Genomic DNA, 55264 nt, shown 5'->3' with positions numbered 1-55264 from the left:
CGGACTATTCCGGTTTCCCCGGCATCTCGGTCCCGAGTTTTGCAATATGACGGCTAGGCCTTACTGTGCGGCACGCCTTGAGCGCCGGCCGTCAGCCGGCCCGTGTCAGAGAGTACCATGATCGCTGCGCTGTTCGCGCTCGCCGCCGCCATGATCATCGGGGGCTGCGCCGCCGTGATCCAGGGCTTCCCGTACGTGCGTCTGGAGAGCGGGCTCGCGATGGTGATCGCGGGGTCGGTCGCGGCCTCGTCGGGCGCGGTGCTCCTCGGCCTCGGCGTCGTGGCGCTCGGCTTCCGGCGGGTGGAGCGCGCGCTCGGGCGCGCCCCGGCGGCCGGCGCGCGGCCGGCCCCCGCCGCGGCACCGGCACCGGCCCCCGTCGACGAGGCCCGGACCCGGCTGCCGCCGGTCCTGCCGGCGGCGCCCGCCTTCATCGTTCCGTCGGTGGTCGAGCCGGCCTTCGATCCCGAGCGGCCCCGGATCGAGCCGAGCCTGGAGCTCCGGGCCGACGAGGCCCGCGCCCCCTTCCCGGAACCCGGCGCGGTCGAGACCCCGAAGCCGGTTCCGGCCGAGCCGGCGCCCGTGGTCCCGCCCGTCCGCGTCCCGGAGGCGGACCGCCGACCCGAGCCGGACGCGCCGAGCGAGCGCGCGATCGCGCCCGAGGACGACCTGTTCGCCGCCCCCGAGCCGCCCCTCCGGGAGGAGCCGCGGGAGGAGCCCCGCGGGGAGCCCGGGACGACGGCCGCGGACGAGGCGCCGGCCCTGCGCCCGAGCCTCGACACGCCCCCCGAGCCGGAGCCGGCCCCGCCGGCCGCCCCGCGCACCGTCGTGGGGCGCTACGCCTCCGGCGGCAACACCTACGTGATGTTCGAGGACGGCTCGATCGAGGCGGAGACGCCGCAGGGCCGCTTCACCTTCGCGTCCCTCGACGAGCTGAAGGCCTTCGTGGACGGCGGCGGCGAGTCCGGGACCCGCGGCGCGGCCTGAACCCGCCCCGGGGACGGCCGCGGCGTCACACCAGCGGGTTGAGGCTGTCGTTGCGCGGCGGGATCGGGGCCCGCATGGTCAGGGAGAAGCCCCCGGGGGCGTAGTCGGTGGTCACCTCGGCCTGGACCTGGGTGATCAGGACCCGCTGCAGCAGGCGCGAGCCGAAGCCCTGGCGGCTCGGCGGCGCGACCGGCGGCCCGCCGGTCTCGCGCCAGGAGAACCGCAGGATCCCGGCCGGGCCGCCGGGCTCCAGGGACCATTCCACCGCCACCCGGCCGGTGCGGTTCGACAGGGCCCCGTACTTCGCCGCGTTGGTGGTCAGCTCGTGGATCGCCATGCCGATCGGCACCGCGATCTCGGAGGGCAGGTCGATCGCCGGCCCGTCGAGGCTGATGCGCCCCTCGGCGGCGCCGTCCGGGGCCACCTCCGCGTAGGGCTTCAGCTCGTTGCGCAGGAGATTGGCGATCGACGCCGTCTGCCACGTGTCCTCGGTGAGCACCGAGTGCGTGTGCGCCAGGGATTTGATCCGCCCGACGAAGGCCTCGTAGAAGCTCTCGATGCTGGACGCCGTCCGCGCGGTGGAGCCCACGATGGCCTGGACGGTCGCCAGCGTGTTCTTCACCCGGTGGTGCAGCTCGCGGATCAGCAGGCTCTGGCGCTCCTCCGCGACCCGACGGTCGGTCACGTCCGCGACGACGCCGATCAGGCGGCGCGGCAGGCGGCCGGGGGCGTCGCGCTCGAACCGGCCGGCCATGTCGATCGTGCGCCACACGCCGTCGGACTTGCGCCGGATCCGGCCGCTGATGTGCAGGTCCCCGTCCTCCCGCAGCGCCTTGGAGATCGCCCGCCGGACCGCGGGGCGGTCGTCCGGGTGGAGGATGTCGTTGAGAAACTCGGTCTTGCCGATCGTCCCGTCCTCGGGCGCGTGCCCGAAGATCTCGTACATGTGCTCATTCTCCCAGATCGCCTGGTCCTCGAGCATGTGCCACTCGAAGATGCCGAGCCGGGCGACCGTGGTGGCGACCCGCAGGCGCTGATCGCGGGACAGGATCTCGTCCCGGGCCTCGACCCGCGTGGTGATGTCCTGGAGGACGCCGACCATGCCGATCGGCGCGCCGTCGGGGCCCGGCACGGCCTGCCCCCGCACCCGCAGGATCACGGTCCGCCCGGCCACCGTCGTGGCCGTGTCGAACTGGTAGGGCTCGTCGGTCCCGTCGGCCTCGCCGATCAGCGCGCTCAGGCGCGCGAGCTCCGCCGGCGACAGGCCGGTCTTCAGCTCCTCCCACGAGACGGAACGGCCCGGCGGGCGCCCGAGGATGCGGGCGGCGCGGCGCGACAGGGTGAGGAGGCCGGTCGCGCGGTCCCAGCGCCATTCCCCGAGCCCGGCGGCCGCGAGGGCCTCGCGGTTCGCCTCGGAATGGGCCGCCGCGTCCACGTCGACCGTCTCGACCGCCAGGGTCCGGCCCGCGCGCCGGACCCGCACGTCGAGGGGCGTGCCGTCCGCCCGGCGCCAGACCTGGAGACCGTCCCGGAGCCCCTCCGGCCCCTCGCCCAGGAGTTCGGCGGCCGCGCGCCCGGGCAGGGTGCCGGGCGGCCAGCCGGCGAGATCGTGCAGGGCCCGGTTGGCGGCGACGATCCCCGCCTCGTCCGCCGACAGCACGGCGAGGCCGATCGCGGCCTCGTCGAAGCCGGCGCGCAACGGGTCCTCCGCCGCCGGGTCCTGACCCACCCTCTCATTCACTCGGAAGAATCCTCGAACGCGCCGTGGCGCGCTCCCGCCGGAGATGAGCCCCCTCCCGCCACGATCCCGGACCGCGGCGGGCCCTGAGGATGGCGCCCGAGCGTGACTGTGGCAAGGCGTTCCGCTCCGCCTGCGGCGACCGGGCACCCGCGCGACCCGACCGCAGGGGCTCTCAGCGGGGGCGGCGGGCGAATTCCAGATAGGTGGGCCGGCGGCCCGCTGCCAGCGCCTTGGCCTCGTAGCGCGTGCCGGGCCAGCCCGGGAACGGCCGCGTCCAGTCCCGCGCGTCGCGCGCCGTCCAGGCGAGGACCGGGCACCGCGCGGCCCGGACGAGCGTCCAGCCGGCATAGTCGTCGATGTCGCTGGCGAAGCGGAACAGGCCGCCGTCCTTCAGGACCCGGCCGATCTCGGCGAGCGACGCGTCGGAGACGAACCGGCGCTTGCGCTGCCGCCGCTTGGGCCAGGGATCGGGATAGAGCAGGTAGACCCGGTCGAGGCAGGCATCCGGCAGGCGCGCCAGCAGGGCGGTCACGTCCTCGTCGCGGATGCGGACGTTGCGCAGCGCACGCGCCTCGATCGCCGCCAGCAGCTTGACCACGCCGTTGACGAAGGGCTCGGCGCCGATGATGCCGACGGCCGGATGCGCGGCCGCCTGGGCGGCGAGGTGCTCGCCGCCGCCGAAGCCGATCTCCAGCCACAGCGCCTCCGGCGGCGCCGGCATGGCGGGGAACAGCGCGCGCGGATCGAGGATCGCGTCGCCCGGCGGCAGGTCGACCCGCAGGCTCGGCAGCAGCTCGGCGAGCCGGCGCTCCTGCTGCCCGCGCAGGCGCTTGCCCTTGCGGCGCCCGAAGAAGGCGCGCTCCGGCTCCTCGACCGGGTGGTCGGAGCGTCCAGGGGCGTCAGTGTCCACCGGCTCAGTCTACCTCGGAGATGGGACGCGTCCCGGGTCACGACCGGAGACGGGGCGCGTCGGTGGGATGCCATCCGGGACAGCACGCCCGGCACGCCACGACGCGGCACGATCGGGTGGCGCGGCACCCGCGCGGACGCCGCGGCGCCTAACGCACCGCGCCGCCAGCGCCCGGACGGGATCGCGGGCCGCGGAGCGTCCGGGACCGGGCGGCGCTCAAAGCACCGCCCGCACCGCCTTCACGTCACCCCGGCGCGCCGCCGATCTCCGGCCCGCGCGTCGGCCCGGGGCCGAGCGGAAGCCGCCCTCAGGCCAGCGCCGACTTCAGCTTGCCGGCGAGGTCGGTGCGCTCCCACGAGAAGCCGCCGTCGGCCTCGGGGGCGCGGCCGAAATGGCCGTAGGCCGAGGTGCGCGCGTAGATCGGCTTGTTCAGGCTGAGCGCCGTGCGGATGCCGCGGGGCGACAGGTCCATGGCGTCCATCAGCACAGCCTCGAGCTTGGCCTCGTCGACCGTGCCGGTGCCGTGCAGGTCCACGTAGATCGAGAGCGGCTTCGACACGCCGATGGCGTAGGCGAGCTGGATCGTGGCGCGGCTGGCGAGGCCCGCGGCCACCACGTTCTTGGCGAGGTAGCGCGCCGCGTAGGCCGCCGAGCGGTCGACCTTCGTCGGGTCCTTGCCGGAGAACGCGCCGCCGCCGTGCGGGGCCGCGCCGCCGTAGGTGTCGACGATGATCTTGCGGCCGGTGAGGCCGGCGTCGCCGTCCGGGCCGCCGATCACGAACTTGCCGGTCGGGTTCACGTGCCAGACCGTGCCCTCGTTGACCCAGCCCTGCGGCAGCGCCTTCAGGATGTAGGGCTCGACGATGGCGCGGACGTCCGCGGAATCGAGGGACTCGTCGAGGTGCTGGGTCGACAGCACGATCTGGGTCACCTCGACCGGGCGGCCGTTCTCGTAGCGGACCGTGACCTGGCTCTTGGCGTCGGGGCCGAGCTTGGCGGCGTCGCCCTGCTTCGCCTTGCGGGCGTCGGCGAGGTCCTTGAGGATCTTGTGGGCGTAGAAGATCGGCGCCGGCATCAGCTCGGGCGTCTCGTCGGCGGCGTAGCCGAACATGATGCCCTGGTCGCCCGCGCCCTCGTCCTTGTTGCCGGCCGCGTCCACGCCCTGGGCGATGTCGGCCGACTGGGCGTGCAGGTGGATCGCGACGTCGTTGTTCTTCCAGTGGAAGCCGGACTGCTCGTAGCCGATGTCCTTCACGGCCTCGCGGGTCAGGGCCTCGAGGTCCTTGAAGGTCACCGAATCGGGTCCGCGCACCTCGCCGGCGATGACGATGCGGTTGGTCGTGGCGAGTGTCTCGACGCCGAGCCGCGCCTCCGGCATCGCCGCGAGGTAGGCGTCGACCACGGTGTCCGAGATCCTGTCGCAGACCTTGTCGGGGTGTCCCTCGGACACGGACTCGCTGGTGAACAGGTAGTTGGAACGCGGCATCGGACGGCCTCGGCTGCAGAGGTACGCCGTCGCGATCGCGGCGTTTGACCCTTCATGGGGCCGGGGTTCTCGCACCCGGCCGGGGGCCGGTCAAGATGGAGGAACGAACGGATCCGCTATACCGGACGAAGCGACCGGAAAAACGATCGCGCAGTGCCCCGGGGCTCACCCCTGCCCTCAGCCGCCGAGCTTGCTCTCGAGGGCCCGGATGGCGTCGGCCACGTCGCGGCGCGCCTCCTCGGAGAAGTTCTCGGTGATGTGGCGGCCCACGACTTCCGCCAGCCCCTTCAGCCCGGCTTCCGACAGGGTCGACTGCTCGCGCTCGCTGAAGCCCGGCGCGATGAAGTCATCGTTCCGGGGCATTCCTTTGAAGAAGTAATCCATCGGCACACCGGTCATGCGCGAGAAGATGTCGAGATGGACGGCGCTGATCCGGTTGGTTCCCTTCTCGTACTTCTGGAGCTGAGCTGCAGACATACCGAAGCTCTGCGCGACGCGGCGCTGTGTGAGCGATGCCTTGCGGCGCTGCTCGGCGATGCGTTGCCCGACATAGACGTCGCGCTGATCGGTCTTCTGGCCCGCCATGAAGTGCTCGTCCACCCCCTGCCATGAATCCTGGCGGCAAAGCTTAGCGCGCCCCTCGGTACTTGTCACCGGCAGGCGTTCGACGTGGTGGACGATTTGCTCATGGCTCTGCGGCCGGGAGATCTGCAAGAATAGACAACTTGGTGTCCCCGGCAGGGCTCGAACCTGCGACCCCAGGTTTCATACCACTTCGGCTTTCGCCGCCGCGCCCCGAAGGTCCGCGTTCGTGGCCTGGACTATCCCTTCACCGTGGGCTGGACTGCATCCAACCGGTAGGTGCCGCCCGTCTAGTCTCTACACCTTCCCGCAGAACGCCGGGGCGCCGCGCGGGCTTGGCTCGGGATCGGCAGAGCATCGGACGGCGGCGCGTCGATGCCGGAAGCTTTCCCCGACTTTGAGCGGATCCGTCGCGCGGTTTCCCGGCGCGACGCCCAATTGAACCTTCTAGGAAACCTGTGCTCTGTCCAGCTGAGCTACGGAGACGACCGGCGCTCCATAGCATTCTCGCCGGCCGAGGCCAACCGCGACCGGTGGGGCGGCGCGGTGCCGGAGGCCGCGATCGCGGGGGGAACCGATGCGCGGGCGCGCGGCGGTCGTGCGGGGACGCCCGCTGGCGACCTCGATGGCGATCTTGTTGGCGGCGGCGCTCGCCGCGGCGCCGCCCTGTCCGGCACGCGCCGCGCCTGGCGCCGGGCCGTCGGCGTGCGCGACCGGGCCGGCGCGCGACGAGGTGGTGGCGGAAATCGGGCCCCGCGGGGAGATCCGTATGGTCTCGGGCCTCCGCGCGGTGCTGGACTCGCTGCGCTGGCCGGACACGCCGGAGGCCGCGTCCGCCGCGCGGGCCTGGCTCGAGACCCGGCGGGGCGCCCGGGTCACGGTGGTTCCCCGCGGGCAGCCCGACCGGTGGGAGCGCGCGCGGGCCGACCTCCTGGTCGCGGAGAGCGACATCGCGGAGAGCGCGGATCTGTCGGGCGCGGATCTGGCGGGCGGCCTCATCGGGGCCGGCCTCGCGTACGCGGACGCGAACGAGGCCGATTCGCTCTGCCGGCCCGGCCTGCGCCTCGTGGAGGCGGCCGCCCGCGCGCGCGGGCTCGGCCTCTGGAGCGCGGCGCGCCCTGCGGCGGGGGACGGCCCGGCGCTCCGGGAGAAGGTCGGACATTTCGTCGTCGCTGAGGGCCGAATCCGCCATGTCGGCGAGCGCGGCGCGCGCACCTATCTCGATTTCGCGGCCCGCGGCACGGACGGCCTCACGGTGACGGTATCGAAACGCACTTGGCGAATGATGCGCGCCCGTGGTTTGAGTGCGGCCTCGCTCGAGGGCCGGCGCGTGCGGGTGCGCGGCCTCCTGGAGGTCCGGCGCGGCCCGACCCTGGAGGTCGCCCTCGACGGGCTCGAGACGCTCGAGGAGACGGACCGGCCGGAGGCCGATCCGGAGGGGGAACGGGGATTGCGGCGCTGATCGCGATGGGCGGGATCACGGGGCACATCAGCGCGGGGCGGACCCGCGCGGCGGGGCGGCGCACCCTCGGCGCGGCGGCGTTGGGCGGCCTCGCCCTGCTGCTCGGCGCCTGCGTCGCCGACCAGACCGAGGCAACCGTGCGGCCGGCCGTGGTGCGGGTGCCCGCGGAGGCGCCGCGCACCACCGGCCGCGAGCGCGCCGCCGATGCCGACCACCTCAAGCTCGTGGCCTCCTTCGGGGGCGAGGCCCGCGCCCCCAACGTCACGCGGATGCTGACCGAGGTGACCGATCGCCTCGTGAAGGCCAGCGACCGGCCCGACCAAGCCTACACGGTGACGCTCCTCGACTCGCCGGTGGTCAACGCCTTCGCGCTGCCGAACGGGCGGCTCTACGTCACCCGCGGCCTCGTGGCCCTGGCGAGCGACACCTCCGAGGTGGCCGCCGTGCTGGCGCACGAGATGGCCCACGTGACCCTCAACCACGCCACGGCCCGCAGCGAGCTCGAGCTGCGCTCGGCGCTCGTCAGCCGCGTCGTGGCCGACGTGCTGAACGACCCCGATACCGGCGCGCAGCTGCAGAGCCAGTCGCGCTTCGCCCTCGCCCGGTTCTCCCGCGAGCAGGAGCTGGAGGCGGACGCCACCGGCGTGCGCACCCTCGCCAAGGCCGGCTACGACCCGTTCGCGGCCGGGCGTTTCCTCGCCGCGCTCAACCGCTCCACGGGGCTGAAGGCCGGCAGCGCCGCCGCGCCCGACATGCTGGCGACCCATCCGGGCACGGCCGAGCGCATCACCCAGGTCACCCGCGCGGCACGCCGCATCGGCGCGCCGGGCATCGGCACCGACGACCGCGCCGCCTACCTCGCGGCGGTGGACGGGCTCGCCTACGGCGACAACCCGCGCGACGGCGCGGTGCGCGGGCACCGCTTCATCCATCCCGGCCTCGGCATCGCCTTCGAGGTGCCGGAGGGCTTCACTCTGGAGAACACCCGCTCGGCGGTGCTCGGGACCACCCCGGACGGCGCCCGGCGCCTGCTGTTCGACCAGATCGAGGCCAAGGACGGCCAGCCCCTCGAGGCGGTGCTCAAGGCGAGCTGGAACGACGCCCTCGACCCGGCCGGCTTCGAGACCCGGGACGTCGCGGGCCACCCCGCGGCCTTCGCGCTGTCGCGGGGGAAGGAGTGGACCTTCCGCCTCGCGGCCATCCGGATCGGCGACTCGACCTACCGGATGATCATGGCCGCCAAGGGCGCCACCGATCCCGACCCGGCCTTCCGCCGCTGGACCGCGACCCTGGTCGCCGTGTCGCCCGACGAGGCGGTCCTGCGCCCTCTGCGGCTGCAGGTGGTCCAGGCGACCTCGACCAGCTCCGAGGACCTTGCCCGCCGCATGGCGGTGCCCGACCGGGCGCTCGACCGGTTCCTCGTCCTCAACGGGCTGGAGCGGGGCGCCGCGCTGGTGCCGGGACGCGGCTACAAGATCGTCGCGGAATAGCCGCCCTGCGCGGCCGCGCCTTGTGCGGGCGCGGGGCCCGGACATCCTGCCCGGGTCGTTCAGGGAGAGCGCCGTGATTCGATTCTTCTACAATCTCAGCCCCAACCCCATGAAGGTCGCCCTCTGCCTCGAGGAGATGGGGCTGCCCTACGAGCCGGTGCCGGTCGACACCCGCAGGGGCGAGCAGTTCGATCCGGCCTACACGGCCGTCAATCCGAACGGGAAGGTGCCGGCGATCGTCGACGGCGACGTCACCGTGTTCGATTCGAACGCGATCCTGATGTACCTGGCGGGCAAGACCGGCCGGTTCCTGCCGGAGGGCGAGCCGGTCCGCGGCGAGATGCTGTCCTGGCTGATGTTCGTGGCAACCGGCATCGGGCCGTTCTCCGGCCAGTGCGTGCATTTCCGCCACTTCGCGCAGGACGGGGGCGCCTACGCCACCGAGCGCTACGCCTTCGAGGCGCGCCGGCACTGGGGCATCCTCGACCAGCGCCTCACCGACCGCCCCTACGTGCTGGGCGACACCTACACGATCGTCGACATGGCGGTCTGGGGCTGGGCCCGGATGGTGCCCTTCGTCCTCGGCGAGGGCGCCTTCGGGGACCTGCCCAACGTCAAGCGCCACCTCGACGCGCTCAACGCGCGGCCGGCCGCCCAGGCCGCCGAGGCGCTGAAGGGCCGCCACGCCTTCAAGGCGGAGATGGACGCCGAGGCGCGGGGCTTCATGTTCCGCGCCGTGAAGGGCGCCGCCTGACGCCCCGCCGGACCGGTCCCGCGCCTCAGGGCGCGGGGGCGGTCACCGTGAGCATCGGCAGGGTGACGGAGAGCGTTCCGGCCGGCACGCGCGCGGTGCCGAGCGTGAGGCAGGCGCCGAGTCCGAGGCAGAGAGCGAGACCGAGCATCGAGGTCTCGAAGCCGCGATAAACCCATTCCATGACGGTCCCCTTTCGCGAGGCAACCGCAGGATGCGCGCATCGCGTTAAGGGATCGGTGCGCCAGCGCGCACGATCTCACAGTCCGGAGGCGACGAGGGCCGCGCCCGCCGCGATCAGCGCGACGCCGGCCCAGGCGGCGAGGCTGAGGGTCTCGCCGAGCAGGGTGGCGCCGAGGATCGCCACCAGCACGACGCTGAGCTTGTCGATCGGCGCGACCCGGGCAGCGTCGCCCAGCGACAGCGCGCGGAAGTAGCAGAGCCACGACGCCCCGGTGGCGAGCCCCGACAGGACGAGGAAGACGAGGCTCCGGCCGGAGACCTGCGCGAGGCCGCCGGCCTGCCCGGAGGCGACCACGATCGCGCCGGCGAAGACCAGGATCACCGCGGTGCGCACGAAGGTCGCGACGTCCGACGGCACGCCCGCGACCCCGACCTTGGCGAGGATCGCGGTCAGCGCCGCGAAGCCGGCGGCGGCGAGCGCCCAGAAGCGCCAGGATTCCAGCAGGGGGCTCACGGAAATTTCCACGCCGTCCCTATTCGCAGGGCTCGGACGCATCCTCGTCCTTGCGAGCGCAGCGAAGCAACCCAGACAGCGCCACGCTCGACGATGTCGCGCCGCCCTGGGTCGCTTCGCTGCGCTCGCGCTGACGGCGCGGCCCAGCGTGACCCGCGCGACTCCTTGCCGAACCGTCAATGTTTCCCGTGAAACATCCGCTGTTCACAGGAGCTTGTCGACGGTGATCGGCAGGTCGCGCACCCGCCTGCCGGTGGCGTGGAAGACCGCGTTGGCGATGGCGGCCGCGGTGCCGACGATGCCGATCTCGCCGAGCCCCTTCACGCCCAGCGGGTTCGCCTTGTCCTCCTCCTCCACGAAGATCACGTCGATGTCGTAGATGTCGGCGTGGACCGGCACGTGGTACTCGCCGAGATTGTGGTTCATGAACCGGCCGATGCGGTGGTCGAGCATCGACTCCTCCTCGAGCGCCGAGCCGATCCCCATCACCACGCCGCCGAGGATCTGGCTGCGCGCCGTCTTCGGGTTCAGCACCTTGCCGGCCGCGATCGCCGAGACGATGCGGGTGACCCGGACCTGACCCAGCTCCTCGTCGACCTTCACCTCGGCGAAGATCGCCGAGTGGGTGTAGGCCTCGTATTTCTGATTGAAGTCCTTGTCGGGCCCGGCCTCCTCGACGGCCTCGACCTTGTCGACGCCCGCCGCCTGGAGCACCTCGACGAGCGACACGCTGCGGCCCGGATCGCCCGCGACCGCGATGCGGCCGTCCGCGAACACCGCCCGGTCGAAGTCGACGTTGGCCAGCGGCGAGTTCTCCATGGCGCGGGCGAGCTTGAACACCTGCGCGCCGACGTTGCGGCAGGCCTTCATCACGGCGGTGCCCGAGGAGGCGGCCGTCCACGAGCCGCCGGCGACCGGGGCCTCCGGCAGGCGGGTGTCGCCGAGCTTGGTGGTGACCGCGTCCATCGGCAGGCCCAGCGTGTCGGCCGCGATCTGCGTCAGGATCGTGTAGGTGCCGGTGCCGATGTCGCCGGTGGAGTTGCCGACCGTCAGGCGGCCGTCCGGCGTCAGGGTCGCGATGGCGCTCGACTGCATCATCATCGATTCCCAGATGCCGGTGGCCACGCCCCAGCCGACCAGCTCCCGGCCCTCGCGCATGGAGCGGGGCTCAGGGCTGCGCTTCGCCCAGCCGAACCGCTCGGCGCCCTGCCGGAAGCAGCTCTTCAGCTCCTTCGAGCCGAAGGGCTTGCCCTCGGCGGTGGCGTCGGACTCGGCGTAGTTCCTCAGCCGCAGCTCGATCGGGTCGAGCCCGGTCGCGTAGGCGAGCTCGTCCATCGCGGTCTCGATGGCGAAGACGCCGGTCACCGCGCCGGGCGCGCGCATGTCGCCGGGGGTCGGCGTGTCGAGCTTCACCAGCCGGTAGCCGAGGGCGACGTTGTCGCAGCGATAGAGGACGCCCGACCAGTTGACGACGACCTCCTGGTAATCCTCGTACTGCGAGGTGCCCTGGACGGCGTCGTGGCGCAGGGCCGTCAGCCTCCCGTCTGGCTCGGCGCCGAGCGCGATCGTCTGCAGCGCCTCCGACCGGTAGGTGAAGCTCCACAGCTGGTCGCGGGTCAGGGTCACGCGCACGGAGCGCTTCAGCTCCTGGGCGGCCAGCATCGCCAGGAACAGCTGGTACTGCGGGCGCAGGCCCGAGCCGAAGCCGCCGCCGAGATAGGGGTTGAGCACCCGGACCTGATCGGGCTTCAGGCCGAAGACGTTGGTGAGATACTGGTGGCTGTTCGAGACGCCCTGGATCTTGTCGTAGACCGTGTAGGTGCCGTCCTGCTCGACCACCACCGTGGAGGCGTGCGGCTCCATCGGGTTGTGGTGCTCGTCGGCGAGGCTGTAGGCACCCTGGACGCGGACCGGCGCGCTGCCGAACGCCTTGTCGGCGTCGCCCCAGGGCTCCGGCGGCGGCTTGATGCCCTGGCGCTTGTAGGGTGGGTCGTAGGCGGTGCCGCGCAGGGCTTCCAGGTCGGTCCCGGGCTCCTCCATCGCGTAGCTCACGCGGACGAGGGACGCGGCGTAGCGCGCGGTCTCGAAATCCTGCGCCACCACCAGGGCGACCGGCTGGCCGCTGAACACGATCAGGTCGTCGTAGAGGGCGCGGAACGGCGAGCCGGGGGGCGCCACCTGGTCCTGGAAGTTCTTGTCCCGCCACGCGGTGCGCGGCCGGTTCTCGTGGGTGAGCACCTTGAGGACGCCCGGCACCGCATCGGCCTCGGCGGAGTCGATGGCGGTGATCCGGCCCTTGGCGATCGAACTCGACACCACATAGCCGTAGGCGAGGTCGGGCGCGGCGAACTCGCCCGCGTACTTGGCGAGCCCGGTCACCTTGGCGGGCCCGTCGATGCGGCTGCGCGGGCTGCCGACGAAGGTGTCGCGGCCGGTGGAGCTGAAGGTCTGTGTCATGGCAGAACCTACTGGATGCGCTTGTCGCTGAGCGACTGGGGCGTGCCGGCGGCGGCCTGCTCGAGGCCGCGCACGATGGCGCGCCGGGCGAGATCGATCTTGAAGCCGTTCTCCGACTGGGGCTTGGCCTCCGCGACGATCAGGTCGGCCGCCGCCTGGAAGCTCTCGCGGGTCGCGGGCCGGCCCTCCAGCAGGGCCTCGGCCTCACGGTTGCGCCAGGGCTTGTGGGCGACGCCGCCGAGCGCCAGCCGCGCGGTCTTCACACGGTCGCCGTCGAGTTCCAGGGCCGCCGCCACCGAGACCAGCGCGAAGGCGTAGGACAGGCGGTCGCGCAGCTTCAGGTAGGTGTAGTGCTGCGGGAAGCGGCTCTCCGGCAGGTCGACCGACACGATGATCTCGCCGGGGGCGAGGTTCGTGTCCCGCTCGGGCGAATCCCCCGGGAGGCGGTGGAACTCGGAGAACGGGATCGACCGGTCGCCCTGCGGCCCGCTCACCCGCACGGTCGCCTCCAGGGCGGCCAGCGCGATGCACATGTCGGAGGGGTGGGTGGCGATGCAGTGCGCGCTCGTCCCGAAGATCGCGTGGATGCGGTTCATCCCGCCGATCGCCGGGCAGCCGGAGCCGGGCGCGCGCTTGTTGCAGGGCGTGGCCACGTCGTAGAAATAGTAGCAGCGGGTCCGCTGGAGCAGGTTGCCGCCCGTGGAGGCGGCGTTGCGCAGCTGCGCCGAGGCGCCGGCCAGGATGGCGTTGCGCAGGAGCGGGTACCGGGCCGCGACCCGATCGTCGTAGGCCGCCTTGGCGTTGGTCACGAGCGCCCCGATCCGCAGGCCGTCCCCGTTGTCCTCGATCCGGTCGAGGGGCAGGCGGGTGATGTCGATCAGCCGGCCCGGCTTCTCGACCTCGTACTTCATCAGGTCGATCAGGTTGGTGCCGCCGGCGATGAAGCGGGCCCCGGCCCCGAAGGCCTGCACCGCCTCCGCCACCGTGCCGGCGCGGACGTAGTCGAAGCGGTTCATCGGGCGCCTCCCTGCATGACGTCCTCGATGGCGTCGACGATGTTGGTGTAGGCGCCGCAGCGGCAGATATTGCCGCTCATCGCCTCGCGGATCTCGTCGCGCGTCGTCGCGTGACCTTCATTCATCAGGCCGACTGACGAGCAGAGCTGGCCCGGCGTGCAGTAGCCGCACTGGAAGGCGTCGTGCTCGATGAACGCCTCCTGGATCGGGTGGAGGGCGTTGCTGCCCGCCCGGTCGCCGAGGGCGGCCAGCCCCTCGACCGTGGTGATCTCGGCGCCGTCCTTCATCACCGCCAGGGTCAGGCAGGAATTCACCCGGGTGCCGTTCACCAGCACCGTGCAGGCCCCGCACTGGCCGTGGTCGCAGCCCTTCTTGGTGCCGGTGAGGTCGAGCCGCTCGCGCAGGAGGTCGAGGAGCGTGGTCCACGGCGCGACCTGCAGTTCGCGCCGCTGCCCGTTGATCGTCAGCGTGATGCCGATCGGCGTGTCCGCCGACACCGGCGGCTGGGTCTCGAGGCGCATGATGTCGTCCACGGTCTGGGCCGGCCGGGGCCGGGCGGGAGCGGATCGGTCCGGGGCAGCGACCGGCAGCGACGCGCGGGCCGCGGCCTGGGCTTCCGGTCGATAACCATTCCAATCTGCGCCTGTTCCGGAGCGCGCCGTCTCAACCCGTGAGCGAGGGTGGCGCGCCTGCGGCGCGCATATCGGCCGCCGCACCGTCCGACATTGCCGGCCCCACCCCGCCTCGGCTAACCCTCCTTCCCGCAGAGTCCACGCCGCACCCCGGAGCCACCGATGGCCGCGCTCGACGCGATCCTCAACGACATCGACACGGACCTGGAGAACGCCCTGGAGCGGCTGTTCGCCTTCCTGCGGATCCCGTCGATCTCCACCGATCCCGCCTATGCCGGGCATTGCCGCGAGGCCGCCGCCTGGCTCGCCCAGGACCTGACCGCGCTGGGCTTCGAGACCTCGGTGGAGGAGACCTCGCTCCACCCGGTGGTCCTGGCCCACCGGCCGAAGCCGGGCGCGCCGCACGTCCTGTTCTACGGCCATTACGACGTGCAGCCGGTCGATCCCCTCGACCTGTGGAAGACGCCGCCCTTCGAGCCGCACATCGCTGACGACGGCCAGGGCGGCAAGACGATCGTCGGGCGCGGCGCCTCCGACGACAAGGGTCAGGTGATGACCTTCGTGGAGGCCTGCCGGGCCTATATCGCCATGCACGGCGAGTTGCCTTGCGGCGTCACGATCCTGATCGAGGGCGCCGAGGAGAGTGGATCACAAGGCCTGCCCGAATGGGTCGCGGCCAATCGCGAGAGACTCGGCTGCGACGTGGTGCTGGTCTGCGACACCGGCATGTGGGACCGGAAGACCCCGGCCATCACGTCGTCGCTGCGCGGGCTCGCCTATTTCGAGGTGAAGGTCACCTGCGCCGACCGCGACCTGCATTCCGGCTTCTTCGGCGGCGCGGCGCGCAACCCGATCCACGTTCTGTCGAAGATCATCGCCGACCTGCACGACGCGGACGGGCGGGTGACGATCCCGGGCTTCTACGAGGGCGTTCACGAGCGCCCGCCGGAGGTGCTGGAACAGTGGCGCGGCCTCGGCCTGACGCCGGAGACGCTGCTCGGGCCGATCGGTCTCAAGGAGCCCGCGGGCGAGCGCGGCCGGATGCCGATCGAGCTGGTGCAGTCCCGCCCCTCCTGCGACGCCAACGGCATCATCGGCGGCTATACCGGCGAGGGCACCAAGACGGTGATCGCCTCCACCGCCTCCGCCAAGGTCTCGTTCCGCCTCGTGGACGACCAGGACCCGAAGCGGCTCGCCGAGAGCTTCGAGGCCTTCGTGCGCGCGCGGGTGCCGGCCGACTGCCAGGTCGAGGTCATCACCTACAAGGGCTCGCGGGCGATCAGCCTGCCCTTCGACATGCCGCAGCTCGGCGCCGCCAAGGCGGCGCTGCAGGACGAGTGGGGCGTGCCGGCGGTGACCGTGGGCGCGGGCGGCTCGATCCCGATCGTCGGCGACTTCAAGCGGATCCTGGGGCGCGACACCCTGCTGATCGGCTTCGGCCTCGACGACGACCGGATCCACTCGCCGAACGAGAAGTACGACCTGACGAGCTTCCACAAGGGCACGCGCTCCTGGGCGCGGATCCTCGCGGCCCTCGGCCAGGGCTGATCCCGGCGGAAGGCCGATCTCAGCGGGCGGGCGCCGCCCGCATCTTCCCGTCGACCCAGGCCCAGAGCGCCCGGACCTCCTCGGCGGCCTGGCTGCCGGGGGCGAATTCCGTGACGCCGAGCCCGGTCGCCAGGGCGTCCTGGTGGTCGACCCGGTGGATGATCCCGGGCTCGGCCAGGACGCCCAGGGCGCGCAGTTGCGCCGCGTAGGCGCTGGTGCGCGGCGAGGGCGGCGGCGGGCACTGGTTCAGCACCAGGGCCAGCCGCTCCCGCAGGCCGAGGCCGACCAGCGCCTGGAGCGTCGGCCGGGCGGCCACGATGTCGAGCCGGGAGGGGCGGACCGGCATCAGGACGAAATCGGCGTCCTTCAGGGCCGGCGCGAGGCCGGACGCGCTGCCGGCGGTGTCGAGGACGGCGAGGGTCGTGCCCTGCTCGGCGAGGATGCCGAGGATCTCCGAGAGCTGGCCCATCTCCCAGGGCTGGACCCGGTCGACCGCGACGGCGTCGCGCGCGCGGTCGCTCCTGCCGTCGGCCTTGCGCAGGGCCCCCCAGCCGGCCAGCGAGCTCTGCGGGTCGAGATCGAGGGCGGTCACCTGCTCGCCCGCTTCCGCGGCGGCGACGGCCAGGGAGGCCGCCAGGGTGGTCTTGCCCGTCCCGCCCTTCTGCACCGCCAGGGCGAGGACCCGCAGCGGCCCGGCGGCGGGCCGGGGCGCGGTCTCCGGCGCCGGTTCGGATCCTTCGGGATCCATGCGTGTCCCACCTCTCCACATCTGCCAGCCGGGCCGCGGCCCGTGCGGCGCCGAATCGAACGCCCGGCACGACCGTGCTTAGCGTGACGGCGTGGGCCGGAGCCAGCGTCGCGCCCCGGCACCTGTGGACCGCCCCGAGGCGGCTCCCGATCACCGGGCCCAGGGACCGGTCCCGGGATTCCGCCGCGAGGCCGCCGCGATACCGCATCGCGGGATCGCGCGCCGGGCCCGCGCGTTGGGCCGGCATCCCCACAGGTTGAGCGGCGCGCCAAGACCCTCGCCCCGACAAGCTCCGCGACAGGATTCCCATGCGCCTCGACCGCCGCCGCCTGCTCGGAACCGGTCTCCTGGCCCTCGCCGCTCCCGCGGCGCGCGCCGCGACGCCGTCGCCCCCGACAAGCCGGCCCGTGGGGACGCTGGAGCTCGCCATCGCGGCGGACGCGCCCTCGACCCCCACGGGGCTCGCCATCGCCCGGGGCGGCCGGATCTTCGTGATGATGCCGCGCTTCACCGGCGCGGAGCCGATCACCCTCGGCGAGGTGCTGCCCGACGGGTCGGTGAAGCCCTACCCGGACGCGGCGACCAACCGCCCGGATCCGGGGGCGCCACAGGCGTCGCTGTTCCACGTCCCCAACGGCGTCTTCGACCGCGACGACACCCTCTGGATCCTCGATGCCGGCCTGCCCGCGGGCAAGGGGCGGCCGGTGCCGGGCGGCGCGAAGATCCTGGCAATCGATATCGGCCGGAACAGCGTCCGCCGGACGATCCCCCTCGACGCGGGCATCGGCCCGGATTCCTCCCTGAACGACCTGCGGGTCGACGTGCGCGACGGGCGGGCTCTGGCCTACGTCACCGACCAGGGCCAGTCCGGCGCGGGCGCGATCCTGGCGGTCGACCTCGACAGCGGGCGGGTGGTGCGGCGCCTCGCGGACCACGTCAGCACGCGGTCCGAGGACGGCCTGGTCAAGTTCGTGGAGCGCCGCCCCGTGATGGAGCGGAAGGCCGACGCACCCGAGAAGAGCCCGAAGGGCGGCGCCAACGGCATCGCGATCAGCCCGGACGGCCGCCGCCTCTACTACGCGCCGCTGATGAGCCGGCGGCTCTACGCGGTCGAGACCGCGGCCCTGCGCGATCCGGGCGTCGCGGACGCGGCCGTGGCCGCCGCCGTCGAGGATCTCGGCGAGAAGGGCATGACCGGGGGGCTGACCACCGATTCCCAGGACCGGGTCTATCTCAGCCTGCAGGAGCACAACGCGGTCGGCCGACGCCTGCCGGACGGCACCGTCGAGGTGCTGGCCGCCGACGACCGGCTGGTCTGGGCCGACACGTTCTGGATCACCCCGGACCGGTGGCTCTATATCTCGGCGGCCCAGGTCAACCGGCGGCCGGAATTCAACCGCGGCCGGGACCTGCAGCAGCCGCCCTACGCGATCCTGCGCATGCGCATCGACGCCGACCCAGTCCTGTAGCGGATCATGACGGACCTCTCGCACGACCCGGACTTCTTCGCCCTGCTCACCGGCAGCTACGCGCGGCGCCTCGGCGAGCCTCTGGTGCCGGCGGATGCGGACGCGGACTGGCTCTACGCGGCGGCCCCGTTCGCGGTGCTCGCCCATGACGGGGGCGCGGATCCGCGCTTCGTCTACGCCAACCGGACCGCGCAGGCCTGCTTCGGCTACGCGTGGGACGAGCTCGTCGGCCTGCCCTCGCGGCTCTCGGCCGAGGCTCCCGAGCGGGCCGAGCGGCAGCGGCTCCTCGACGCGGTCACCCGGGACGGCTTCAGCCGCGGCTATCGCGGCCTGCGGATCGCCAAGGACGGCCGGCGCTTCTGGATCGACGAGGCGGTGGTCTGGCAGCTCGACCGCGACGGCGCGACGGTGGGGCAGGCGGCGACCTTCGCCCAGTGGCGCGACGCGTGAGGGCCGGGCCGCGCCGATGCGCGCGGCCGCCGCCCGGTCAGCCGTCCTCCTCGATGCTGACCTGGGCGATCTGCACGGCGCCGCCGTTCCAGTGGGCCGCCACGACGTGGCCCAGCGCGACCGCGAGGACGCAGAGCACCACCGAGGCGAACACGTTGACCATGGCCCGGACCACCGCGCCGTTCCGCATGAGGTCGAGGGTCTGGAGGCTGAACGACGAGAAGGTCGTGTAGCCGCCGCACAGCCCGATCATCACGAACAGGCGGACGTTCTCGGAGACCGGGAAGCGCCCATGCGCCAGGGTCAGCGTGCCGAACAGGCCGATGATGAACGAGCCCGTCACGTTGATGAGGATCGTGCCCCAGGGCAGGACGCGGCTGATGGGCAGCGCCAGCACCGAGACGACGTAGCGGGCCAGGGTGCCGAGGGCACCGCCGATCATGACCAGGATGCAGGTGGTGAAGGACATGCGCGCTCCAGTACGTCGGGCGGGCATGAGAACCCCGCCGTCGCGGCGGGTGCTTGCAAGACGCACTCCCACCGCCGGTTTCGCGGTAGGAGTCATCAGCCCTGACGGGCGGTTTCGGGGAACTCCATCCCCATCGGGGACGGCCCATAGCGCCTGCGCGGGCCGAGCGCAACGGCCGCCTGGGGCCGCCCCCCGGGCCCGCTTGTCAGGCCCGCCCTTCCTGCACGGCGTGGCAGGCGACGCCGTCGAGGAGCGCCGGCACCTCGGTCCGGCAGCGGTCGTTGGCGAGCGGGCAGCGCGGGTTGAAGGTGCAGCCGGGCGGCGGGTCGATCGGGTTCGGGATCTCGCCGGAGACCGGCACCCGGGCGCGGCCGACATGGGCGAGGTCGGGCACCGCGTCGATGAGCATCCGCGTGTAGGGGTGGCGCGGCGTCGCGAACAGGTCCCTGGCGGACGCGACCTCCACGAGGCGGCCGAGATACATCACGCCCACGCGGGTCGCCATGTGGCGGACCACGGCGAGGTTGTGGGAGATGAACAGGTAGGTCAGCCCCAGCCGGTCCTGCAGATCGCGCATCAGGTTGAGGATCTGCGCCTGCACCGAGACGTCGAGCGCCGAGGTCGGCTCGTCGCCCACCAGGAACTCGGCCTGGCTCGCCAGCGCCCGGGCGATCGCCACCCGCTGGCGCTGCCCGCCTGAGAATTCGTGCGGGTATTTTTTGGAATCATCCGCGTGGAGGCCGACGAGGCCCAGAAGCTCGCCGACCCGGGCGCGGATCGCCCCCTCCCCCTGGATCAGGTCGAAGGCCCGGATCGGCTCGGCGATGATCTTCCCCACCCGCCAGCGCGGGTTCATGGACGCGTAGGGGTCCTGGAAGATCATCTGGATCCGGGCGCGCAGGCGCCGCCGCGCCGCGGCCTGGCGCGGGTCGGTCATCGAGACGCCGGTGATCCGCACCTCGCCGGCCGTGGGCGGCAGCAGGCCGACCACCATCCGGGCCACCGTCGACTTGCCGGAGCCGGATTCGCCGACGATCGCGAAGGTCTCGCCCTTCCGGATCTCGAAGCCGACCCGGTCGACCGCCGTGAGGAATTTCCGCGGCTCGCGCTCGATCACCCGGTTGAGCCAGGGCTTCGAGACGTCGAACTGGCGGCGCAGGTCGGTGACTTCGACGTAGGCTCTCACGCTGCGCGCTCCGCTGCATCGTACAGGTGACAGGCCACCCGGCTCGCGTCGACCGGGATCGGCTCGGGCCGCTCGACCCGGCAGCGGGCGAAGACCTTCGGGCAGCGCGGGTTGAAGGCGCAGCCCTTCGGGATGGCGGTGAGCCGCGGCATCGAGCCCGGGATCTGGCTCAGCCGGTCGGCCTCCTGCGACAGGGTCGGGATCGCCCCCATCAGGCCGACCGCGTAGGGGTGGTGGGGCTTGGCGATCACCGAGGCGACCGGGCCGATCTCGGCCACCCGCCCGGCATACATCACCGCCACCCGGTCGGCGGCCTCGGCGATCACGCCCATGTCGTGGGTGACCAGCATCACCGCGGTGCCGTGCTCGCGGCACAGGCGCTTCAGCAGCGTGATGATCTGGGCCTGGACCGAGACGTCCAGCGCCGTGGTCGGCTCGTCGGCGATGATCAGCTCCGGCTCGGCCGCGAGCGCCAGCGCGATCACCACCCGCTGGCGCATGCCGCCGGAGAACTCGTGCGGGTAGCCGTCGATCCGCCGCTCGGGCGCCGGGATGCCCACTTCGGCGAGAAGATCGATGGCGCGGGTGCGGGCGGCCTTGGCCGACAGGTCGGTGTGGGTGCGCAGGGTCTCGACGATCTGGTCGCCGACCCGGAACAGCGGATCGAGCGAGGTCAGCGGATCCTGGAAGATCATGCCGATGCGCTTGCCGCGCACGCGCCGCATCGCCTCGGGGGAGAGGTTGTCGATGCGCTCGCCGCGCAGGCGGATCTCGCCGCCGGCGATCCGGCCGGGGCGGTCGATCAGCCCGATCACCGCCGAGCCGGTCACCGACTTGCCGGCCCCGGACTCGCCGACCACGCCCAGGATCTCGCCGCGGCCGATATCGAACGAGACCCGGTCGATGGCGGTGAGCGGCCCGCGGCGGGTGTCGAAGGCGACCGTCAGGTCGCGCACGGAGAGGATGGTGTCGGTCATGCCTTGGCCGTTCCGGCGTCGGGCCGTCGGACGGCCACTCCCGTCCTTGCGAGCGGAGCGAAGCAATCCAGCGGCGCCATGGTCACCAATGTCGCGCTGCCCTGGGTCGCTTCGCTGCGCTCGCGATGACGATGCCCGATCATTGCAGCTTCGGATTGAGCGCGTCGCGCAGCCAATCCCCCAGGAGGTTGATGGCGATGACGAGCCCGGCGAGCGCCAGCCCCGGGAAGGCGACGATCCACCACTCGCCGGAGAACAGGAACCGGTTGCCGGTGCGGATCAGCGTGCCGAGCGACGGCATGGTCTCCGGCAGGCCGGTGCCGAGGAACGACAGCGTCGCCTCGGTGATGATCGCGAGCGCGAGGTTGATCGTCGCGATGACGAAGACCGGGCCGGTGACGTTCGGCAGGACGTGGCGGACCATGATCACCGGCGGCGACAGGCCGATCAGCCGCGCCGCCTGGACGTAGTCCTTGCCCTTCTCGACCATCACGGAGGAGCGCACGGTCCGGGCGTACTGCACCCAGAAGGACAGGCCGATCGAGACCACGATCAGCCCGATCAAGGGCCCGACGTCGAGGGCGCTGCCGAAGCTCGCCTTGGCGACGCCGTCCACCACCAGGGCGATCAGGATCGCCGGGAAGGTGAGCTGCACGTCGGCGACCCGCATGATCAGCGTGTCGAGGAAGCCGCCCGCGTAGCCGGCGATCAGGCCGAGGGCGATGCCGAGGATGCCGGAGGTCAGCACCCCGAGCACGCCGACGATCAGCGACAGGCGCAGGCCGTACAGAACCGCCGAGAGCACGTCCCGGCCCTGGTCGTCGGTGCCGAGGTAGAACGGCGCCTGACCGTCCGCCTGCCAGATCGGCGGCAGGTTGGAGTTGATCAGGTCGAGCTGGGCCGGATCGTAGGGGTTCTGCGGGGCGATCCACGGCGACGCGAAGGCGAGACCGACCATCAGCAGCGTGGCGACCAGCGCCGCCACCGCCACCTTGGAGCGCAGGAAGTTCGCCAGCAGGTCGGAGTCGCGCCAGCGCGCGAGCCGCGAGGGCTTCGCCTCCGGCAGCGGGACAGGCGGGGCGTCGCCCGCGTCGAGGTCGTATCCGCTCATCGGCCGCCCCTCACGCCATGTCCGATTGGGAAGCTCAGGGAGGCACCTGTCGTCTTTGCGAGCGGAGCGAAGCAATCCAGGCGCGCCACGCCGACCGGACGCGCGCTACCCGGGGTCGCTTCGCTGCGCTCGCGATGACGGGGTGGCCAGGCGGAGGAGTCCGTCATGTCCGACCTCACGCCGTCCGCCCGGCGGGCAGCCGCAGGCGCGGGTCCACCACCGTGTAGAGGATGTCGACCACGAGGTTGATGGTCACGAAGATCAGCGCGACGAGCAGCAGGTACGCGGACATGATCGGGATATCGACGTTCTGCACCGCCTGGACGAAGAGCAGGCCCATGCCGGGCCACTGGAACACCGTCTCGGTGATGATCGAGAAGGCGATGACCGAGCCGAGCTGCAGCCCCGCGATGGTGATCACCGGCACCAGGGTGTTCTTGAGCGCGTGGCGCAGATGGACGGCGCGCGTGGTGAGCCCCCGCGCCCGGGCGAAGCGGACGTAGTCGGTGCGTAAGACCTCCAGCATCTCGGCGCGGACCAGCCGCATGATCAGCGTCATCTGGAACAGGCCGAGCGTCACCGAGGGCAGGATCAGCGCCTTGAGCCCGGAGGCGGTCAGGAAGCCGGTGGTCCACCAGCCGAGCCGCACCGTGTCGCCGCGCCCGTAGGAGGGCAGCCAGCCCAGCGTAACCGAGAACAGGTAGATCAGCAGGATGCCGATCAGGAAGGTCGGCAGGCTGATCCCGATCAGCGAGACCGCCTGGAACAGCCCGGCGAGCCAGGACTCGCGGCGCAGCGCGCAGTACACGCCCATCAGGATCCCCACCACGAGGGCGAAGACCGTCGCGCAGAAGGCGAGCTCCAGCGTCGCCGGCATGCGCTCGGCGAGCAGCTGCGAGACCGGCTGCCGGAACTGGTACGAGATGCCGAACTGGCCCCGCACCACGTTGCCGGCGTAGCGGACGAACTGGACCAGGACCGGGTCGTCGAGGCCGAGATCCGTCCGGATCTGGGCCCGCTCGGCCACGGTGGTGTCGGGCCCGACGATCTGGTTCACGGGGTCGCCCGCGAACCGGAACATCGCGAAGGCGATGAGCCCGACGACCGCGAGGACCGCGGCCGCCTGGATCACCCGGCGCAGCAGGAAGGCGAGCACGCCCCGGCCCCTACTGCGGGTCCTTCGACACCCAGTAGAGCAGCAGCAGGTTGTCGGCGCGCTGCGTCAGGTGGACCTTCTTGGAGACGCCCCAGGCCAGCGCCTGCTGGTGCAGCGGGATGTAGCCCCAGTCGGCGTTGAGGACGTCGAAGCCCTCCTTGATCAGGGCGTCGCGCTTGGTCTTGTCGGTCTCGGATTCGACCTTGTCGGCGATCGCGTCGATCTTCGGGTCGCAGTAGCCGGCGAGGTTCCAGCTGCCCCGGCCCGACTTGTCGCCGGGCTTCCGGCAGCCGACGATCTCGTAGAGGATGTTGTGGCTGTCCAGCGAGGACGGGGTCCAGCCCAGCAGGTAGAACGAGGTGTCGTAGGCCGGCGCCAGCACCTTGGCGAAGTACTTGGCCTTCGGCTGGGCGTTCAGGTTCACCTTGACGTTGATGCGGGCCAGCATCGAGACCACCGCCTGGCAGATCGCCTCGTCGTTGACGTAGCGGTCGTTCGGGCAATCCATGGTCAGCGAGAACCCGTCCGGGTAGCCCGCCTGGGCCATCAGCTCCTTGGCCTTCTTGAGGTCGGTGGCCGGGCGCTTGAACTCGGCGCCGCGGTCGTAGAGGGCCGGGGCGATCATCAGCGCGGAGGGCACCGCCTGCCCGCGCATCACGCGCTTGGCGATCGTGTCCTCGTCGATGGCGAGGTAGAAGGCCTCGCGCACCTTGATGTCCTTGAACGGGTTCTTGCCCTTGACGCTGGAATCCTTCAGCTCGTCCCGGTCCTGGTCCATGCCGAGGAAGATCGTGCGCAGCTCAGGTCCCGCCATCACGGTGGCGGTGCCGCTGGCGTTGACCCGCTGCTGGTCCTGCAGCGGCACCGGGTCGATCCAGTCGACCTCGCCGGAGAGGAGCGCGGCGACGCGGGTCGCCGGGTTGGCGATGGTGGTCAGCACGGCCTCGTCGAGGTTCGACTCGACCTTGCCCCAGTAGCCGTCGAATTTCTTGAAGACGGTCTTCACGCCGGGCTGGTGCTCGGTGATCACGAACGGGCCGGTCCCGTTCTCGTGCAGCGTGGCGTAGCTCGGGCTGGTGGCGCTGGGCGGCGTCGGCTGCACGACGCCGTTCTTCTCGGACCACGCCTTCGACATGATCACCCAGGTCGGGAACTGGGCGATGGCGATCGGGTTCGGCTTCTTCAGCACCATGTCGACGGTGAAGTCGTCGACCTTCACGAACTCGGCGTCGGCGGGCACGTTGGTGGTGAAGTTCGAGCCCGGGGCGCGAACGCGCTGGGCGGAGAAGATCACGTCGTCGGCAGTGAACGGCGAGCCGTCGTGGAACTTCACGTTCTTGCGCAGGTGGAAGCGCCAGCGGGTCGGCTCGGGCGTCTCCCAGGATTCCGCGAGGCCGGGGGCGAATTTCAGGTTCTTGTCGAGGGTGACGAGGGACTCGTAGGCCGCCTGCTGCATTCCTTCCGTGAAGCTCTCCTTGAGGGAGTACGGGTCGAGGGATTTCAGGTCACCCTGGAAGGCGAAGCGGAAGACGTTGGCGGCCTGCGCGGGCAGCGCGGCGAACGCGAACGTCGCGACCGTGCTCGCGGCCACGCCGCGGGCGAGGGTCTTCAGGGCTGAGCGGGACAAGCGGATCTCCGAGACCGTGAATGCGCCACCGGCCGGCTGCCCCGGCGGTGTCCACCGCGGCGTCAGCAAGCATCGGACCATCTGTATACAAGACGAGGGCCGAGCCTGTCGCGGGGGCGCGACATCTCGTGTCTTCCGAAGCGCGTTCCGAAGCGCGTTTTCCCCGCTTCATCCCCGTTACAGAATCGCGGCTTCGACGCGCCCCGTCTTGGCGAGCGCAGCGAAGCCATCCAGGGCGGCGCCACGCCTCGCGACGGCGCGCTGCCTTGGGTCACGTCGCTCCGCTCGTGATGACGGAGCGCGCGGCCGGCGCCGGCCTACTCGGCCGCCACCCGCGCCGGCTCGTGCCGCGCCTCGGCCTCCGCCGCCTCGCCCTCCGCCACCGCCTTGCGCCGGAACAGGCGCATGACGACGACGAAGAAGACCGGCACGAAGAACACCGCCAGCACGGTCGCGGTGATCATGCCGCCCATCACGCCGGTGCCGATCGCCTGCTGGCTCTTCGAGGCGGCGCCGGTGGCGATGGCCAGCGGCACCACGCCGAAGATGAAGGCGAGCGAGGTCATCACGATCGGCCGGAACCGGAGCGTCGCCGCCTCGACCGCGGCCCGCACCACGGAGGTGCCGGGCTTCCAGAGGTCCTTGGCGAACTCCACGATCAGGATCGCGTTCTTGGCCGAGAGGCCGATGATCGTGATCAGCCCGATCTTGAAGTACACGTCGTTGGGCATGCCGCGCAGGTACACGGCCGCCACCGCGCCGATGACGCCGAGCGGGATCACCAGCATCACCGAGACCGGGATCGCCCAGCTCTCGTAGAGCGCGGCGAGGCACAGGAACACGATCAGCACCGACAGGGCGAGCAGCAGGCTCGCCTGGCTGCCCGCCTGCTTCTCCTGGTAGGACTGACCCGTCCAGGCGTAGCCGAAGCCCTTCGGCAGCTGCAGCATCAGCCGCTCCATCTCGGCGATGGCGTCGCCCGACGTGTAGCCGGGGTTCGGCTCGCCGGTGAAGCGCACCGACTGGTAGCCGTTGAAGCCGACGATCTGGCTCGGCCCCATGCTCCATTTCAGCTCCGCGAAGGACGACATCGGCACCATCGTGTTGGTGGCGTTCTTCACCGCGTAGTTGAGGATGTCCGACGCGTTCATGCGCTGCAGCTGCTCGGCCTGCACGTAGACCCGCTGCATCTTGCCCCGGTTGGGGAAGTCGTTCGGGTAGACCGAGCCGAGGTTGAGCTGGATCGTGTTGTTGATGTCCTCGAACTTCACGCCGAGCGCGGCCGCCTTCTCGCGGTCGATCACCAGCTCCGCCTGCGGGGTCGGCGGCAGGCCCTCGATCTTCACCTTCTGGAGAACCGGGCTCTGCGAGGCCAGCTTCAGGAGCTGTTCCTGGGCCGACAGCAGGGCCGCGTAGCCGCGATTGGCCCGGTCCTGCAGGCGGAACGAGAAGCCCGCCGCGTTGCCGAGGTTGTCGACCGGCGGCGGCTCCTGCGCGTCCACCGTGGCGTCGCGGTACGTGGCGAGGGCCGCGTTGGTGCCGGCCACGAGCGCGGCGGCCGAGTTCTTGGCGTCGCGCTCGGACCAGGGCTTCAGGGTCACGAAGGCCTGGCTGGTGCTCGGGGCCTGCCCCGAGAACGAGAAGCCGTTGAGCATCGTCACGGTGGCGACGCCGGGCTGCGCCAGCAGGTGCTCCTCGACCTTGCGCACCGCCTCCTGGGTGCGGTTGTAGGAGGCGCCCGGGGGCGTCTGGATGTCGACCGTGAAGAAGCCCTGGTCCTCGACCGGCAGGAAGCCCTCCGGCAGGTTGACGAAGGCGTAGGCCGTGCCCGCTACGAGCGCGACGTAGACCAGCATCACCCGGCCGGACTTCCGGATGAAAGCCGCGGTGCCGCGGCCGTAGCGGGCGGTCTCGCGATCGACGAAACGGTTGAACATCCCGAACACGCCGCCCTTGGCGTGGCCGTGGCCCTTCTCGATCGGCTTCAGGAAGGTCGCGCAGAGCGCCGGCGTCAGCGACAGGGCGAGCAGCGCCGAGAACGCGATGGAGGTCACCATCGCGATCGAGAACTGCCGGTAGATGATGCCCACCGAGCCGGGGAAGAACGCCATCGGGATGAACACGGCGATCAGCACCAGGGTGATGCCGATGATCGCGCCGGTGATCTGCCCCATGGCCTTCTTGGTGGCCTCCTTGGGGGGCAGCCCCTCCTCGTTCATGATCCGCTCGACGTTCTCCACCACCACGATGGCGTCGTCGACCAGGATGCCGATGGCCAGCACCATGCCGAACATGGTGAGCACGTTCACCGAGAAGCCCGAGATCCACATCACCGTGACCGTGCCCATGAGGGCGATCGGCACCACGATGGTGGGGATCAGGGTGTAGCGGATGTTCTGCAGGAACAGGAACATCACGAGGAAGACCAGCACCACCGCCTCGACCAGCGTGTGCAGCACCTTCTCGATGGAGGCCTCCACCGCCGGGGTGATGTCGTAGGGGATGTCCCACTTCAGGTCCGGCGGGAAGAACTGGGACAGCTCCACCATCTTGGCGCGGATGGCCTTGGCGGTCTCGAGCGCGTTGCCGTCCGGGGCGAGCGTCACCGAGATGCCGGCGGCGGGGCCGCCGTTGAGGCGCGTGGAGAACTGATAGGCGTCGCCGCCGAGCTCGATCCGGGCGACGTCGCGCAGGCGCACGTTCGAGCCGTCGGGATTGGCCCGCAGCACGATGGCGCCGAACTCCTCGATCGTGCCGAGCTGGCCCTTCACGATGATCGGCACGGTGAGCGCCTGCCGGGTCGGGCTCGGCTGCGCGCCGACCGAGCCGGAGGCGACCTGGACGTTCTGGTTGCGGATCGCGTCGGTGACGTCCGAGGCGCTGAGCGAGAGGCCGCGCAGCTTGTCGGGATCCACCCAGACGCGCAGCGACCGCTCCGTCGAGTAGAGCGTCGCGCGGCCGACGCCGGGGATGCGGCGGATCTCGTTGATGACGTTGCGGATCAGGAAGTCGCCGAGGCCGACCTCGTCCATCGACCCGTCCTTGGAGACCAGGGTGATGATGTTGAGGGTCGCGGCCGAGGCCTCCTCCACGAGGATGCCCTGCTGGCGCACTTCGGCCGGGAGACGCGCCTCCACGCGCTTCAGCCGGTTCTGCACCTCGACCGAGGCGAGCGACGGGTCGGTGCCGGGCTGGAAGGTGGCGGTGATGTTGACCGAGCCGAACGAGTCGGTGGTCGACTCGAAGCTCATGATGTTGGCGGCGCCGTTCAGCTCATCCTCGATGAGCCGGGTGGTGCCGATGTAGAGGCTCTCCACGGAGGCGCCCGGATAGGCCGTCGACAGGGCGATGGAGGGCGGGGCGATCACCGGGTACTGCGCCACCGGCAGGTTCGGGATGGCGAGCGCGCCGCCGAGGCAGATGAACAGCGCCACCACCCAGGCGAAGACCGGGCGGTCGATGAAGAAGCGTGCCATGATCGGGCTCTCCCGGACTCAGTGGCGCTGCTGGACGGCGGCGGCCCGCGGGGTGACCTCCGCCTTGTCGCCCGGCACGTCGGGCGCCTCGTCGGTGTCGTGCTTCGGTCCGGTCTCGCCGTGGACCGGGGTCTGGTCGAGGGGCTTCACCTTGGCGCCGACGGTGATCTTCTGGAAGCCGTCGATGATGACGCGCTCGCCGGCCTTGAGGCCCGAGCGGATCAGCCAGTTCTGCCCGACCACCGGCCCGACCTCGACGGGCTGGCGCATCACGGTCTCGTCGGCGCGCACGATCCAGACCTCGGCGCGGCCGTCGTCGGTGCGCTGGATCGCCTGCTGCGGCACCGCGATCGCGTCGGAATCGATGCCCTGCTTGATCCGCGCCCGCACGTACATGCCGGGGAACAGCTCGTCGTGCGGGTTCGGGAACTGCACCCGCAGCGTCACCTGGCCGGTGCTCGGGTCGGCGGTGACGTCCGAGAACAGCAGCCGGCCCGCCAGCGGGTAGAGGGAGCCGTCATCCATGATCAGGTGGACGTTGGCGGTGTTGTCCTCCAGCCGCGCCAGCTCGCCGCTCGCGAGGTCCCGGCGCAGGCGGTTCAGCTCGCCGACCGACTGGGTGATGTCGACGTAGATCGGGTCGAGCTGCTGGATCGTGGCGAGCGCCCCGGTGGAACCCGGCTCGATCAGCGTGCCCTCGGTGAGCAGCGCCCGGCCGATGCGGCCGGTGATCGGCGCGCGCACGTCGGTCCAGCCGAGGTTGAGCTGCGCGCGGTCGCGGGTCGCCTTGGCGCCGGCCACCTCGGCCTCCGCCTGCTTCTTGGCCGCGAAGGCGGCGTCGTACTGCGCCTGGCTCGCGGTGGCGCGGGAGAGCAGCTGCTCGAGCCGGTCGGCCTGCTGGCGGGCGAGCACCAGGGCGGCCTCCTGGCGGGCGAGGGCCGCCTCGGCGCTGGCGAGCTCGACCTCGTAGGGCGCCGGGTCGATCTTGTAGAGGATGTCGCCCTCCTTGACCTGGCTGCCCTGCTCGAAGAGCCGCTTGACCACGAGCCCGGAGACCCGGGAGCGGACCTCGGCGATGCGCATCGGCGCGACGCGGCCCGGCAGGTCGCGCAGGTAGGGGATCGCCTGGGGCTCCACCTTGACGAACCCGACCTCCGGCACCGGCGGGGCCGGCGCGGCGACCTGCTTCGGGTTGCAGGCGGCGACACCCAGCAGGAGCAGGGCCGCGGGCAGGAGGGCGGTCGCGCGGGCCGAGGCGCGGAACGACGGGATTCTGGCGGACAAAGTGCGGGTCACGATTACCGACGCTCCTGAAAGCATGCGTCTGCTGAGGCTGGCGCGGAGCGTGGGCCCGCGCATCGTCGAGTCAGATCCCGGGACCGGTCACGAGGCCGGTCGGACGAAGATCAGGACGGGCGCGCCATCATGCCGGCCGCGAGACCGGCGCGCGCGTCAGGCCCGGCGTGGAGGCCGGTGCGGCGAACCGTCCGGCGCGGAGGCCGGTACGCTGTCGGACCTGTAGTCGAACGATGCGTTGACAGTGTGACGGGGGCGCGGCGCGTCGACCGGCGGGCGCGGCAGCCCCAACTCGGTGAGGATCTCGCTGTCGGCGGCGCAGAGATCGGTGCGGCCGAAGACCGAACGCTTGGCCTCGGACCGCTTGGCCTCGGGCTGCGCGTCCGGCGTGCCGGACAGGATCGTCAGGCGCGGGCTCGCGATGGCGCAGGCCGGGCCCTCCGGGCGCGCGGCCTCGGCCCGCGCGGGCGCGGCCACCAGCGCGGCCGTCGCGAGCACGAGCAGCGCCAGCGCGGCGAGGCCCCGGGCGAGGCGGTCCGGCAGGCCCGCGGCGCGGCGGGTCAGGAGAGCGGCGGATCGGATCACGAGTCTGAGATAAGCACGGCTGTCGCCGCGCGCAATCACCCACGGCGTCGCGCCACCCGCCCAGTGTTGCGCGCAGCACACAGCTGCGCCCGGAAGTGGCCATACCGGCGGGCCGGCCTCAACCTTGCCGTGAAGTCCGGGCCGGCTCGCCCCATGCGCGCAGGGGTTCCGCGCGGGCCCGGCCGAGATCTGCGAAGACCCGCCGAGATCCGCGAAGAACCGCGCCGCGACGAACGGAGGACGGAAGACCATGGCGAGACGGATCGCGCTACTCGGGCTCGCGGGCCTGCTGCTCGGGAGCGCCCCGGCGGCGGCCGCCAACCCGCTGGACAGGGGTCCGATCGCGGACTTCCTCAACATCTTCCGCAGCCAGGCGATCCCGCGCGAGACGGTGGCGTGGACCGGCAAGGAGAAGCCCGGCACCATCGTGGTCTCGACCCGCCAGCGCCGGCTCTACTACGTGCTCGGCGGCGGCGCGGCGGTCCGCTACGGCGTGGGCGTCGGGCGGCAGGGCTTCTCGTGGTCCGGCACCAAGACCGTCACCATGAAGAAGGAGTGGCCGGACTGGCGCCCGCCGCAGCAGATGCTGGCCCGCCGCCCCGACCTGCCGCGCTACATGGCCGGCGGCCAGGACAACCCGCTGGGCGCCCGCGCCCTCTATCTCGGCTCGTCGCTCTACCGCATCCACGGCTCGAACGAGCCCGAGACGATGGGCGCGGCGGTCTCGTCCGGCTGCATCCGCATGACCAACAAGGACGTGACCGACCTCTACGACCGGGTCCGCGTCGGCACCAAGGTCATCGTGCGCGACTGACCGGGCGGGCGGCCGCGACGGCCGCCCCCCTCCGGCCGCCCCTCCTCCCGCGCCGCGGAGCCGCAGCCGGTGGCGTGCGCCCGCCCGCGTCGACAGGCGCGGCGGGCCGGTGTTAGGAGCCGCGCCGTCGGGCAGAGCCGGATCGCCCGACCGCCACGAGGGACAGCATGAACGAGCGCATCATCCTGCGGGCCGGCGAGGCCCTGGTCGCGGGCGGGCCGCCCAACACCGCCTCCGAGCCCGAGGTCATCATCGGCGAGCTCGACGGGCCGGTCGGCACCGCCCTGGCCACGCTGACCGGCGATCAGGTCGTCGGCCACAGCCGCGTCTTCGCCCTGCTCAACACCGACATCATGGTCCGCCCGGTCACCCTGTGCGTGTCCAAGGTCAGCGTCACCGAGAGCAAGTACACCTCGATCCTGATGGGCACCGTCCAGTTCGCCATCGCCAACGGCGTGCTGGACGCCGTGCGCGCCGGCTACATCCCCAAGCACAAGGCCAACGACCTCGGCATCATCTGCTCGGTCTGGCTCAGCCCCGGCGTCATCGAGGCCCAGCACGTCGACCACAAGGCCCTGTTCGACATCCAGCGCCGGGGCATGACCGAGGCGATCCGCAAGGCCATGACCAACGAGCCCTCGATCGACTGGCTCCTCGAGAACCAGGACAAGATCACCCACAAATACTACCAGATGGGCCTCGACGGAAAAATCTGAGCGCCCGGCGCCGCGGCGGTCGGCCGCCCTACCGCGGCGCCCGGTCAGCGGCGGGCGGGGCGCGCACGATCCCGCGGGCGACCCCGGCCAAGCCTGTCGCGATCCGGTGCCTTCGGGTAGGATGGCGGCATGAGCAGACGCGCCGATTCCCGTCCGTTCCGCCGCCTCGCGGCCGGCCTCGTGCTCGGGGCCTGCTGGCTCCCGGCCGGTCCCGCCGCCGCCCAGGCGCTGTTCTGGCCGTCCATCGGCTTCGCGCCGCTGCCCTCCTTCGCGTGGCCGCAGATGCCCGAGGACGCATATGGCCGCTGGACCGGCTCCTACGCCCGCCTGTCGACCGGCTACGCGGTCAGCACGTCCCGGCATCTCGGCAGCTATTCGGGACCGACGATCGGGTTCGAGGGCGGCCGGATGTGGCAGGAGGGCCCGATCCTCTACGGCATCAGCGGCGGGTTCGACTATCTCGCCGGCCTCGGCGGCAACCTCACGCCGGGCTACGGGCGGCTCGCCTATTCCAACGACTTCGCCGGATCCCTGGAGGTGAAGGTCGGCACCCTCGTCGCGCCGGACGTGCTGGTCTACGCCAAGACCGGCGCCCTGGCCCTGCACCAGACGCTGCGCGTCGGGCCGACCCCGGGGTCGCTGGCGTTCGCGCGCCAGGACATCGCGGTCCGGCCGGTGGCCGGCGTGGGCGTCGAGTGGGCGGTCACGGACCGCCTGTCGCTGGCGGTCGAGGCGGGCGTGGTCGGCGGCGGGATCCGCTGAGGCGCGCCCCCGCCGGCCTCGCCGAGCGGTGCCGTCCGGGGCGCGGCCGCCTATTTCGGCACGAACGCCCAGTAGTCGAGGTCGAGGATCACCGCCGGGTCGTAGCCGTCGCCGGCGCGGTCCGGGAAGGCGCCGCAGGGCTGGTTCTTGGTGGCAACCGTGCGCAGGCGCAGGAGCCCGACATCGTCGCGGCCGACATCGGCGGTCGCCAGCACCTCGCTCCAGGCATAGACCGTGTCGCCGGCGAAGAGCGGCGCCACGTGGCGGCCGGCGTTGATGCCCGCGAGGGCGAAGGCGTTGCCGAGCCCGTTGAAGCTCAGCGCCCGCGCCAGCGAGATCACGTGGCCGCCGTAGATCAGGCGCCGGCCGAAGCGGGTGTCCTTGGCGGCCAGCCCGTCGAAATGCACCTTGGCGGTGTTCTGGAACAGGCGCGTGGCGATCTGGTGCTCGGCCTCCTCGACGGTCATGCCGTCGACGTGGTCGATCTTCTCACCCACCGCGTAATCCGCGAAGCGGTGCGGGCTGCCGGCGAGGTCGGTGTCGTAGGCGGCGGCCGAGAGCTTCGGCAGGGCGCCCGCGAGGTCCTGCGGGTCGACCACCTTGGCGAGGCTCGGCACGTGCTCCTCGGCGATCGCCGCCTCGGGGTCGCGCTTGCGCACGAGCACCCAGCGGCAATAGCTCAGCACGGTCTCGCCGCGCTCGTCGGAGCCCACCGAGCGGACGTAGACCACGCCGGTCTGCCGGTTCGAGCTCTCCTTGAGGCCGATCACCTCCGACACGGTGGAGAGCGTCTCGCCCGGATAGACCGGCCGCCGGAACCCGCCCTCGGCGTAGCCGAGATTGGCCAGCGCGTTGAGGGAGACGTCCGGGACGGTCTTGCCGAACACCATGTGGAAGGTGAGCAGGTCGTCGAGCGGGCTCTTCGGGTAGCCGATGGCCCGGGCGAAGGCGTCCGACGACTGCACGGCGAAGCGCGGCCCGTAGAGGCCCGTGTACAGCGCCACGTCGCCCACCGTCACGGTGCGCGGGGTGGCGTGGCGGATGGTCTCGCCGAGGCGGAAATCCTCGAAGAAGCGGCCAGGATTCGTCTTCACGGGCGTTCGACCCTACTGCGTGTAAACGTAAGCTGCGGGCACGGCGTATTCATGCAGCAGACGGCTGATGAACAGCAGCAGCAAGATGAGGATGATCGGCGAGATGTCGACGCCCCCGAGATTGGGCAGCAGGTTGCGGATCGGCCGCAGCACCGGCTCGGTCAGCCGGTAGAGCACCTCGCCGATCTGCGCGACGATCGGGTTGCGCACGTTCACCACGTTGAACGCGACGAGCCAGCTGAGAACCGCGCTTGCGATGAGGACGTAGATGAAAAGCTGGACGACCGTGTCGAAGAGCCAGATCAGGGCGTTCATGCGGGTCCGCGCGTATCCTTCGGGCCGCCCGCACCCCAGCGCCGGAGCGGCGCGCGGCGGGCGACGTTGAAACAGGGAATTGACAGGCTGAGCCGCCCGCGCCTACAAGGCCGGCGCCTCGACGGGGCTGTAGCTCAGATGGGAGAGCGCCGCAATCGCACTGCGGAGGTCAGGGGTTCGAATCCCCTCAGCTCCACCAGGCTTTCCTGGTGACAAGACAGCGTCCCGGTTCCGCAGCGATAGCGCTGGCGCGGCCGGGACTTAGCGCCGGTCCGCGGGAACTCTTCCCGCCCCGCGCCACCTGCCCGATCCCACATCCCGACCCGTGACCGCGCCCCGCCCCAGATCTTGGTCCGGGCTGCCCGGGGATCCCCCGCCGCGAGCCGAGGCCGCGTCCGGGCCGGCGGCGAGCCTGCAACCATCGCGGCGCGGCAGGGTTCGGTCCCGATCGGAGACGGAGGAGGTCGCGTGGCGTCCTGGATCGAACAGGCAGTCTGGTGGCAGGTCTTTCCCCTCGGCTTCGTCGGAGCCCCCGACGAAGCCGATCCGGCCGCACCGGTCACGCACCGCCTCGCCCACCTGCACGGCTGGCTCGACTACGCGGTCGAGCTCGGCGCGTCCGGGCTGGCGCTCGGGCCGATCTTCGCGGCCTCCACGCACGGCTACGACACGATCGACCATTTCCGCATCGACCCGCGCCTCGGCGACGAGGCCGATTTCGACGCCCTGGTCGCGGCGGCCCGGGCCCGCGGCCTCCGCGTCCTGCTCGACGGCGTGTTCAACCATGTCGGGCGGGCGCACCCGGCCTTCCAGGACGTCCTGCGGCACGGGCCCGAATCCGAGCGGGCCGGCTGGTTCCGGCTGTCCTGGCCGCGGGGCTCCGGCCCGGGCATCGAGCCGGACTACGCCTGCTTCGAGGGACACCGGCAGCTCGTCACGCTCAACCACGACGACCCGCGCGTCGCTGACCACGTCGCCGCCGTCATGGGCCACTGGCTCGCCCGGGGCGCCGACGGCTGGCGGCTGGACGCGGCCTACGCGGTGCCGCCGCGCTTCTGGGCGCGCGTGCTGCGGCAGGTCCGCCTCGCGCATCCGGAGGCCTACATCGTCGGCGAGGTGATCCACGGCGACTACGCCCGCATCGTGCAGGACACCGGCATGGATTCGGTGACCCAGTACGAGCTCTGGAAGGCGATCTGGAGCGCCCTCAACGATCGCAACCTGTTCGAGCTGGCCCACGCCCTGGACCGGCACAACGGCCTTCTCGACAGGTTCGCGCCCCTGACCTTCGTGGGCAACCACGACGTGACGCGCATCGCGAGCCGGCTCACCGACGAGCGGCACCTGCCGCATGCGCTGGCGATCCTGCTGACCTGCGGCGGGACGCCCTCGATCTACGCCGGCGACGAGCAGGCCTTCCGCGGCGTGAAGGAGGAGCGGGTCGGCGGCGACGACGCCATCCGGCCGGCCTTCCCGCCGACGCCCGCGGATCTCGCTCCCTACGGCTGGCCGATCTACCGGCTGCACCGGGACCTGATCGCCCTCCGGCGGCGCCACGCCGGACTCCACCGCGCGCGGGCGCGGGCGCTGCACCTCGCCAACGCGCAGATCGTGCTCGCGCTGGGCGACGGGAGCGCGCGGGTGCTGACGACCCTGAACCTCGCCGACGCGGACGCGACGCTGCCGGTGCCGGGAGCCCGGGCGATCGAGGCCGGCACCGGCGATCTCGCCGAGGCCGGCAGCACCGGCGCCCGCGTGACCCTTCCGGCCCACGGCTGGGCCGTCCTGACCGTGTGACCGCCGCGCCTCGGCCGGAAAGGGGCCGGAAAGGGGTCGACCGCCCGCTCTCCCTAGCCGGTGCGGCGGGCCGTCCAGCGCCCCGCGCAGGCACCGAGCCCGGACAGCGTCCAGCGGCCGGTCCCGGCGGACCCGCGCAGGCGGCCCGTGACCGAGACGCTGGCCAGCCCCTTGCGGATCGTGCCGGTGATCCGGCCGTCCGGCCCGGCCCGGCCGGAGGCGTCGACGCCGTTGCCGCCGACGTCGTCCACGGTCCCGTCCCGGATCACGATGGGATAGCTGTAGGGCCCCGTGCAGCTCCCGCTCTCCGCGTCGGCGATGACCGACCATGACCCGTCGAACCGGTTGGCCGCGGAGGCTCCCGTCGCGGCGCAGACGGTCGTGCAGGCGGTCAGGATCAGGGCGGGCGCGAGCCGTGCGGCGCGAAGTCGGGTCATCGTCTCCTCAGTGATGGTCTCGGATCTCGGATGGGATTCCTCCGTGCCGGGCGGATCCGTCGCGCGGCACGGCGCGCGGGCGGACCGTCAGTCGGTGCGGTCGCCCGACGGAGCGTCGGGAGCCGGAGCACGGGGTGAAAGGGCAACGGGCCGGACGCGCGCCCGGAGCGGCGCGGGCGCCCGGCCTCGCGGCCGTGCCGGACAAGAGGGCCATCCGCCCGGCACAACCTCGGAAAAGGGGCGCGGAACCCGGCGGCGCCCGACGGCGCACGGCGCGTTCCACGACCGCGATATGGGGCCTAACACATTCGTGGGAATGAGATATTTTTACCAGTACGCCGTGTTTCTTACCGGCTCCGCGGGATGCCACGCGCCGACATGTCTCAGCGGGCCATCCCGGCAGACACGCCGTTCCGCGACAGGCCGGTCGGCCCGGCGCGGCCGCCCGCGGGGCGGCTGCGCAGGAACGTGTCGAGCCATGCGGGCATCCCGGTTCCGGGCCGGAACGCCGCCCGGCGCTCCCAGGCCTTCAGGAGGGTGAGCCGGACGAGGTCGTCCCCCTGGACATCGCCCGCGATGGCGTCGCGGGTCAGCGTCAGCGCGCGGCGGCGCAGGTCCGGCACGGCGTCGACCAGCGCCGCCCCGAAGCCGACCGGGACCTGCCCTTCGGCCTCCGCGGCGTCCGCGGCCTCCGACAGGCGGTCGAGGAGGCGTCTTAGACGCGAAGTTTTCTCAAGTTCTGCAACTTCTGGAAAATTCTCGCGCCGACTCGTACATGATGTCGCACCCGGGGCGGAGGTCACGTCCCCGTGTTCCGCGGGCCCCCGCACTAGTGGGTCAATATCCTGCACGGTCGGCATGGCCACGTCTTCTGGGAAGGGGGGCCGAGAGCGCGCGGGAACGGCGTCGCGGCGTTGCGAGCATTTATCTTTGGCTCAAAACGCCCGCGTCAATGGTGCGCGTATACCAGGAAAATAACTTAGATGAGGGAACCGGCTTGTGCGCAACCCGTTTGTGCCCCGCTGCCGACAGGGCAGTGACCGCGTGAAGGGGTGCAGAAGCTGTGACGGCGGGCGTCGACAGGCATGAGCTCCGGCAGATCATCGCCGGCCTGAGCGAGGGCGTGATCCTGGTCGAGCCCGACCAGACCATCGCCTACGCCAACGCGGCCGCCCTGGCGATGCACGGTGCCGAGAGCCTCGACGAGCTCGGCTCCACCGTCGACGCCTATCGCGACCGCTTCTGCCTCCGATACCGCAACCACATCACGCCCAACCAGTACCCGATCGAGCGCGTGATCGCTGGCGAGCGCTTCCACGACGTGGTGGTCGAGGTGCGGCGGGCCGACAAGCCCGACATGGACTTCGTGCACTCGCTGCGCAGCCTCGTGGCCACGGACCGCGACGGCAACCCGAGCTGCCTCGCGCTGATCCTGAAGGACGTCTCCGACCAGTTCGAGGCCGAGGAGCGGTTCGAGCGCACGTTCAACGCCAACCCGGCCCCGGCCGTGATCACGCGGCTGTCCGACCTGCGCCACGTTAAGGTCAATCACGGCTTCCTGGAGATGACCGGCCACACCCGCGACGCCGTCATCGGCCGCAGCGTCTACGAGGTCGACGTCCTGGCCAGCGCGCGCAACCGCGACCTCGCCGTCGCGCGGCTCAATGCGGGCGGCACGATCCCGCAGATGGAGGCCTGCCTCGACCTGCCCGACGGCGGGAGCCGCTTCGTGATCGTCGCCGGGCAGCCGATCGAGATGGGCGACGAGCCCTGCATGCTGTTCACCTTCGCGGACCTGGAACTGCGCCGGAAGGCCGAGGCCGCCCTGCGCCAGAGCGAGGAGCGCTTCGCCAAGGCGTTCAGGCTGACGCCGATCCCGACCGTGCTGGTGCGGGCCGAGGACGGCCAGGTCACGGGCGTGAACGAGGCGTTCAGCCGGGTCTTCGGCCTGGGCGGGGACCGCGTCGTCGGCCGCTCGCTGGAGGAGGCCGGCCTGTGGGTCGCCGAGAAGCAGCGCCTGCAGGTCGAGGCCGCCCTGGAGCGGCAGGGCTACGTGCTGGGTCTCGAGGTGTGCCTGCGCCACGAGAGCGGCGCGAACCTCGACTGCCTGGTCTCGGCCGAGCGGGTCGAGATCAACGAGACGGCCTTCGTTCTGCTGGTGCTGCAGGACATCACCGAGCGCAAGCACTCCGAGCGGGAGCTGTTCGACGCGATCGAGACGGTGATGGCCGACACGTCGTGGTTCAGCCGCGGGCTGATCGAGAAGCTGGCGAACCTGCGCCGGCCGGCCCGGGAGGGCGGCGACGCGGCGGCGCCGAACCTGACCGTGCGCGAGCGCCAGATCCTCAACCTGATCTGCGCGGGGCTCGGCGACGACGCGATCGCGCGCAAGCTCGGGCTGTCGCGCAACACGGTGCGCAATCACGGCGCCGCACTGTACCGCAAGATCGGCATCCACAAGCGCAGCGAGGCAGTCGTCTGGGGGCGCGAGAACGGCTTTCCCCTGAACATCTCTGACGGATGAATACCGACATACTGGTACAACCAAACCATTGATCCGGCGCGCCCGGCGTACATCTTCCGCTCGGCAAGGGTTTTCTCACGCATGACGAGGCGCCCATGACCGAAGACAGGAAGACACCATCCGCCGAGCACCTCAAGGGCTCGGTGAAGGAGGCCATCGGCAAGCTGACCGGCGATGCCCGGACGGAGACCGAGGGCCGGCGCCAGAAGCGCGACGCGCCCGGATCGAAGGCCGGCTCCGGGCCCGCGGGCTCCGGCCCGCGCTGACGGACGTCACCCGGCGCCTCACGGTGAGGCGCCCCCACCACGAGCGCGATCGCGGAGGCGGTCGCCGACGCGACGACGAAGGAGAACGACATGGTTGATACCAATCGGATCACGGGCGCGGCCCGGGAACTCGGCGGCAAGGTGCAGGGCGCGTTCGGCGACCTGACCGGCTCGCGGCGGGACTCGGTCGAGGGCCGCGCCCGCGAGGCCGCCGGACAGGCCGAGACCCTCTACGGCCAGGCCAAGGACACCGTGCGCGACGCGGCCGACCACGTGGCCGACGCGGCCCGCGACCTCGGTGGTCGGGTCCGCGACGCCGTCGACGATCTCGGGGCCGACGACGTCGAGGCCCGCGCCCGCCGCGCCCAGGGCGCCGCGCAGGATCAGTACGCCCGCGCCGAGCGCGGCGTCCGCCACGCCGCCGAGGAGGCGTACGACTACGCCGAGGACGCCTACGCGCGCGGCAGCCACGCCCTGCGCCGCGGCACCCGCGAGGTCGGCCAGCAGGTCGCCGAGTACCCGCTCGCCGCCCTGCTCATCGCCGGCATCGCGGGCTTCGGCCTCGGCCTGCTCGTCAGCGCCCGCCGCGATTGAGCCGCGACTGAGCCGCGACTGAGCCGCGTCCCGGCAACCCCCGGGCCTTCCGGGCCTTCCGGGGGCCGGCGGCCCCACGAATTTCAGCGATCCACCACCGGAGTGACAGCGTGACCACCATCCAGACCGTTGCAACGCCCCTCGCGCCGGACGCGCACGCCGACACGCGCGCCGTCCTGCTCAACCAAGTCTCCTGGGGCGCCATCTTCGCCGGCGCCGTGACCGCGCTGGTCACCCAGGTGATCATCAACCTCGTCGGCGTCGGCGTCGGGCTGGCCTCGGTCGGCACGACCGCCGCCGACAATCCCTCCGCCTCCACCGTCTCCATGGGCGCGGGCGCGTGGTTCGTCGCCTCGGGCCTCGTCGCCTCGCTGGCCGGCGGCCTCATCGCCGGGCGGCTCTCGGGCAAGGCCCTTCCGGGCGCGGCCGCCCTGCACGGGCTGGTCTCCTGGGCGGTCACCACCCTGGTGGTGCTGTACATGCTGACCTCGGCCGCCAGCGGCCTGGTCGGCGGCACGCTCGGCACGGTCTCGAGCGCGCTCGGCGGCGCCGGCAACCTCGTCGGCGGCACGGTGCAGACCGCCGCCCAGGCGGCGGCGCCGTCGCTGTCGAAGATCTCGAACCCGCTCGACGGCATCGAGGACAAGGTCCGTCAGCAGGCCGCCGGCCAGGACCCGCAGGCCGCCAAGGACGCGGCCGTGGCGGCGGTGAAGGCCGTCCTGACCGGTGACCCGGCCCAGAAGGAGCAGGCCAAGACCCGCGCCGCCGACGCCCTGGCCAAGGCGCAGGGCATCACGCCGGATCAGGCCAAGGCGCAGATCGACGACTACCAGAAGCAGTACGAGCAGGCGGTGGCCAGCGCCAAGCAGAAGGCCGAGGCCGCTGCCGTGACGGCGAAGTCGGCGGCCACGCAGGGCGCGTTCTACGCCGCGCTGGCGCTGATCCTGGGTGCGCTGGCGGCGTATGTCGGCGGCCGGATGGGTGCGCCCAAGCCCGCGACCCTGCTCGGCGCCTACGAGACCCGGCGCGTCTGACACCTCCCTCTGACACCTTCACCGGCCCCCGCGTCGATCGCGGGGGCCACCACCGGCCGGGGAGACCGGCCTCACCAGCGAAGCAGGAGCACACGCGATGAGCAGCACGACCGACAAGATCAAGGGCCTGGCCAACGAGGCGGTGGGCAACGTCAAGCAGGCGGCCGGCAAGGCGACGGGCAACGACAAGCTGGTGGCCGAGGGCAAGGCGCAGGAGCTGAAGGGCGAGGCGCAGAAGACCGTCGGCGACGTCAAGGACGGCGCCAAGTCCGTCGCCGACAAGATCACCGGCAAGCACTGAGCCCGTCCCGCGGCGCCGGCTCCCCGGCGCCGCCGCCCCCGCCGAGGCGGGGCTCCATTCCCCGACACCAGGAGAGCTGCATGAACCGCGACCAGATCCGCGGCGCGTCCCGCCACCTCAAGGGCCGAGCCCAGACCGCCCTGGGCGGCCTGACCGGTGACCCGGGCCGGCAGGTGCGCGGCGCCGTCAACCAAGTGGCCGGCGGCGCGCAGTACGCCTACGGCCGCGCCCGCGACCGCGCGGAGGACCTCGCGGAGGATTTGGCGGAGGATAGCCGCCATCTGGCCGAGGCCGCCCGGAGACGGGCCGACCACCTGATCGACGAGGGCCGGGACCGCGCCCGGGACGCGCGCCGCCGCGGCGCCGATTACGGCCGGCAGGCGATCCGCACGGCCGACGCCAACCGCACCAACACCCTGCTGGGCCTGGCCGCCGTCGCTTTCGCGGCGGGATGGCTCGTCCGCCGCACCCGCTGACGGAGGGTTTACCGATGCTGCGCAAGCTCCTGACGGCCTTCATCGTGCCGAAGCTCATCGCCTATCTCGGGCGCCGCTACGACCGGCGCCGGGGCACCGGCCGCACCTACTGACGCCCGGATCCGGAGCCCGGGATCGCTAGCCCGGGGCCTTCCAGATGCCGGCGGCGATCCGTGTCGTCTCGACGAGCGCGGCGTGGAGCGCCGCGTCCCCGTCGCGCCGGCCGGCGCGGATCGCCGCGACCAGCTCGGCCGGCGATCCGGCGCCGCCCAGCGCCCGCTCCCAGGCCCCGGCCGCCGCGCCCGCCTGCGCGATCTCCCGCGTGACCACGCCCATCGCGTTGGCGGCCATCAGCAGGACGTAGCGCTGGCGCCCCGACAGGGCCGGCGCCACCTCGTCGAGGAGGCTCTGCCGGGCGACCGACAGGAGGGCGGCGCCCGCGGGCGCGTCCCAGAAGGATTCGCTCATCGGGCTCCCCACCGCTCGGGCGCGGTCTCGCGCAGGATCGCGGCCTCGAGTTCGGGGACCATCCGGCCGGTCAGCGCCAGCTCCAGCGACGTCTCCTGACCGGAGACGTGGCGGTGGCCCTGCTCCAGGGCGATCACCGCCCAGCGCAGATGCGCCATGACCTCCCAGTAGCGCACCGCCTCCGGCTCGATCGCGCGCCCGCTCTCGGCCTCGTAGCCGCGGTAGAAGGCGGCCCGCGGGGCGATGCCGCCGGCCTCCAGGTCGGGCCGGCCGAAGCGCCAGCAGGCGGCGCAGAACCAGCCGATATCCTGGACCGGGTCGCCCCAGCCGGCGAATTCCCAGTCGAGGATCGCCGTCAGGCCCTCGGCATCGACCATGTAGTTGCCGGTGCGGAAGTCGCGGTGGACCAGGACCGGCCGGGGACAGGGCGGCGCGTGGAGCTCGGCCCAGCGCAGGCCCCATTCGAGGGCCGGGCGCGCGGCGCCGATCCCGTCGAGACTCGCCCGGAGCGCGCGGATCTCGGCCAGGGCCGGCTCCGGCTCGGGCGCGCCGAGGAAGGCGAGGTCGTCCGCCGGGGCGGTTCCCGGGCCGGCCGCCGGCAGGATGCCGTGCGTCCGGGCGAGCTCGCGGCCGAGCCGCTCGGCCAAGGCCGCGCGGTCGCCGCCGAGGCTCGTGTCCTTGACCACCCGCGGCCCCAGCCCGATCCCGGAGACGAGGCCCATCAGCGCGAAGGGCGCCCCGACCACCCCCGGATCCGCGCAGAAGCCGACCGGCTCCGGCACCCGCACGCCGGCCGCGAAGGCGGCGCGCAGGATCCGGAACTCCTCCGCCCGCGAGCGGCTCGACGCGATGGTGGCGGCCGCGTCCTTGCGCAGGACGAAGCTCCGGGGCGCGCCGTCGACCCGGCACGACAGCATCCAGTTCTCCTGGATCGAGCCGCCGGTCAGCGGCCGGGCGTCGTCGAGCGCGACCGACCCGGCCTCCAGGGTCCGGCCGATCCAGGCGCAGAGCGCCGTCCTCTGATCCGCGTCCAGCATGGTGCCTCAGGGCCGCGTCACGGGACGCGCTCGAGGGCCATGGCGATCCCCTGGCCGCCGCCGATGCACATGGTCACGAGCCCGTAGCGGCCGCCGGTCCGGGCCAGCTCGTAGAGGGCCTTGACGGTGATGATCGCCCCCGTGGCGCCGATCGGGTGACCGAGGGCGATGGCGCCGCCGTTTGGGTTGACCCTGTCGGGATCGAGGTTGAGGGCGCGGGAGACCGCGCAGGCCTGCGCCGCGAAGGCCTCGTTCGACTCGACGACGTCGAAATCCGCCGCCCGCAGGCCGGTCCGCTCCAGCAGCCGCCGCACCGCCGGCACCGGGCCCATGCCCATCTCGGACGGGTCCACGCCGGCGTGGGCGTAGCCGACGATCCGTGCGAGCGGCGTCGCGCCGTCGCGCGCGGCCCGCGCGGCGCTCGACAGGACGAGGGCCGCCGCGCCGTCGTTCAGCCCCGAGGCGTTGCCGGCCGTGACACTGCCGGTCTTGGAGAAGGCCGGGCGCAGCTTGGCGAGGTCCTCGGCGGTCGTGGCCTTCGGGTGCTCGTCGGTGTCGAAGGCCACCGTCTCGCGCCGGCGCTGGACCTCGATCGGCAGGATCTGGTCGCGGAACCGGCCCTCGCGGATCGCCCGCGCGGCGCGGGCCTGGCTCTCGGCCGCGAAGGCGTCCTGCGCGTCGCGGGGGACGGCGTAGCGCGCGGCCACGTTCTCGGCGGTGACGCCCATGTGGCCGTTGCCGAACGGGTCGGTCAGCGCGCCGAGCATGTAGTCGACCAGCACGGCGTCGCCCATGCGCGACCCGGTCCGCCCGGTGGTCAGCAGGTGGGGGGCGCGGCTCATGCTCTCGGCGCCGCCGGCCACGGCCGTCTCGGCGTCGCCGAGCAGGATGGACTGCGCGGCCGAGACGATCGCCTGCAGGCCGCTGCCGCAGAGGCGGTTGACCGTCATGGCCGGCACCTCCTCGGGAATCCCGCCCTCCATCGCCGCGACGCGGGCGATGTAGGCGTCCCGGGGCTCGGTCGGGATGACGTTGCCGAGGACCACGTGCCCGACCGTCTCGGGCGCGGTCCCGGCGCGGCGCAGCGCTTCCGCGACGCAGCGTGCGGCGAGGACGGAGGGCGGCGTGCCGGCCAGCGCGCCGCCGAACGTGCCGATCGCGGTGCGCACCGCGCCTGTGATCACGACCTCGGTCATACTCTCGGCTTCCTCTCGGCTTCCCTGTCTGGCTCGGCCTGCCGACGCGCCCCGCGCGGCGGGCGGACGGTGTCGGCCCCGCTCAGGCCCCGACGCTCAGGCCCCGACGTCCCACGACCAGAAGGCGTCGCCCTCGGCCTCGAGATTGCGGTTCAGGACCATCTTGTGGACCTCGTCGGCCCCGTCCACGAGGCGCGCCTGCCGGGCGTAGCGGTAGATCCACTCGAGGGGCGTGTCGGTGGAGTAGCCCCGCGCGCCGTTGATCTGGATCGCCGTGTCGGCGGCCGCGTGCAGGAGGTTGGCCACGTGGACCTTGGCCATCGACACCTCCTTGCGGGCGAAGCTGCCCCGGTCGAGGGCCCAGGCAGCCTTCATCACCAGGAGGCGGCCGATCTCGATCCGCATCGCGAGGTCGCCCAGCATCAGCTGGATGCTCTCCCGGTCGGCCAGCCGGATCCCGAAGCCGTGCCGCTCGGCCGCGTAGGCCCGGGCGATCTCGACGCAGCGCTTCGACAGGCCGAGCCAGCGCATGCAGTGGGTCAGCCGCGCCGGCCCGAGGCGGATCTGGGTGAGCTTCAGGCCGTCGCCCTCGTTCATCAGGACGTTCTCGGCCGGGATCTCCAGGCCCTCGAACAGCAGCTCGCAGTGGCCGCCATGCTCCTCCGGCCCCATGATCGGGATGCGGCGCAGGATCCGCCAGCCGGGCTGGTCCCTGTGGAACAGGAAGGCGGTCAGCCCTTTCCGCGCGTCGTCGGAGGTGCGCGCCATCAGGATGAAGTGCTCGGCCTCCTCGGCGCCGGTGATGTACCACTTGCGGCCGGTGACCACGTAGCCGTCGCCCCGCCGCTCGGCCCGGGTCTGGATCATGCCGGGATCGGAGCCGCCGCCGGGATGCGGCTCGGTCATGGCGAAGGCCGAGCGGACCCGCCCCTCCACGATCGGCGCGAGCCAGCGCGCCTTCTGGTCCGGGGTCGCGACCTTCTCCAGCACCATCATGTTGCCGTCGTCGGGCGCGGCCGAGTTGAACACGACCGGGCCGAAGATCGAGCGGTTCATGGCCTCGTAGCAGACCGCCATGCCGACCTTGTCGAGCCCGGCGCCGCCGGTCTCGGGCCGCAACTGCAGGCACCACAGGCCCTCTGCGCGGGCGAGTCCGCGCAGCCGCGTCAGCTCGGTGAGGCTGATGTTGCCGTGGCCGTCATAGGCCGCCGGATCGGCCTCCAGCGGCAAGATGTGCGCGTCCACGAAGGCCGCGATCCGGGCGCGGTAATCCTCGACGCGCGGGGAGATGGTGAAATCCACGGGCCCACCTCCTGGGTCGGTGCCGACGACGAAAATCGAGCGAGCGCTCGCTTTTTATCGCCTGGATTCGCGCCTGGCAACGGACTAGACCTCGGGAGCCGCTCCCGGTCGTGGCCACCGCGGGCTGGCGCGACGACGAAACGACGACGGCGCGACGACGGAGCGACGATGGATCGATGAGCCCCGCAGACGCTCTTCCGGCGAACTTTCCGGCGCACCTTCCGGTGAAGGACGCCTACGCCACCGAGGCGATCTGCGCGCGGATCCTGGCGCGGCACCGGGACCGGATCAGCGTCCGGAAGGACCATGTCGCCGTCGCCAACCTCGCGCGGATCATCGAGGCGGTGCTGAAGCTGTCGAGCCGGCAGGGCTTCCACGAGACGAGCCTGCGCGACCTCGCCCGGGCCTCGGGGCTCAGCATGGGCGGGCTCTACTCGTACTTCGACAACAAGAACACGCTGCTGGTGATGATCCTCACCGAGGTGGCCGAGACGGCCGAGGCGGTCCTGCGGCAGGCCCCGGCGGGGCTCGCGGCGGATCCGGCCGCGCATCTGCGCTGGCTGATCGAGACCCATATCCGCCTGACCGAGGCGATGCAGCCCTGGTTCGTCTTCGCGTTCATGGAGGCGAAGGGCTTCCCGGCCCCCGCCCGGACGATGGCGACGGAGAGCGAGGCCGCCACGGAGCGCATCTTCGCCGAAGTCCTCGCCCGCGGCGCGGCGGCGGGCGTCTTCGCGGTCGCCGACGTCGACCTCACCGCCGCGCTGATCAAACCGCTCCTGCAGGACTGGTACGTGAAGCGGGCCAAGCACCGGAAGCGCGGGATCCCGATCCAGCGCTACATCGCCGGCGTGACCGCCTTCGTCGAGAAGGCCATCGCGGCGGGCTGAACCGGCGCGGCGGACGAACACCCCTGGTCGGGGCCGCCGCGCGCCCTTATGCCGGGCCCGGAGGGCATTCCGGAGCGCGGGGAGCATGGCCGGACCGATCGGGCGCCGCGCGGACGCACACGGAACCGCCGGAATCGACGATCCGCTGAGCGGCCTCGCGCCGCTGCTGCGCGTGCGGCCGCACCTGGACGACGTCTGCCGGTTCGGCGGCGCCTGGGCCGCCCCGCACGCGCCGGAGCCGACGCGGCAGGCCTATTTCCACCTCGTGACGCGCGGCCGCGCCACGCTGCGGCGGCCCGGGGGCGCGCCGCTGCAGGTCGCGGCCGGGGACATCCTGCTCCTGCCGCGCGGCGACGCGCACCTGTTCCACGGCGCGGGGCCGCCGCCGTCGACGCCCCTGCCCGTCGCGGTCCGCCACGCGCACGATCTGCGGTTCAAGACCACCGTCGGGGCCGAGCCGGACGTCGAGCTGATCTGCGGCCGCCTGGCCTTCGAGGCGGCGCCCCAGACCCTGATCGTGACCGCCCTGCCCGACCTCCTCGTCCTGAGCGTCGGCACCGAGCCCCTGGCCACCCGGTTCGCGCCGCTCCTGGCGGGCATCCGCGAGGAGCTGAACGACCTCCGCGCCGGGTCGGTCGCGGTCGCCGAGAACCTCGCGAGCGCGCTGTTCATGATGATGCTCCGCGCGCATCTCGAGGCGTCGGCCCCGGCCGAGGGCCTGCTGCACCTCCTGGGGCAGCCGCTCACCGCCCGGGCGGTGCTCGCGATGGTGCGCGACCCGGTGCATCCCTGGACGCTTGACGAACTGGCCGCGACGGCCGCCGCGTCGCGGGCGAGCCTCGTGCGCGCCTTCCGCGCCGCCGCGGGCGTCGCCCCGCTGGAATTCCTCACCGACCTGCGGCTCGGGCTCGCCCATCACCGCCTGCGCACCGAGACGGTCCCGCTGGACCGTCTGGCCGCGGAGGTCGGCTACCAGTCCGCGCCCGCGCTCAGCCGGGCGTTCCTGCGCAAGTACGGGATCCGCCCCGGACAGGCGCGGCAGGCCGAGGCGCCCCCGCAGGCGGTTTGATCCGCCCGGTCATCGGCCTGCGCCGCGCGGTCATCGAGGGCGCGGCCGGCCCCGACTACCTTCCTCGTCATCACGAAGGAGGTCGTCATGCACATGATCGATTGGAACAGCTACCGCCAGCAGGTCACCGCCGGCGTCGGACACTTCGCCAAGCTCAGCCCCGACACGGTGCGGGGCTACGGCACCCTCAGCACGGCGGGCCAGAAGACCGGCCAGCTCGACGCCAAGACCCGTGAGCTGATCGCGGTGGCGGTGGCGATCTCCCTGCGCTGCGACGGCTGTATCACGGTCCACACCGACGCCGCCCGCAAGCTCGGCGCCACCTAGGCCGAACTGGCCGAGGCCCTCGGGGTCGCCACCAGCCTCAATGCCGGTGCCGCGGTCGTCTACGCGACCCGCGCGCTCGACGCCTTCGCGGCCTCCGCCGAGGCGTAGCCCCTCCCCCCATCCGATTGAGCAAGGAATCGTGCCATGAACACGCAGGTTCGCCGCGTCCTCGGCCTCGTCTCCGGGCCGGGCTCGAACCGCCTCGGCCTCCAGGCCATACGGGTCGCCATCGCGGTCATCTTCCTCTGGATCGGCGCGCTCAAGTTCGTGCCCTACGAGGCCGACAGCATCACGCCCTTCGTCGCCAACAGCCCGGTGATGGCGTTCTTCTACGCCCATCCCGACCAGTACGCGCAGCACCTCACCCACGAGGGCGAGCTCAACCTCGCCGCCCGCGCGTGGCAGACGGCCAACCACACCTACGCGTTCTCTCGCGGCCTCGGCACGGTCGAGCTGCTGATCGGCCTGCTCGTCCTCGTCGGGCTGGTGTCGCGGCGGCTGGGTCTGGCCGGCGCGGTGCTGGCCTTCCTCACCCCGGTGGTGACCCTGTCGTTCCTCGTGACCACCCCCGAGGCCTGGGTCGCCGCGCTCGGCGACGCCGAGCACGGCTTCCCCTACCTCTCGGGCGCCGGCCGTCTCGTCCTCAAGGACGTCACCCTCATGGCCGGCGCGTGGCTCGTCCTCGCCGACAGCGCCCGCGCCGTCCTCGAGCGGCAGGCCCGGGGCACCGGGCGCCCCCGCCCGCCTCGACCTCGCGGCAAGCCGCTAGGAGTCCCCTAGGAGGCCGGGGTGCCGCCCGCGGGCAGCGCCCCGATCATCGCCCGCAGGCCGCCGATGTCGTCCAGGACGGCGTCGGCGGTCCGCGCGTCGTCCGGGCGCCCGTAGCCGTAGCGGGCCAGGATGGCGGCGGTGCCGGCGGCGCGGGCGGCCGCGATATCGTGGTGCATGTCGCCGACCATGACGGCCCGCCCGGGCTCGACCCGCAGGCGACGCAGGGCCTCCCGCAGCGGCGCGGGATCGGGCTTGCGCTCGGGCAGCGTGTCGCCGCCCACGACCGTGTCGATCAGCGGCGCCAGCCCCACCGCGTCGAGGATCAGGCCGGTGGCGCGGGCCGGCTTGTTGGTGACGATCGCCAGCGCGTAGCCCGCCGCCCGGAGGTCGCGGACCGCCGCGGCGGCGTTGGGGAACAGGGCGGTGCCGGCGGCCGCGAGCGGCTCGTACACGGCCAGGAAGGCCGGGAGCAGGTCCGGCGCCCGCTCCGGATCGCCGCCCGAGGCCCGCAGGGCGCGCCGCAGCAGCGCCACCGCGCCGTCGCCCACCATGGCCCGCATCGCGGCGGTCCCGACCGGCGGCAGGCCCTCCCGCGCCAGGGTGGTGTTCAGGGCCGTCCGGAGATCGGCCAGGCTGTCGACGAGGGTGCCGTCGAGGTCGAGGAGGACGGCGTCGAAGCGCGACGGGGGCGCGGGCGAGGGCAAGGAACGTCTCCGCGTCGCGGGCGACGCGCGGCGGGACGCCTCAATCTCCGGGACGGGCGGTTCCTAGCGGGTCCGGCGCTGCCGGGCCAGGGTCCGGCACGCGCCCCGAGCAACCCCCCCGAGCATCCCCCGGGCAGCCTAGCGCGGCTTGGCGTCGGCCGGCGTCCGGTCGGTGCAGGTGACCGGCGTGCCGGTGCCGTCGGTCCACGTGACCGACCGCCCCTTGCCCCGCAGCTCGTGCGTGGCGTCGGCGTAGCGGAACCCCGACCCGCTCAGCTGCACCGGCAGGGTGACGGCGGCGCCGTTGTCCGGCCGGACAACCGCCCGCTCCGGCCCTGCGGCGTTCAGGAAGGTGACGGCCAGCGTCCGACCGTTCGGACAGGCGAAGGTCACGTCAATCGTCTCGGCCTGCGCGGGCGCGGCGGCCACCAGCAGCCCGCCGACGAGGATCGCCAGCCGGGCGACGCGGACACGGATTCTCATCGGCCTCTCCTGAGCCCCGCGGCCGCGGCCGCGACGACGATCATCGCCGGGATGTCCTGTCCGGGCAATCGGCGCCGACGGCACGCGAGGCGGCCGGCCGACCTCCATCCACCAGTCCCTGGAAGAGCAGATGGAGCATCGAGGCAATTGTACGATCCTCGATACAAGTCGAACCGGATCACTTCCCGCTCAACTTGGGACGAAATCGGTAAATCGTCGGCTCGCCCGCCCGGCGGATTGTATCCCGAGCGCCGCGATGCGGCGCTCCGGCGCGGGGAATAGAGCCGTGGACGACCGCCGTGACAGCTCGCGGCTTAAGTATCTCTTTAATGTTAGGAGTATAATAATACGGCAATCTCTCATACGCAGCTTCGATGAACCGTCCGAAATATCCTTTCTCGATATTGATCGGGAGGTCGACCGCATCCGCCCCGGGTCTGACGGCCATGCGTCAGCTCGCGGAACTGCAGAAGCATATCCCGTCCCTCTACGGACTGCTCTCGGTCAATGCCGGCGCCCTCGCGGTGACGCATTACGGTCTGGCGCCCGCCTACCTGACCCTCGGCATCCCGGGGACCGTGATCGCGCTGTGCCTCCTGCGCGCGATTCACTGGTGGCGCTTGAGGCCCGAGACCCTGAACGAGGCGCAGGCCGCCCGCCACCTGCGGCGGACGACGGTGCTCACGGTCTTCTTCTCCGTCGCCTTCGTGATCTGGGCGATGGTCCTGAACACGTTCGGCGGCCCCTACGAGCAGGGCCACGTCGCGATCTTCGTGGCCGTCACGGTGATCGCCTGCATCTTCTGCCTGACCTACCTGCCGCTGGCGGCCTTCCTGGTCACCGGCATCGTCATGGGCGTGTTCCTGTTCTGCTGCGTGACGAGCGGGAACCACGTGTTCCTCGCCATCGCGGCCAATACGGCCTTCGTCACGGCCGTGATGGTCCGCATCCTCAACACCAACTACCGGGCCTTCGTCGCCCTCGTCGCGTCCCAGGCCGTGGCGAGCCGGCTCTCGGAGGAGAACGCGCGCCTCGCCCAGACCGACAGCCTGACCGGCCTCCCCAATCGGCGCTACTTCTTCCAGAAGCTCGACGAGGCGCTCCGGTCGTCCTCCGGGGCGGACACGCCCTTCGCCCTGGCGATCTTCGATCTCGACCGGTTCAAGCCGATCAACGACACCTACGGGCACAATGTCGGCGACCGCGTCCTGGCGGAGGCCGGCCGGCGCCTCGCGGCCTTCGCGGGGGCGGACGTGGTGGTGACGCGGCTGGGGGGCGACGAGTTCGGCGTGATCCTGCGCGCGCCGGCTTCGGCCGCGGCGGCGCTCGCCTTCTGCGACGGCGTCTGCACGGCGCTGCAGCGGCCGATCCGGATCGGCGACATCCAGGTCGTCACCGGCTGCTCGGGCGGGCTCGCCCTGCCCTGCCGGGTCTCGCACGACGCCGACGCCCTGTTCGACCGCGCCGACTACGCGCTCTACCACTCCAAGGAGCAGCGGCGCGGCGCGACGACCCTGTTCTCGCAGGAGCACAAGGACGCGATCCGCGCCGAGCAGGCGGTGGAGACGGCCTTGCGGACGGCGGACCTCGCCGCCGAGATGGTGCTGCACTACCAGCCGGTCCTCGACCTCGCCACGGGGCGGACCGCCTTCGTGGAGGGTCTGGCGCGCTGGACGAGCCCGACGCTGGGCCGCGTCGCGCCGGACCGGTTCATCGCGGCCGCCGAGCGCGGCGGCATGATCCACACGGTGACGCTGCTGCTCCTGCGCAAGGCGCTCGCCGACTGCGCGCAGCTCCCGCCCGGGACCGGCCTGTCCTTCAACCTGTCCGCCCACGACCTCGCCTCGCCCGAGACCGTCCTGTCGATCCTGGCGGCGGTGCGGGGCAGCGGCATCGACCCGCGCCGCCTGACGCTCGAGCTGACCGAGACCGCCCTGATGCGCGACTTCGACCACGCCAAGGCGGCCATCACCACCCTGCGCAGCCTGGGCATCAAGATCGCGCTCGACGATTTCGGGACCGGCTATTCCAGCCTGGGCTACGTCCACCGCCTGCCGCTGGACAAGATCAAGATCGACCGCGGCTTCATGGCCGACATCGACACCGACCGGGGCTGCAGCCTCGTCTCCACGATCCTGGACCTGTGCCGCAACCTCGGCCTCGACGGGATCGTCGAGGGGATCGAGACGGAGGCGCAGCTCGACGTGGCGCGGCGGCACGGCAGCCGCTACGCCCAGGGCTACCACATCGGCCGCCCGATGCCCCTCGGCGACCTGCTGGAGCGGCTGGAGCGCGAGGGCGCGGCGGAAGCGAAGGTAGCGGCAGAGGCAGCGGCAGAGGCCGGCACGGTGCGCCGGAGGGCCTGAGGCGGCCCCGGCGCGAGGCGGAGCCGCGCCCTCAGGCGCGCCGGAGGTTCCAGAGGATCGGGAAGCCCGGGAGGCGGCCCGTGAGGTCGCGCCGGTAGGACGTCATCGAGCGGTAGGAGCCGACCGGCACGAACACGACCTCCTCGAGGGCGATCCGCTGCATGTCGGCGCAGATCGCCCGGCGCGCCTCCGCGTCGGAGGCCGCGAACCACGCGGTCCGGAGCGCCTCCAGCCGCGGCACCGACGGCCAGCCGAACCACGCGTTCGGCCCGCTGGCCCGGAGCGGCTGCAGGGCGGCGGGGTCGGCGTTGTCGAAGGACGAGAAGGTGGTGAGCAGCACCGACCAGCCGCCCTTCTCGACGGGCTCGCGGGAGACGCGCCGCTGGATCACCGTGCCCCAGTCACTCAGGGCCAGGTCGACGTTGAAGCCGATCCGGGGGAGCAGGTCGGCCGCGACCTGGGTCAGCGCCGCGGGCGCCAGCAGGTCCGTGGGGCCGATCAGCCGGATCTTCGCGCCGTCGTAGCCCGAGGCCCTGAGCGCCGCGCGGGCCGCCTCCAGGCTGCGCGGCCCGGTGAGTGCCTCCAGGCCGACCTGGCTCGCCATCGGTGTGCCGGGCGTGAAGATCCCGCAGCGGTCGTCGTAGGCCCCGGGATCGTCGCCGACGATCGCCGCCATGAAGTCGCTCTGGACGATCGCCGGCAGCACCGCCCGGCGCACCGCGACGTCGTCGAAGGGCGGCTGCAGGTGGTTCATCCGCAGGATCGCCGGGTTGGTGAGCCGGTCGAGGCCCTCCACCACGATGTCGCGGTTGCGAGCGAGCAGCTGCTGGAGCTCGGGCGGCGGCTGCTCGTACCAGTCGATCTCGCCGTTCTGCAGGGCCGCCGCCGCGGTGGCGCCGTCGGCGATGATCCGCCACTCGATCCGGTCGAAATGGGCGACCTTGCCGCCGGCCGTCAGGCTCGGTGTGCCGGGCGCCGGCACGTAGCCGGGGTGGCGCTCGTAGACCATCAGGCTGCCCGAGTTGAACTCGTCGGCCTTCCAGCGGAACGGCCCGGAGCCGGTGGCGTCGGTGATCTGCTTGTACGGGTCGGTCTGGGCGACCCGCTCGGGCATGACGAAGGCCGGCTGGCTGACACTCGCCAGCGCCTGCGGCAGGAGCGGGAACGGTGCCTTCAACCGGAACACGATGTCGGTGTCGCCGTCGTGGGCGAGCTCGTCGGTGGCGGCCATCAGGGTCTGGCCGAAGCCGTTGCGGGCCGCCCAGCGCCGGATGCTGGCGACGCAGTCCCGCGCCAGGACCGGCGTGCCGTCGTGGAAGCGCAGGCCCGCGCGCAGGGGGATCGTCACCCGGCGCCCGTCCTGCTCGACCTTGAGGCCGGCCGCCATCTGCGGCTGCGGCCGCAGGTCGGCGTCGAGGCCGAACAGCGTGTCGTAGACCACGTAGGCGTGGTTGCGGGTCACGATCGCCGTCGTCCAGATCGGATCGATGGAGGTGACGTTCGCCTGGGGGACCATGCGCAGGACCCGGGCGCCCTGCGCCCGCCCGACGGAGGGGGCCGCCAGGGCCGCGGCCCCCGCGGCCAGGAAGGTGCGTCGCCTCATCGTCACTCCCCGAACGGTGGATTCCGGCGTCGCAAGCGCCGGACCAGGGGGCGCCCCGCCTCAGCTCAGCGGGACGGCGAAGCCCCGCTGCACGGCGGGGCGCTCCATCATCCGGTCGTACCAGCGCCGGACCTGCGGGTAATCGGCGAGGTCGACCTGGTGGCGCTCGTGGCGCCACGCCCAGCCGAGGATCGCGAAATCCGCCACCGAGAGCGGTCCCGCGACGTACGCGACCTGCGCGAGGCGCCGGTCCAGCACGCCGTAGAGCCGGTGCGTCTCCTTGCTGTAGCGAGCGAGCCCGTAGGCGCGGTCGGCCTCCGCGACGGTCAGGAAGTGGTGGACCTGGCCGGGCATCGGCCCGAAGCCGCCCATCTGCCACATCAGCCATTCCAGGGCGGCGACGCGCTGCCGCCGGTCCTCGGGCAGGAAGCGGCCGGTCTTCTCGGCGAGGTAGAGCAGGATCGCGCCGGACTCGAACACCGGGATCGGGGACCCGTCCGGCCCGTCCGGATCGACGATGGCGGGGATGCGGTTGTTCGGGCTGATCGCCAGGAAGTCCGGCGCGTGCTGCGCCCCTTGCGTGATGTCGACCGGGATGACCCGGTAGGGCAGCGCCATCTCCTCCAGCGCCACGCTGATCTTCCGGCCGTTGGGGGTGTTCCAGGCGTAGAGATCGATCATCGCGGGCGCCTCCGCTGTGCCGAGGGAAGCTAGGGCCCGTGACGGGATCCGGCAATTCGGCCGGCGCTCAGGCGGCGACCGGGGCCGGCTCCGGCTCCGGCAGGCCGAGATGCCGGTAGGCGTGTCGGGTGAGGACGCGTCCGCGGGGTGTGCGCTGCACGAAGCCGCGCTGGATCAGGTAGGGCTCGATGATGTCCTCGATCGCGTCCCGCGGCTCCGACAGCGCCGCCCCGATCGTCTCGATGCCCACCGGTCCGCCCCCGAACGCGCGCGCGATCAGGCTTAGGTACTTGCGGTCCATCACGTCGAGACCCGCCCCGTCCACGTCCAAGAGCTGCAGCGCCCGGTCGGCGATCGCCCGCGTCACCGTCTCGGCCTCCGCCACCACCGCGAAGTCCCGCACCCGCCGCAAGAGCCGCCCCGCGATCCGCGGCGTGCCCCGCGCCCGACGGGCGATCTCGTTGGCGCCCTCCGCCGACATGCCCAGACCCAGCACCCGCGCGCCGCGCGCCACGATCTGCTCCAGCTCGTCGATCTCGTAGAACTCCAGCCGGATCGGGATCCCGAACCGGTCGCGCAGCGGCGTCGTCAGCAGCCCCGCCCGCGTCGTGGCGCCAACGAGCGTGAACTTCGGCAGCTCGATCTTGACCGAGCGCGCCGCCGGGCCCTCGCCGATGATCAGGTCGAGCTGGTAATCCTCCATGGCCGGGTAGAGGATCTCCTCGACCGCCGGGTTGAGCCGGTGGATCTCGTCGATGAACAGGACGTCGCGCTCCTCCAGGTTGGTGAGCTGGGCGGCCAGATCCCCGGCCTTGGCGATCACCGGCCCGGAGGTCGAGCGGAAGTTCACGCCGAGTTCGCGCGCCACGATCTGCGCCAGCGTGGTCTTGCCCAGGCCCGGCGGCCCGACGAACAGCACGTGGTCGAGCGC

The 55264-nt window shown here is 72.3% G+C and carries 53 protein-coding genes, 1 tRNA gene, 1 pseudogene and 1 riboswitch; of the genes and pseudogenes, 23 read left to right on the top strand and 32 right to left on the bottom strand.

Features of this window, described 5'->3' with window-relative positions; translation table 11 throughout:
- Positions 1-117 precede the first annotated feature (117 nt).
- Positions 118-984 (top strand): hypothetical protein, encoded by an 867-nt coding sequence (locus tag BMY19_RS21705; RefSeq protein ID WP_100252903.1) that lies wholly within the window; start codon positions 118-120, stop codon positions 982-984.
- 25 nt (positions 985-1009) lie between these two features.
- On the opposite strand, the gene BMY19_RS21700 is transcribed toward BMY19_RS21705, so the two are convergent.
- The 4 genes from BMY19_RS21700 to BMY19_RS21685 form a co-directional block, all read right to left on the bottom strand.
- Positions 1010-2725: a sensor histidine kinase gene (locus BMY19_RS21700; protein WP_100252902.1), complete on the bottom strand. Its 1716-nt coding sequence runs from the start codon at positions 2723-2725 to the stop codon at positions 1010-1012.
- A 172-nt stretch (positions 2726-2897) separates the two neighbouring features.
- Complete coding sequence (locus tag BMY19_RS21695; RefSeq protein WP_020091323.1) at positions 2898-3635, bottom strand: tRNA (guanine(46)-N(7))-methyltransferase TrmB; 738 nt, start codon at positions 3633-3635, stop codon at positions 2898-2900.
- A 307-nt stretch (positions 3636-3942) separates the two neighbouring features.
- Positions 3943-5121 carry a methionine adenosyltransferase gene (gene metK / locus BMY19_RS21690; RefSeq protein WP_020091324.1) on the bottom strand — a complete coding sequence of 393 codons (1179 nt, stop codon included), beginning with the start codon at positions 5119-5121 and terminating at the stop codon, positions 3943-3945.
- 177 nt (positions 5122-5298) lie between these two features.
- Positions 5299-5706 carry a helix-turn-helix domain-containing protein gene (locus BMY19_RS21685; RefSeq protein WP_012321411.1) on the bottom strand — a complete coding sequence of 136 codons (408 nt, stop codon included), beginning with the start codon at positions 5704-5706 and terminating at the stop codon, positions 5299-5301.
- Positions 5707-6472: 766 nt separating this feature from the next.
- Here BMY19_RS21685 and BMY19_RS21680 point away from each other — a divergent pair.
- The 3 genes from BMY19_RS21680 (at position 6473) to BMY19_RS21670 (ending at position 9409) form a co-directional block, all read left to right on the top strand.
- Complete coding sequence (locus tag BMY19_RS21680) at positions 6473-7165, top strand: thermonuclease family protein (protein ID WP_244534973.1); 693 nt, start codon at positions 6473-6475, stop codon at positions 7163-7165.
- A 5-nt stretch (positions 7166-7170) separates the two neighbouring features.
- Complete coding sequence (locus tag BMY19_RS21675) at positions 7171-8655, top strand: M48 family metalloprotease (RefSeq protein WP_100252900.1); 1485 nt, start codon at positions 7171-7173, stop codon at positions 8653-8655.
- 73 nt (positions 8656-8728) lie between these two features.
- Positions 8729-9409, top strand: coding sequence for a glutathione S-transferase family protein (locus BMY19_RS21670; RefSeq protein WP_100252934.1), 681 nt, complete (start codon positions 8729-8731; stop codon positions 9407-9409).
- A gap of 25 nt (positions 9410-9434) precedes the next feature.
- Here BMY19_RS21670 and BMY19_RS30990 read toward each other — a convergent pair whose 3' ends face one another.
- The 5 genes from BMY19_RS30990 to BMY19_RS21650 form a co-directional block, all read right to left on the bottom strand.
- Positions 9435-9590 carry a hypothetical protein gene (locus BMY19_RS30990; RefSeq protein WP_020091329.1) on the bottom strand — a complete coding sequence of 52 codons (156 nt, stop codon included), beginning with the start codon at positions 9588-9590 and terminating at the stop codon, positions 9435-9437.
- Between the two features lie 75 nt (positions 9591-9665).
- Positions 9666-10103, bottom strand: a complete 438-nt coding sequence (locus BMY19_RS21665) for an EamA family transporter (protein ID WP_100252899.1) — start codon at positions 10101-10103, stop codon at positions 9666-9668.
- 204 nt (positions 10104-10307) lie between these two features.
- On the bottom strand, positions 10308-12560 hold the full coding sequence (locus BMY19_RS21660) for a xanthine dehydrogenase family protein molybdopterin-binding subunit (protein WP_100252898.1): 2253 nt from the start codon (positions 12558-12560) through the stop codon (positions 10308-10310).
- 8 nt (positions 12561-12568) lie between these two features.
- Positions 12569-13576 carry an FAD binding domain-containing protein gene (locus BMY19_RS21655; RefSeq protein ID WP_056524445.1) on the bottom strand — a complete coding sequence of 336 codons (1008 nt, stop codon included), beginning with the start codon at positions 13574-13576 and terminating at the stop codon, positions 12569-12571.
- Positions 13573-14097, bottom strand: coding sequence for a (2Fe-2S)-binding protein (locus BMY19_RS21650; RefSeq protein ID WP_091979711.1), 525 nt, complete (start codon positions 14095-14097; stop codon positions 13573-13575). The genes BMY19_RS21655 and BMY19_RS21650 overlap by 4 nt, the downstream gene beginning before the upstream one ends.
- A gap of 273 nt (positions 14098-14370) precedes the next feature.
- On the opposite strand from BMY19_RS21650, the gene BMY19_RS21645 reads away from it, so the two are divergent.
- On the top strand, positions 14371-15756 hold the full coding sequence (locus tag BMY19_RS21645) for a M20/M25/M40 family metallo-hydrolase (protein WP_042672005.1): 1386 nt from the start codon (positions 14371-14373) through the stop codon (positions 15754-15756).
- Positions 15757-15775: 19 nt separating this feature from the next.
- Here the strand turns inward: BMY19_RS21645 and BMY19_RS21640 are convergent, their stop codons facing one another.
- A complete protein-coding gene (locus tag BMY19_RS21640; RefSeq protein ID WP_056524449.1) occupies positions 15776-16504 on the bottom strand; it encodes a ParA family protein in 729 nt (242 codons plus the stop codon).
- 308 nt (positions 16505-16812) lie between these two features.
- On the opposite strand from BMY19_RS21640, the gene BMY19_RS21635 reads away from it, so the two are divergent.
- Positions 16813-17973: an SMP-30/gluconolactonase/LRE family protein gene (locus BMY19_RS21635; RefSeq protein WP_100252897.1), complete on the top strand. Its 1161-nt coding sequence runs from the start codon at positions 16813-16815 to the stop codon at positions 17971-17973.
- A 6-nt stretch (positions 17974-17979) separates the two neighbouring features.
- On the top strand, positions 17980-18423 hold the full coding sequence (locus tag BMY19_RS21630) for an MEKHLA domain-containing protein (protein ID WP_020091337.1): 444 nt from the start codon (positions 17980-17982) through the stop codon (positions 18421-18423).
- Between the two features lie 37 nt (positions 18424-18460).
- On the opposite strand, the gene crcB is transcribed toward BMY19_RS21630, so the two are convergent.
- From crcB to BMY19_RS21585, 9 genes are all read right to left on the bottom strand, one after another.
- The gene (crcB, locus tag BMY19_RS21625; protein ID WP_100252896.1) at positions 18461-18892 is read right to left on the bottom strand and encodes a fluoride efflux transporter CrcB; all 432 of its coding nucleotides are present in this window, start codon (positions 18890-18892) and stop codon (positions 18461-18463) included.
- A 79-nt stretch (positions 18893-18971) separates the two neighbouring features.
- Positions 18972-19033: riboswitch (Fluoride riboswitch) on the bottom strand.
- Between the two features lie 64 nt (positions 19034-19097).
- The gene (locus BMY19_RS21620) at positions 19098-20078 is read right to left on the bottom strand and encodes an ABC transporter ATP-binding protein (RefSeq protein ID WP_100252895.1); all 981 of its coding nucleotides are present in this window, start codon (positions 20076-20078) and stop codon (positions 19098-19100) included.
- Positions 20075-21055 (bottom strand): ABC transporter ATP-binding protein, encoded by a 981-nt coding sequence (locus tag BMY19_RS21615; RefSeq protein WP_056524459.1) that lies wholly within the window; start codon positions 21053-21055, stop codon positions 20075-20077. Before BMY19_RS21615 ends, BMY19_RS21620 begins: the two co-directional genes overlap by 4 nt.
- Before the next feature lie 139 nt (positions 21056-21194).
- Entirely contained in the window at positions 21195-22166 is a 972-nt protein-coding gene (locus BMY19_RS21610) for an ABC transporter permease (RefSeq protein WP_042672010.1), read from the bottom strand.
- A 175-nt stretch (positions 22167-22341) separates the two neighbouring features.
- Positions 22342-23322: an ABC transporter permease gene (locus BMY19_RS21605; protein ID WP_042672011.1), complete on the bottom strand. Its 981-nt coding sequence runs from the start codon at positions 23320-23322 to the stop codon at positions 22342-22344.
- A gap of 10 nt (positions 23323-23332) precedes the next feature.
- Positions 23333-24949, bottom strand: a complete 1617-nt coding sequence (locus tag BMY19_RS21600; protein WP_100252894.1) for an ABC transporter substrate-binding protein — start codon at positions 24947-24949, stop codon at positions 23333-23335.
- Positions 24950-25266: 317 nt separating this feature from the next.
- Positions 25267-28425 carry a multidrug efflux RND transporter permease subunit gene (locus BMY19_RS21595; RefSeq protein ID WP_100252893.1) on the bottom strand — a complete coding sequence of 1053 codons (3159 nt, stop codon included), beginning with the start codon at positions 28423-28425 and terminating at the stop codon, positions 25267-25269.
- Between the two features lie 18 nt (positions 28426-28443).
- On the bottom strand, positions 28444-29721 hold the full coding sequence (locus BMY19_RS21590; protein ID WP_100252892.1) for an efflux RND transporter periplasmic adaptor subunit: 1278 nt from the start codon (positions 29719-29721) through the stop codon (positions 28444-28446).
- 156 nt (positions 29722-29877) lie between these two features.
- Complete coding sequence (locus BMY19_RS21585; RefSeq protein WP_020091346.1) at positions 29878-30306, bottom strand: hypothetical protein; 429 nt, start codon at positions 30304-30306, stop codon at positions 29878-29880.
- Between the two features lie 250 nt (positions 30307-30556).
- Between BMY19_RS21585 and BMY19_RS21580 the strand changes: the two genes are divergently transcribed.
- From BMY19_RS21580 to BMY19_RS21570, 3 genes are all read left to right on the top strand, one after another.
- Entirely contained in the window at positions 30557-31120 is a 564-nt protein-coding gene (locus BMY19_RS21580) for a L,D-transpeptidase (RefSeq protein WP_020091347.1), read from the top strand.
- Positions 31121-31287: 167 nt separating this feature from the next.
- Positions 31288-31836 (top strand): formaldehyde-activating enzyme, encoded by a 549-nt coding sequence (locus tag BMY19_RS21575; protein WP_012321386.1) that lies wholly within the window; start codon positions 31288-31290, stop codon positions 31834-31836.
- 129 nt (positions 31837-31965) lie between these two features.
- Positions 31966-32598, top strand: a complete 633-nt coding sequence (locus BMY19_RS21570) for an outer membrane protein (RefSeq protein ID WP_100252891.1) — start codon at positions 31966-31968, stop codon at positions 32596-32598.
- 50 nt (positions 32599-32648) lie between these two features.
- Here the strand turns inward: BMY19_RS21570 and BMY19_RS21565 are convergent, their stop codons facing one another.
- Both BMY19_RS21565 and BMY19_RS21560 read right to left on the bottom strand, forming a co-directional pair.
- Positions 32649-33692, bottom strand: a complete 1044-nt coding sequence (locus tag BMY19_RS21565) for a MaoC family dehydratase (protein ID WP_043353002.1) — start codon at positions 33690-33692, stop codon at positions 32649-32651.
- 12 nt (positions 33693-33704) lie between these two features.
- On the bottom strand, positions 33705-34007 hold the full coding sequence (locus BMY19_RS21560) for a YggT family protein (RefSeq protein ID WP_020091350.1): 303 nt from the start codon (positions 34005-34007) through the stop codon (positions 33705-33707).
- Between the two features lie 123 nt (positions 34008-34130).
- On the opposite strand from BMY19_RS21560, the gene BMY19_RS21555 reads away from it, so the two are divergent.
- Together BMY19_RS21555 and BMY19_RS21550 are read left to right on the top strand one after the other, a co-directional pair.
- Positions 34131-34206: transfer RNA gene (locus tag BMY19_RS21555), tRNA-Ala, on the top strand.
- Between the two features lie 269 nt (positions 34207-34475).
- Positions 34476-35804, top strand: coding sequence for an alpha-amylase family glycosyl hydrolase (locus tag BMY19_RS21550; protein ID WP_100252890.1), 1329 nt, complete (start codon positions 34476-34478; stop codon positions 35802-35804).
- 53 nt (positions 35805-35857) lie between these two features.
- Here the strand turns inward: BMY19_RS21550 and BMY19_RS21545 are convergent, their stop codons facing one another.
- Both BMY19_RS21545 and BMY19_RS21540 read right to left on the bottom strand, forming a co-directional pair.
- The gene (locus BMY19_RS21545; RefSeq protein WP_100252889.1) at positions 35858-36241 is read right to left on the bottom strand and encodes a hypothetical protein; all 384 of its coding nucleotides are present in this window, start codon (positions 36239-36241) and stop codon (positions 35858-35860) included.
- 383 nt (positions 36242-36624) lie between these two features.
- A complete protein-coding gene (locus BMY19_RS21540; protein WP_244534972.1) occupies positions 36625-37044 on the bottom strand; it encodes an RNA polymerase subunit sigma-70 in 420 nt (139 codons plus the stop codon).
- A gap of 260 nt (positions 37045-37304) precedes the next feature.
- On the opposite strand from BMY19_RS21540, the gene BMY19_RS21535 reads away from it, so the two are divergent.
- The 6 genes from BMY19_RS21535 to BMY19_RS21510 all read left to right on the top strand — a co-directional run bounded on the left by BMY19_RS21535 (position 37305) and on the right by BMY19_RS21510 (position 41436).
- Positions 37305-38765 (top strand): helix-turn-helix transcriptional regulator, encoded by a 1461-nt coding sequence (locus BMY19_RS21535; protein ID WP_100252888.1) that lies wholly within the window; start codon positions 37305-37307, stop codon positions 38763-38765.
- Positions 38766-38860: 95 nt separating this feature from the next.
- Positions 38861-39031, top strand: a complete 171-nt coding sequence (locus BMY19_RS21530; RefSeq protein WP_020096302.1) for a CsbD family protein — start codon at positions 38861-38863, stop codon at positions 39029-39031.
- Positions 39032-39121: 90 nt separating this feature from the next.
- Complete coding sequence (locus BMY19_RS21525) at positions 39122-39625, top strand: CsbD family protein (RefSeq protein ID WP_091683262.1); 504 nt, start codon at positions 39122-39124, stop codon at positions 39623-39625.
- 110 nt (positions 39626-39735) lie between these two features.
- Positions 39736-40659 carry a hypothetical protein gene (locus BMY19_RS21520; protein WP_020096304.1) on the top strand — a complete coding sequence of 308 codons (924 nt, stop codon included), beginning with the start codon at positions 39736-39738 and terminating at the stop codon, positions 40657-40659.
- Between the two features lie 97 nt (positions 40660-40756).
- Entirely contained in the window at positions 40757-40960 is a 204-nt protein-coding gene (locus tag BMY19_RS21515) for a CsbD family protein (RefSeq protein WP_020096305.1), read from the top strand.
- An 80-nt stretch (positions 40961-41040) separates the two neighbouring features.
- Complete coding sequence (locus tag BMY19_RS21510) at positions 41041-41436, top strand: CsbD family protein (RefSeq protein ID WP_100252887.1); 396 nt, start codon at positions 41041-41043, stop codon at positions 41434-41436.
- Between the two features lie 138 nt (positions 41437-41574).
- On the opposite strand, the gene BMY19_RS21505 is transcribed toward BMY19_RS21510, so the two are convergent.
- The 4 genes from BMY19_RS21505 to BMY19_RS21490 form a co-directional block, all read right to left on the bottom strand.
- The gene (locus BMY19_RS21505) at positions 41575-41904 is read right to left on the bottom strand and encodes a DUF6285 domain-containing protein (protein WP_100252886.1); all 330 of its coding nucleotides are present in this window, start codon (positions 41902-41904) and stop codon (positions 41575-41577) included.
- Positions 41901-42941: a phosphotransferase family protein gene (locus BMY19_RS21500; RefSeq protein WP_100252885.1), complete on the bottom strand. Its 1041-nt coding sequence runs from the start codon at positions 42939-42941 to the stop codon at positions 41901-41903. Before BMY19_RS21500 ends, BMY19_RS21505 begins: the two co-directional genes overlap by 4 nt.
- 17 nt (positions 42942-42958) lie before the next feature.
- On the bottom strand, positions 42959-44137 hold the full coding sequence (bktB, locus tag BMY19_RS21495; protein ID WP_100252884.1) for a beta-ketothiolase BktB: 1179 nt from the start codon (positions 44135-44137) through the stop codon (positions 42959-42961).
- Positions 44138-44233: 96 nt separating this feature from the next.
- Positions 44234-45439, bottom strand: coding sequence for an acyl-CoA dehydrogenase family protein (locus BMY19_RS21490; protein WP_100252883.1), 1206 nt, complete (start codon positions 45437-45439; stop codon positions 44234-44236).
- 176 nt (positions 45440-45615) lie between these two features.
- Between BMY19_RS21490 and BMY19_RS21485 the strand changes: the two genes are divergently transcribed.
- The 4 genes and pseudogenes from BMY19_RS21485 to rclC all read left to right on the top strand — a co-directional run bounded on the left by BMY19_RS21485 (position 45616) and on the right by rclC (position 48505).
- Positions 45616-46329, top strand: coding sequence for a TetR/AcrR family transcriptional regulator (locus tag BMY19_RS21485; RefSeq protein WP_051123804.1), 714 nt, complete (start codon positions 45616-45618; stop codon positions 46327-46329).
- Between the two features lie 85 nt (positions 46330-46414).
- Positions 46415-47398 carry a cupin domain-containing protein gene (locus BMY19_RS21480; RefSeq protein ID WP_100252882.1) on the top strand — a complete coding sequence of 328 codons (984 nt, stop codon included), beginning with the start codon at positions 46415-46417 and terminating at the stop codon, positions 47396-47398.
- Between the two features lie 87 nt (positions 47399-47485).
- Positions 47486-47833: pseudogene (locus tag BMY19_RS21475) on the top strand (carboxymuconolactone decarboxylase family protein).
- A 36-nt stretch (positions 47834-47869) separates the two neighbouring features.
- Positions 47870-48505, top strand: coding sequence for a reactive chlorine resistance membrane protein RclC (gene rclC / locus BMY19_RS21470; RefSeq protein WP_100252881.1), 636 nt, complete (start codon positions 47870-47872; stop codon positions 48503-48505).
- Here the strand turns inward: rclC and gph are convergent.
- Together gph and BMY19_RS21460 are read right to left on the bottom strand one after the other, a co-directional pair.
- Complete coding sequence (gene gph / locus BMY19_RS21465) at positions 48502-49200, bottom strand: phosphoglycolate phosphatase (protein ID WP_100252880.1); 699 nt, start codon at positions 49198-49200, stop codon at positions 48502-48504. The two genes, rclC and gph, sit on opposite strands and share 4 nt — an antisense overlap.
- A 138-nt stretch (positions 49201-49338) precedes the next feature.
- Entirely contained in the window at positions 49339-49683 is a 345-nt protein-coding gene (locus BMY19_RS21460; protein ID WP_100252879.1) for an MliC family protein, read from the bottom strand.
- Positions 49684-50129: 446 nt separating this feature from the next.
- Here BMY19_RS21460 and BMY19_RS21455 point away from each other — a divergent pair, with 446 nt between their 5' ends.
- Positions 50130-52049 carry a putative bifunctional diguanylate cyclase/phosphodiesterase gene (locus tag BMY19_RS21455; protein ID WP_244534971.1) on the top strand — a complete coding sequence of 640 codons (1920 nt, stop codon included), beginning with the start codon at positions 50130-50132 and terminating at the stop codon, positions 52047-52049.
- A gap of 31 nt (positions 52050-52080) precedes the next feature.
- Here the strand turns inward: BMY19_RS21455 and BMY19_RS21450 are convergent, their stop codons facing one another.
- The 3 genes from BMY19_RS21450 to ruvB all read right to left on the bottom strand — a co-directional run.
- Positions 52081-53652, bottom strand: a complete 1572-nt coding sequence (locus BMY19_RS21450; protein WP_100252932.1) for an ABC transporter substrate-binding protein — start codon at positions 53650-53652, stop codon at positions 52081-52083.
- A gap of 60 nt (positions 53653-53712) precedes the next feature.
- Positions 53713-54333, bottom strand: a complete 621-nt coding sequence (locus BMY19_RS21445; protein ID WP_091981476.1) for a glutathione S-transferase N-terminal domain-containing protein — start codon at positions 54331-54333, stop codon at positions 53713-53715.
- A gap of 67 nt (positions 54334-54400) precedes the next feature.
- Positions 54401-55264: Holliday junction branch migration DNA helicase RuvB (gene ruvB, locus BMY19_RS21440; protein WP_100252877.1), on the bottom strand; the 864-nt coding region annotated here is incomplete at its 5' end.

Origin of the sequence: Methylobacterium sp. UNC300MFChir4.1 (assembly GCF_900110155.1) — a bacterium.
Lineage (GTDB): Bacteria > Pseudomonadota > Alphaproteobacteria > Rhizobiales > Beijerinckiaceae > Methylobacterium.
Note: the sequence above shows the minus strand (reverse complement) of the source record. Positions and strands in the feature narration are given on the sequence as shown.

Excerpts from the sequence above, each read along its gene's own strand:
- BMY19_RS21660 (WP_100252898.1), bottom strand. The coding sequence starts at position 12,560 with ATGACACAGACCTTCAGCTCCACCGGCCGCGACACCTTCGTCGGCAGC.
- BMY19_RS21615 (WP_056524459.1), bottom strand. The coding sequence starts at position 21,055 with ATGACCGACACCATCCTCTCCGTGCGCGACCTGACGGTCGCCTTCGAC.
- BMY19_RS21515 (WP_020096305.1), top strand. The coding sequence starts at position 40,757 with ATGAGCAGCACGACCGACAAGATCAAGGGCCTGGCCAACGAGGCGGTG.
- BMY19_RS21580 (WP_020091347.1), top strand. The coding sequence starts at position 30,557 with ATGGCGAGACGGATCGCGCTACTCGGGCTCGCGGGCCTGCTGCTCGGG.
- BMY19_RS21485 (WP_051123804.1), top strand. The coding sequence starts at position 45,616 with ATGAGCCCCGCAGACGCTCTTCCGGCGAACTTTCCGGCGCACCTTCCG.
- BMY19_RS21560 (WP_020091350.1), bottom strand. The coding sequence starts at position 34,007 with ATGAACGCCCTGATCTGGCTCTTCGACACGGTCGTCCAGCTTTTCATC.
- BMY19_RS21570 (WP_100252891.1), top strand. The coding sequence starts at position 31,966 with ATGAGCAGACGCGCCGATTCCCGTCCGTTCCGCCGCCTCGCGGCCGGC.
- BMY19_RS21685 (WP_012321411.1), bottom strand. The coding sequence starts at position 5,706 with ATGGCGGGCCAGAAGACCGATCAGCGCGACGTCTATGTCGGGCAACGC.
- BMY19_RS21510 (WP_100252887.1), top strand. The coding sequence starts at position 41,041 with ATGAACCGCGACCAGATCCGCGGCGCGTCCCGCCACCTCAAGGGCCGA.
- BMY19_RS21480 (WP_100252882.1), top strand. The coding sequence starts at position 46,415 with ATGGCCGGACCGATCGGGCGCCGCGCGGACGCACACGGAACCGCCGGA.
- BMY19_RS21545 (WP_100252889.1), bottom strand. The coding sequence starts at position 36,241 with ATGACCCGACTTCGCGCCGCACGGCTCGCGCCCGCCCTGATCCTGACC.
- BMY19_RS21455 (WP_244534971.1), top strand. The coding sequence starts at position 50,130 with ATGCGTCAGCTCGCGGAACTGCAGAAGCATATCCCGTCCCTCTACGGA.
- BMY19_RS21655 (WP_056524445.1), bottom strand. The coding sequence starts at position 13,576 with ATGAACCGCTTCGACTACGTCCGCGCCGGCACGGTGGCGGAGGCGGTG.
- BMY19_RS21610 (WP_042672010.1), bottom strand. The coding sequence starts at position 22,166 with ATGAGCGGATACGACCTCGACGCGGGCGACGCCCCGCCTGTCCCGCTG.
- BMY19_RS21575 (WP_012321386.1), top strand. The coding sequence starts at position 31,288 with ATGAACGAGCGCATCATCCTGCGGGCCGGCGAGGCCCTGGTCGCGGGC.
- BMY19_RS21525 (WP_091683262.1), top strand. The coding sequence starts at position 39,122 with ATGGTTGATACCAATCGGATCACGGGCGCGGCCCGGGAACTCGGCGGC.
- crcB (WP_100252896.1), bottom strand. The coding sequence starts at position 18,892 with ATGTCCTTCACCACCTGCATCCTGGTCATGATCGGCGGTGCCCTCGGC.
- metK (WP_020091324.1), bottom strand. The coding sequence starts at position 5,121 with ATGCCGCGTTCCAACTACCTGTTCACCAGCGAGTCCGTGTCCGAGGGA.
- BMY19_RS21675 (WP_100252900.1), top strand. The coding sequence starts at position 7,171 with ATGGGCGGGATCACGGGGCACATCAGCGCGGGGCGGACCCGCGCGGCG.
- BMY19_RS21645 (WP_042672005.1), top strand. The coding sequence starts at position 14,371 with ATGGCCGCGCTCGACGCGATCCTCAACGACATCGACACGGACCTGGAG.
- BMY19_RS30990 (WP_020091329.1), bottom strand. The coding sequence starts at position 9,590 with ATGGAATGGGTTTATCGCGGCTTCGAGACCTCGATGCTCGGTCTCGCT.
- BMY19_RS21450 (WP_100252932.1), bottom strand. The coding sequence starts at position 53,652 with ATGAGGCGACGCACCTTCCTGGCCGCGGGGGCCGCGGCCCTGGCGGCC.
- BMY19_RS21640 (WP_056524449.1), bottom strand. The coding sequence starts at position 16,504 with ATGGATCCCGAAGGATCCGAACCGGCGCCGGAGACCGCGCCCCGGCCC.
- BMY19_RS21650 (WP_091979711.1), bottom strand. The coding sequence starts at position 14,097 with ATGCGCCTCGAGACCCAGCCGCCGGTGTCGGCGGACACGCCGATCGGC.
- BMY19_RS21530 (WP_020096302.1), top strand. The coding sequence starts at position 38,861 with ATGACCGAAGACAGGAAGACACCATCCGCCGAGCACCTCAAGGGCTCG.
- BMY19_RS21635 (WP_100252897.1), top strand. The coding sequence starts at position 16,813 with ATGCGCCTCGACCGCCGCCGCCTGCTCGGAACCGGTCTCCTGGCCCTC.
- BMY19_RS21505 (WP_100252886.1), bottom strand. The coding sequence starts at position 41,904 with ATGAGCGAATCCTTCTGGGACGCGCCCGCGGGCGCCGCCCTCCTGTCG.
- BMY19_RS21630 (WP_020091337.1), top strand. The coding sequence starts at position 17,980 with ATGACGGACCTCTCGCACGACCCGGACTTCTTCGCCCTGCTCACCGGC.
- BMY19_RS21595 (WP_100252893.1), bottom strand. The coding sequence starts at position 28,425 with ATGGCACGCTTCTTCATCGACCGCCCGGTCTTCGCCTGGGTGGTGGCG.
- rclC (WP_100252881.1), top strand. The coding sequence starts at position 47,870 with ATGAACACGCAGGTTCGCCGCGTCCTCGGCCTCGTCTCCGGGCCGGGC.
- BMY19_RS21680 (WP_244534973.1), top strand. The coding sequence starts at position 6,473 with ATGGTCTCGGGCCTCCGCGCGGTGCTGGACTCGCTGCGCTGGCCGGAC.
- bktB (WP_100252884.1), bottom strand. The coding sequence starts at position 44,137 with ATGACCGAGGTCGTGATCACAGGCGCGGTGCGCACCGCGATCGGCACG.
- BMY19_RS21705 (WP_100252903.1), top strand. The coding sequence starts at position 118 with ATGATCGCTGCGCTGTTCGCGCTCGCCGCCGCCATGATCATCGGGGGC.
- BMY19_RS21445 (WP_091981476.1), bottom strand. The coding sequence starts at position 54,333 with ATGATCGATCTCTACGCCTGGAACACCCCCAACGGCCGGAAGATCAGC.
- BMY19_RS21500 (WP_100252885.1), bottom strand. The coding sequence starts at position 42,941 with ATGCTGGACGCGGATCAGAGGACGGCGCTCTGCGCCTGGATCGGCCGG.
- BMY19_RS21460 (WP_100252879.1), bottom strand. The coding sequence starts at position 49,683 with ATGAGAATCCGTGTCCGCGTCGCCCGGCTGGCGATCCTCGTCGGCGGG.